This is a genomic window from Sphingobacterium haloxyli (assembly GCF_002980525.1).
GTDB classification, from domain to species: domain Bacteria; phylum Bacteroidota; class Bacteroidia; order Sphingobacteriales; family Sphingobacteriaceae; genus Sphingobacterium; species Sphingobacterium haloxyli.
Genome location: NZ_PVBQ01000009.1, coordinates 1 through 57,671, shown reverse-complemented (window position 1 = coordinate 57,671; position 57,671 = coordinate 1). Strand labels below are relative to the sequence as shown.

The 57,671-nt window shown below is 44.7% G+C and carries 46 protein-coding genes (1 of these 46 running past the window's edge); 18 read left to right on the top strand and 28 right to left on the bottom strand.

Translation table 11 applies throughout. From position 1 onward, the window contains the following. The 7 genes from C5745_RS12680 to C5745_RS12650 form a co-directional block, all read right to left on the bottom strand. Positions 1 to 822: the 5' portion of a FecR family protein gene (locus C5745_RS12680; protein ID WP_105717382.1), read on the bottom strand. It extends 213 nt beyond the left edge of the window; only the first 822 of its 1,035 coding nucleotides appear in the window; the start codon lies at positions 820 to 822; the stop codon falls past the left edge of the window. Positions 823 to 920: 98 nt separating this feature from the next. Next, a complete protein-coding gene (locus tag C5745_RS12675) occupies positions 921 to 1,511 on the bottom strand; it encodes an RNA polymerase sigma factor (protein ID WP_105717381.1) in 591 nt (196 codons plus the stop codon). Positions 1,512 to 1,705: 194 nt separating this feature from the next. Further along, the gene (locus tag C5745_RS12670; protein WP_105717380.1) at positions 1,706 to 4,012 is read right to left on the bottom strand and encodes a GH92 family glycosyl hydrolase; all 2,307 of its coding nucleotides are present in this window, start codon (positions 4,010 to 4,012) and stop codon (positions 1,706 to 1,708) included. A 1-nt stretch (position 4,013) separates the two neighbouring features. Next, a complete protein-coding gene (locus C5745_RS12665; RefSeq protein WP_105717379.1) occupies positions 4,014 to 5,531 on the bottom strand; it encodes a RagB/SusD family nutrient uptake outer membrane protein in 1,518 nt (505 codons plus the stop codon). A gap of 13 nt (positions 5,532 to 5,544) precedes the next feature. Next, on the bottom strand, positions 5,545 to 8,955 hold the full coding sequence (locus C5745_RS12660) for a TonB-dependent receptor (protein WP_105717378.1): 3,411 nt from the start codon (positions 8,953 to 8,955) through the stop codon (positions 5,545 to 5,547). 107 nt (positions 8,956 to 9,062) lie between these two features. Next, positions 9,063 to 10,229, bottom strand: coding sequence for a FecR family protein (locus C5745_RS12655; RefSeq protein ID WP_165793080.1), 1,167 nt, complete (start codon positions 10,227 to 10,229; stop codon positions 9,063 to 9,065). A gap of 160 nt (positions 10,230 to 10,389) precedes the next feature. Continuing rightward, a complete protein-coding gene (locus tag C5745_RS12650; RefSeq protein ID WP_105717376.1) occupies positions 10,390 to 10,971 on the bottom strand; it encodes an RNA polymerase sigma factor in 582 nt (193 codons plus the stop codon). Positions 10,972 to 11,178: 207 nt separating this feature from the next. Here C5745_RS12650 and C5745_RS12645 point away from each other — a divergent pair, with 207 nt between their 5' ends. Further along, complete coding sequence (locus C5745_RS12645) at positions 11,179 to 12,069, top strand: SDR family oxidoreductase (protein WP_105717375.1); 891 nt, start codon at positions 11,179 to 11,181, stop codon at positions 12,067 to 12,069. Positions 12,070 to 12,101: 32 nt separating this feature from the next. Then, positions 12,102 to 13,109 carry an SDR family oxidoreductase gene (locus tag C5745_RS12640; protein WP_105717374.1) on the top strand — a complete coding sequence of 336 codons (1,008 nt, stop codon included), beginning with the start codon at positions 12,102 to 12,104 and terminating at the stop codon, positions 13,107 to 13,109. 74 nt (positions 13,110 to 13,183) lie between these two features. Here the strand turns inward: C5745_RS12640 and C5745_RS12635 are convergent, their stop codons facing one another. From C5745_RS12635 to C5745_RS12610, 6 genes are all read right to left on the bottom strand, one after another. Then, positions 13,184 to 16,348: a TonB-dependent receptor gene (locus tag C5745_RS12635; RefSeq protein ID WP_105717373.1), complete on the bottom strand. Its 3,165-nt coding sequence runs from the start codon at positions 16,346 to 16,348 to the stop codon at positions 13,184 to 13,186. A gap of 132 nt (positions 16,349 to 16,480) precedes the next feature. Then, positions 16,481 to 16,978 (bottom strand): DUF2721 domain-containing protein, encoded by a 498-nt coding sequence (locus tag C5745_RS12630; RefSeq protein WP_105717372.1) that lies wholly within the window; start codon positions 16,976 to 16,978, stop codon positions 16,481 to 16,483. 11 nt (positions 16,979 to 16,989) lie between these two features. Further along, positions 16,990 to 17,373 carry a sensory rhodopsin transducer gene (locus C5745_RS12625; protein ID WP_207795800.1) on the bottom strand — a complete coding sequence of 128 codons (384 nt, stop codon included), beginning with the start codon at positions 17,371 to 17,373 and terminating at the stop codon, positions 16,990 to 16,992. Then, positions 17,370 to 18,584, bottom strand: a complete 1,215-nt coding sequence (locus C5745_RS12620) for a D-arabinono-1,4-lactone oxidase (protein WP_105717370.1) — start codon at positions 18,582 to 18,584, stop codon at positions 17,370 to 17,372. The genes C5745_RS12625 and C5745_RS12620 overlap by 4 nt, the downstream gene beginning before the upstream one ends. A gap of 51 nt (positions 18,585 to 18,635) precedes the next feature. Next, positions 18,636 to 20,156 carry a RagB/SusD family nutrient uptake outer membrane protein gene (locus C5745_RS12615; RefSeq protein WP_105717369.1) on the bottom strand — a complete coding sequence of 507 codons (1,521 nt, stop codon included), beginning with the start codon at positions 20,154 to 20,156 and terminating at the stop codon, positions 18,636 to 18,638. A gap of 11 nt (positions 20,157 to 20,167) precedes the next feature. Beyond that, positions 20,168 to 23,419: a SusC/RagA family TonB-linked outer membrane protein gene (locus C5745_RS12610; protein ID WP_105717368.1), complete on the bottom strand. Its 3,252-nt coding sequence runs from the start codon at positions 23,417 to 23,419 to the stop codon at positions 20,168 to 20,170. Between the two features lie 248 nt (positions 23,420 to 23,667). On the opposite strand from C5745_RS12610, the gene C5745_RS12605 reads away from it, so the two are divergent. The 4 genes from C5745_RS12605 (at position 23,668) to C5745_RS12590 (ending at position 29,966) form a co-directional block, all read left to right on the top strand. Next, entirely contained in the window at positions 23,668 to 24,849 is a 1,182-nt protein-coding gene (locus C5745_RS12605; protein ID WP_105717367.1) for an ATP-binding protein, read from the top strand. A 103-nt stretch (positions 24,850 to 24,952) separates the two neighbouring features. Continuing rightward, positions 24,953 to 26,794, top strand: a complete 1,842-nt coding sequence (glmS, locus tag C5745_RS12600) for a glutamine--fructose-6-phosphate transaminase (isomerizing) (protein WP_105717366.1) — start codon at positions 24,953 to 24,955, stop codon at positions 26,792 to 26,794. Positions 26,795 to 26,797: 3 nt separating this feature from the next. Further along, positions 26,798 to 29,017 carry a DUF4954 family protein gene (locus tag C5745_RS12595; RefSeq protein WP_105717365.1) on the top strand — a complete coding sequence of 740 codons (2,220 nt, stop codon included), beginning with the start codon at positions 26,798 to 26,800 and terminating at the stop codon, positions 29,015 to 29,017. Then, positions 29,007 to 29,966 (top strand): nucleotidyltransferase family protein, encoded by a 960-nt coding sequence (locus tag C5745_RS12590; RefSeq protein ID WP_105717364.1) that lies wholly within the window; start codon positions 29,007 to 29,009, stop codon positions 29,964 to 29,966. The genes C5745_RS12595 and C5745_RS12590 overlap by 11 nt, the downstream gene beginning before the upstream one ends. Positions 29,967 to 30,021: 55 nt before the next feature. Here the strand turns inward: C5745_RS12590 and C5745_RS12585 are convergent, their stop codons facing one another. Beyond that, positions 30,022 to 31,218 carry an ATP-binding protein gene (locus C5745_RS12585; RefSeq protein WP_105717363.1) on the bottom strand — a complete coding sequence of 399 codons (1,197 nt, stop codon included), beginning with the start codon at positions 31,216 to 31,218 and terminating at the stop codon, positions 30,022 to 30,024. 193 nt (positions 31,219 to 31,411) lie between these two features. Here C5745_RS12585 and C5745_RS12580 point away from each other — a divergent pair, with 193 nt between their 5' ends. Continuing rightward, the gene (locus C5745_RS12580) at positions 31,412 to 32,521 is read left to right on the top strand and encodes a Fic family protein (RefSeq protein ID WP_105717362.1); all 1,110 of its coding nucleotides are present in this window, start codon (positions 31,412 to 31,414) and stop codon (positions 32,519 to 32,521) included. A gap of 63 nt (positions 32,522 to 32,584) precedes the next feature. Here the strand turns inward: C5745_RS12580 and C5745_RS12575 are convergent, their stop codons facing one another. The 9 genes from C5745_RS12575 to C5745_RS12535 all read right to left on the bottom strand — a co-directional run bounded on the left by C5745_RS12575 (position 32,585) and on the right by C5745_RS12535 (position 39,814). Then, a complete protein-coding gene (locus C5745_RS12575) occupies positions 32,585 to 34,111 on the bottom strand; it encodes a gliding motility protein RemB (RefSeq protein WP_105717361.1) in 1,527 nt (508 codons plus the stop codon). Positions 34,112 to 34,218: 107 nt separating this feature from the next. Then, on the bottom strand, positions 34,219 to 34,638 hold the full coding sequence (locus C5745_RS12570; RefSeq protein ID WP_105717360.1) for a hypothetical protein: 420 nt from the start codon (positions 34,636 to 34,638) through the stop codon (positions 34,219 to 34,221). 40 nt (positions 34,639 to 34,678) lie between these two features. Then, positions 34,679 to 35,251 (bottom strand): CHAP domain-containing protein, encoded by a 573-nt coding sequence (locus C5745_RS12565; protein ID WP_117584411.1) that lies wholly within the window; start codon positions 35,249 to 35,251, stop codon positions 34,679 to 34,681. Further along, entirely contained in the window at positions 35,170 to 35,556 is a 387-nt protein-coding gene (locus tag C5745_RS20100; RefSeq protein ID WP_133166350.1) for a hypothetical protein, read from the bottom strand. The genes C5745_RS12565 and C5745_RS20100 overlap by 82 nt, the downstream gene beginning before the upstream one ends. Positions 35,557 to 35,615: 59 nt before the next feature. After that, positions 35,616 to 36,257, bottom strand: a complete 642-nt coding sequence (locus C5745_RS12555) for a DUF6266 family protein (RefSeq protein WP_105717357.1) — start codon at positions 36,255 to 36,257, stop codon at positions 35,616 to 35,618. A gap of 391 nt (positions 36,258 to 36,648) precedes the next feature. Further along, complete coding sequence (locus tag C5745_RS12550; protein WP_165793079.1) at positions 36,649 to 36,972, bottom strand: helix-turn-helix domain-containing protein; 324 nt, start codon at positions 36,970 to 36,972, stop codon at positions 36,649 to 36,651. Between the two features lie 10 nt (positions 36,973 to 36,982). Next, entirely contained in the window at positions 36,983 to 37,720 is a 738-nt protein-coding gene (locus tag C5745_RS12545) for a LytR/AlgR family response regulator transcription factor (protein WP_105717355.1), read from the bottom strand. A gap of 2 nt (positions 37,721 to 37,722) precedes the next feature. Next, positions 37,723 to 38,805 carry a histidine kinase gene (locus tag C5745_RS12540; RefSeq protein ID WP_105717354.1) on the bottom strand — a complete coding sequence of 361 codons (1,083 nt, stop codon included), beginning with the start codon at positions 38,803 to 38,805 and terminating at the stop codon, positions 37,723 to 37,725. Positions 38,806 to 38,854: 49 nt separating this feature from the next. Then, positions 38,855 to 39,814 carry a hypothetical protein gene (locus C5745_RS12535; RefSeq protein WP_105717353.1) on the bottom strand — a complete coding sequence of 320 codons (960 nt, stop codon included), beginning with the start codon at positions 39,812 to 39,814 and terminating at the stop codon, positions 38,855 to 38,857. A gap of 628 nt (positions 39,815 to 40,442) precedes the next feature. Here C5745_RS12535 and C5745_RS12530 point away from each other — a divergent pair. Further along, the gene (locus C5745_RS12530; RefSeq protein WP_133166349.1) at positions 40,443 to 40,958 is read left to right on the top strand and encodes a Crp/Fnr family transcriptional regulator; all 516 of its coding nucleotides are present in this window, start codon (positions 40,443 to 40,445) and stop codon (positions 40,956 to 40,958) included. A 248-nt stretch (positions 40,959 to 41,206) separates the two neighbouring features. Beyond that, the gene (locus C5745_RS12525; RefSeq protein ID WP_105717351.1) at positions 41,207 to 41,545 is read left to right on the top strand and encodes a hypothetical protein; all 339 of its coding nucleotides are present in this window, start codon (positions 41,207 to 41,209) and stop codon (positions 41,543 to 41,545) included. A 52-nt stretch (positions 41,546 to 41,597) separates the two neighbouring features. Here C5745_RS12525 and C5745_RS12520 read toward each other — a convergent pair whose 3' ends face one another. The 3 genes from C5745_RS12520 to C5745_RS12510 are packed head-to-tail and all read right to left on the bottom strand — an operon-like array spanning position 41,598 to position 46,690. Next, positions 41,598 to 42,971 carry a RagB/SusD family nutrient uptake outer membrane protein gene (locus tag C5745_RS12520; RefSeq protein WP_105717350.1) on the bottom strand — a complete coding sequence of 458 codons (1,374 nt, stop codon included), beginning with the start codon at positions 42,969 to 42,971 and terminating at the stop codon, positions 41,598 to 41,600. Positions 42,972 to 42,983: 12 nt separating this feature from the next. After that, positions 42,984 to 46,151: a SusC/RagA family TonB-linked outer membrane protein gene (locus C5745_RS12515; protein WP_105717349.1), complete on the bottom strand. Its 3,168-nt coding sequence runs from the start codon at positions 46,149 to 46,151 to the stop codon at positions 42,984 to 42,986. Continuing rightward, a complete protein-coding gene (locus tag C5745_RS12510) occupies positions 46,148 to 46,690 on the bottom strand; it encodes a TlpA family protein disulfide reductase (RefSeq protein WP_105717348.1) in 543 nt (180 codons plus the stop codon). Before C5745_RS12510 ends, C5745_RS12515 begins: the two co-directional genes overlap by 4 nt. Positions 46,691 to 47,677: 987 nt before the next feature. On the opposite strand from C5745_RS12510, the gene C5745_RS12505 reads away from it, so the two are divergent. Beyond that, positions 47,678 to 48,154 (top strand): helix-turn-helix domain-containing protein, encoded by a 477-nt coding sequence (locus C5745_RS12505; RefSeq protein ID WP_105717347.1) that lies wholly within the window; start codon positions 47,678 to 47,680, stop codon positions 48,152 to 48,154. Positions 48,155 to 48,294: 140 nt separating this feature from the next. Here C5745_RS12505 and C5745_RS12500 read toward each other — a convergent pair whose 3' ends face one another. Further along, positions 48,295 to 49,176, bottom strand: a complete 882-nt coding sequence (locus C5745_RS12500; RefSeq protein ID WP_105717449.1) for an Rpn family recombination-promoting nuclease/putative transposase — start codon at positions 49,174 to 49,176, stop codon at positions 48,295 to 48,297. A 541-nt stretch (positions 49,177 to 49,717) separates the two neighbouring features. Between C5745_RS12500 and C5745_RS12490 the strand changes: the two genes are divergently transcribed. From C5745_RS12490 to C5745_RS12475, 4 genes are all read left to right on the top strand, one after another. Then, positions 49,718 to 50,416: an Abi family protein gene (locus C5745_RS12490; protein ID WP_165793078.1), complete on the top strand. Its 699-nt coding sequence runs from the start codon at positions 49,718 to 49,720 to the stop codon at positions 50,414 to 50,416. 21 nt (positions 50,417 to 50,437) lie between these two features. After that, positions 50,438 to 51,097: a hypothetical protein gene (locus C5745_RS12485; protein WP_105717344.1), complete on the top strand. Its 660-nt coding sequence runs from the start codon at positions 50,438 to 50,440 to the stop codon at positions 51,095 to 51,097. A gap of 494 nt (positions 51,098 to 51,591) precedes the next feature. Further along, the gene (locus tag C5745_RS12480) at positions 51,592 to 52,191 is read left to right on the top strand and encodes a hypothetical protein (RefSeq protein ID WP_105717343.1); all 600 of its coding nucleotides are present in this window, start codon (positions 51,592 to 51,594) and stop codon (positions 52,189 to 52,191) included. 216 nt (positions 52,192 to 52,407) lie between these two features. Further along, positions 52,408 to 53,586, top strand: a complete 1,179-nt coding sequence (locus C5745_RS12475; RefSeq protein ID WP_105717342.1) for a hypothetical protein — start codon at positions 52,408 to 52,410, stop codon at positions 53,584 to 53,586. A gap of 9 nt (positions 53,587 to 53,595) precedes the next feature. Here C5745_RS12475 and C5745_RS12470 read toward each other — a convergent pair whose 3' ends face one another. Next, on the bottom strand, positions 53,596 to 54,294 hold the full coding sequence (locus C5745_RS12470) for a formylglycine-generating enzyme family protein (protein ID WP_207795799.1): 699 nt from the start codon (positions 54,292 to 54,294) through the stop codon (positions 53,596 to 53,598). Between the two features lie 321 nt (positions 54,295 to 54,615). Between C5745_RS12470 and C5745_RS12465 the strand changes: the two genes are divergently transcribed. From C5745_RS12465 to C5745_RS12450, 4 genes are all read left to right on the top strand, one after another. After that, on the top strand, positions 54,616 to 55,008 hold the full coding sequence (locus C5745_RS12465; RefSeq protein WP_105717341.1) for a hypothetical protein: 393 nt from the start codon (positions 54,616 to 54,618) through the stop codon (positions 55,006 to 55,008). A gap of 276 nt (positions 55,009 to 55,284) precedes the next feature. Further along, positions 55,285 to 55,656, top strand: a complete 372-nt coding sequence (locus tag C5745_RS12460; protein WP_105717340.1) for a nuclear transport factor 2 family protein — start codon at positions 55,285 to 55,287, stop codon at positions 55,654 to 55,656. A 92-nt stretch (positions 55,657 to 55,748) separates the two neighbouring features. Beyond that, positions 55,749 to 56,069: a MoaF-related domain-containing protein gene (locus C5745_RS12455; protein WP_133166348.1), complete on the top strand. Its 321-nt coding sequence runs from the start codon at positions 55,749 to 55,751 to the stop codon at positions 56,067 to 56,069. A 36-nt stretch (positions 56,070 to 56,105) separates the two neighbouring features. Beyond that, positions 56,106 to 57,296, top strand: a complete 1,191-nt coding sequence (locus C5745_RS12450) for an amino acid ABC transporter substrate-binding protein (RefSeq protein ID WP_105717338.1) — start codon at positions 56,106 to 56,108, stop codon at positions 57,294 to 57,296. The last annotated feature ends 375 nt before the right edge of the window (positions 57,297 to 57,671 follow it).

Genomic DNA, 57,671 nt, shown 5'->3' with positions numbered 1-57,671 from the left:
CAGATTCGTGGCAACCAAATTTTTCTCCACCCAAGCCGACGCCTGCGCTACAGCCGCAGCGTTCTTTTCTATCTCCGGAACGCTGTGTTCAGCATACGTGGCTACGTCGCCTGCTTCCAAGATTTTAACTTCGCCCGGATGGCTTACATTACGTAAAGCGATTTTTCCTTCCAAAAGGGAAACGATCGTTTTCTGACCTCTGTTTTTTATGTTAAATTTTGTCCCTAAAACTTCTACGGCGATATTGCCCGAATAAGCGATAAACGTTTTGGCAGACGATGGCAGAGACGTATGCATCGCAAGATGTTTCACATCGAAGAGCGCTTCTCCGGTTACGTGTACCTCCCGTTTGTCCAACCACATCAACGCCCTGCGATAAACGATAGAAGAATTGGCATTTAGCTGTACAACGCTACTGTCTGGTAATTGCACCATTTGAATCTCGCCATTACCCGTTGCCACGGTAATCAGGGAGGTAAAATACCAAAAGAGGCCCGCGCACAGTAGGACGGCTGCGGCGGTGATACGGTATACCAACAGCCTTCGCACCTTTCTTTTTTTGTTTCGTTTGTTCTTTTCGATCCCTTCTTCGATGTCCATATACAATTGATCGGCGTATAGTTGGGTAGGAACCAAACGTTCTAAACCCAATATCCCGCTTAGATAAAATAAGGCCTCGTCATAAGCCGCCGCATTCGGCGGCTGGGCTGCGCGCCAGGCTGCCCAACGCCGGGCTTCTGCGTGGTCTGGATATTTAACCGATTTGACAAAATCCAAATCCGTCAGAAAATCCTGCGTCGTGTAAACATTGTATTGATCCATTATTAAGGAATTGTTATCTGTAGGACAAACGAACTTTTCTTTTTATCCCATGAAAAGAAAAGTTTTTTTAAAAAAAATCAAAAAATATAGCGGGTACGTTATGAATATATAAATTTCAGTAGGGATAAAAGCGCGATAATGTCAGCTTTCGGGAGTGTTAAAAATTCTTTAAGCGCCTCCATCGCCCGATGGTTCAGCTTATACAGGCTCTTCACGGAAATGTTGGTCAACGTGCTGATTTCTTCATAGCTTAATTCCTCAAAATAGCGAAGGTAGATGACTTCGCGCTGCTTTGCGGTCAACTGCTCCAACGCTTGCACTAATTTTGCAGCTTTGATCCGCTCGTCTTCCGTTTTTATAATCTGACTTTCGAGATTAAAGGTGAGGGCAAACTCTTCCTTTTCACTTATTAAGCTAAGTCGGTCACCACGCAGTTGGGCATTGAGGAGACCATTTTTAAGCGCAACTAACAAATAGTGTTTGGGGCTGGCAATACCGCTGAGTTTTTCGCGGGTTTCCCATAGTTTAACAAAAAGATCTTGAATAACGTCTTTTACCAGGGTTTCATCCGCTGTACGACGCATGCCATATTCATACAAATGAGGTAACAGCGACCGATAAATCTGCTCGAACGCAGATCTATCTCCCGCTATAAAATCGTTCCATTGTGCTTCAATTATAGTTGACATCCTCTTACTTTCTTCCAAACGGCCACGCCCCGGATATACAAGTTAGGCACAAAAATACGAAAGAAAAGTAAGATGGGCTGTGTCGCTCTAGAATCTCATCGCTAAAAACCCTTGGCCATCCAGATATGATGTCCAAGGGTTTAGCATTTGCCGTAATGATGCGTTTTTTCTAAAATTTCCTTACCGATATCAAGTTATTCCAGCGATAAAGAGTAAGGATAATCTTTTACTGTAGGCTTCCGTTCCTTATTTGGTTTATCAGCCACATTGAATTGAAGCACCCCACCCTCCAACAACTGTTGATGAGTTACATACATCTTGGAGTACGATTGTCCATTCCAGCAGACCTCATCCACATACCGCGTGTCCGCATTATTATGGGGAGCATCGATTCGTAACACTTTCTCATCCGGCAGTTCAATCGTTATCTCTTCAAATAACGGAGAACCCAGCACATACTGATCCGTTCCGGGACACACTGGATAAAATCCCAGTGCCGAAAAAACATACCAAGCTGATGTTTGCCCATTATCTTCATCCCCGCAGTAGCCGTCCGGTCCGGCATGATATAATCGATCCATCGTCTCGCGTACCCAATATTGTCCTTTCCATGGTTCAGCAGTATAACCATATAAGTAAATCATATGTTGAATAGGTTGGTTTCCGTGTGCGTACTGCCCCATATTGACCACCTGCATTTCCCGCATTTCATGAATAGGATTATTCCGGCCACCGAGACCGAACCGCGTAGAGAGATTAAAAATCGTATCCAATTGTTGGAGGAAATCCCTCTCGCCACCCATCAGCTGCTTAAGCCCTTCGATATCGTGAAATACACTCCAGGTCCAATGCCAGGCATTCCCTTCAGTAAATGTATTTCCACCCCAATCAAACGGGTCGAAAGGAGAGTCAAATGTACCATCAGACTTTCTTCCACGTACAAGGTTGGTTTCCTTGTCAAATACATTCCGATAATTTAAGCTACGCTGTCGATAGTGCCTAATAACTTCATCGGGCTTGTTGAGCAATTTTGCGAGCTGCATCATGGTAAAATCATTATATGCATACTCAAGCGTACGCGCCACACTACCCCTTAAATTACTGTCGGAAGGGATATATCCCAGCTGGTGGTAGTGCTCCGCACCCGCACGTCCCACGGCCGTCAAGGGTCCAGGGTTGTTCAGTACCTTTTCCGCCGCCTCATACAAAGTATGAATATCATAATCGGCTTTTTCCCCAAGCTTCAGATACCCGTCTGTAACCACAGACACGGAGTTATTTCCGATCATGATATCCCGCAAACCGGGGCTAGCCCATTCCGGGAGCCATCCGCTTTCCTGATACGCGTTCACCAGCCCATTCTGCATGTGCTCGGCGACTTCCGGGTACACGAGGTTCAGCAGTGGGAACAGCGAGCGGAAGGTGTCCCAAAAGCCCGTATCAGTAAACATATAGCCTGGCAAAACCTTTCCATTGTAAGGGCTGTAATGCATAACTGCACCATCCTTATCGTATTCATAGAACTTCCGCGGAAAGAGTACCGAACGGTACAGGCAAGAGTAAAAAGTACGTACCTGGTCGACATTTCCACTTCCTACGGAAAACTTTCCTAAGACATCGTTCCAACGGTCGTATGCGGTGCTCTTTATCCCGTCAAAATTATCCTCACCAATCTCCGAACGTAGGTTTGTCCAGGCCTGTTCTATGCTAATAAACGAAGAAGCCACCTTCGCCGACACAACCTGTTTATGATCCGTACGAAACCCAATCACTGCCCCAGCATGTTCCCCCTCCATCGCTACACGGCCTTTATGCAATTCCTCTCCGTCGAAGGTAGCCGTAAACGTTATCGGCGTATCAAAAGATATGACGAAATAATTTTTAAAATTCGCTGGCACTCCTCCACTATTCTTCGAGGAGTATCCGATCACCGTTCGATCATCTATAATGTGTACGAATGAGCCCTTATCCATCGCGTCGATTACGATAAATGCGCTATCCGTTTCGGGGAATGTAAAACGAAACATCGCCGCTCTTTCCGTTGGCGTTACTTCGGTCAGCACCTCGTAATCCGCTAGGTATACACTGTAGTAATAAGGCGTTGCCTTTTCGCTCTTATGGTTAAACCAGCTAGCTCGATCATCTTCCCTGAATTTGAGCTTCCCAGTAACCGGCATCAACGAAAACTGCCCATAGTCGTTCATCCAAGGAGAGGGTTGGTGCGTTTGTTTAATACCCCGTATCTGATCCGCGCTGTACGTATAGATCCATCCGTTGCCCATTTTTCCTGTTTGCGGTGTCCAGAAGTTCATGCCCCAAGGCAAAGCAATTGCCGGATACGTATTACCATTTGACAGACTATATTTGGAGTCTGTCCCCATTAAGGGGTTGACCCAATCTACAGGATTCCTATGCGGTCTGCTTTCGGGTGAAAGCGCGGCATTAGCAGAGGCTATACAGAAATAAAAAATCGCGAGCCCCCAATAGACAGACTTTCTCATCCTACCAATTTTTATTTTGTACTAACTTCGTATTCGTATCCCGTTCGTTCTGTGGTATTGGCCAAAGCAGGTATTGCTCGGAAAAGGTTGTACCACTTTCATTTTGAAAAGAGAACGCATCTACGAACTTTCCGCTTTTCAGGTCAAATACACGGTGTGTACGTTGGATATCAAAATAGGCCTTATTTTCGAAGCATAGTTCATGATAACGTTCCTGCCATACCGCCTCTCTGAAACTATCCTTCGAAAAGGTCTCCACAGCAGGCGTATTAATCTCCGCCCGATCTCGAATCACCTTGAGCTGCTCCCAAGCCTCCCGTGTAGGCCCGTTGATTTCGTTGCTCGCCTCTGCATAGATCAGCATCACTTCAGGCAGCCTGAAAAACGTCCAGTTAATATCTGAATTCGCATCCCCATTTGGTCCGGCTGCCTCTTCCATCCAATATTTGTATAGCGCGTACTGGCCAAATTTTTTGACCGAAGCGCCATCTCTAGCCAAGTATTCCGTAAAAAAGAACTCTTTTTCCTCTATGCGTTTATCTCCCTCATCGTAGGACTGCACAAATTCGTTCCGGGGCATCAATGCGCCCTGTTCTTCACTTAACTTGCTCACGCCTATATTTTCGGGCGTAATCATCGATATAATCCTATTCGTGGCCAAGGTACTTCCAAATTGCGCCTGAAAGATCAGTTCCTGCTGATTTTTATGTGCCCGGTCATGCAGCGCATAATAATCGTCAAAAAGGGTATACCATCCTGTATCCAATAGCTCTTTGGCTTTATCGGCCGCCAGTTGGTAGTGGCTTTCTCCGAGGTTCAATGGGTATCCCGCCATCGTGAGATAAACACTAGACAACAAGGCTTTTACCGCACCCTGCGATATACGACCGGTCTGGTCTGTGTTCGGCAGACCACTTGCTTCCGCAAACGTTAAATCAGCCACGATCTGATCATATACATCCTTTACCGGAGCCTGTTCAGGGTACAATTGTGGACTTGTCGCGTTAACTGCCTCTGTAATCAATGGAATATTTCCATACAGCCTCACCAAATGATAGTAGTAAAAAGCACGCAAAAAATGCGCTTGGCCCAAGAGGTTTTGTTTTCTGGATTCGTCCATTTCGACCGCCGGAATTTTCTCAATAGATAAGTTGGCCGTCGCAATCCCTTTATATAAATTAGCCCAAACAGATCGGAACACCGGGTCTATCGCCGATGCCGAATGCGATATCATACTCGTATTATAAGTACTTTGCCCTAAGGTGGTAGCGTGACCTACCAGCAATTCCATAGAGGTCCATGGAGCCTCACCGAATCCATCTCTATTCTGAAAAGACGAACGTAAAAAATCATAGATACCATCCACTGCAGATTGCGCTTGGTCGGCGTTTCGAAAGTAATTTTCTTGGGTAATCGCACTATCGTTAATTTCGTCTAGAAAATTCTGACAGCCGCTCAGTTGCCATACAGTCGTCAACAGTACAGTAGCTTTTATCGTATTTTTTAAAAATGTAATCATGTTTTTGAGTCGATTAAAGTGATAAATTCAATCCCAACATAAAAGTGTGGGCTTTTGGATAATCATGGAACAAGATACCTTGTGCGAACGTATCATCGAACGTAACAACCTCTGGATCGTATCCTTTATACTTCGTCAGTAAAAAGAAATTCTGTGCAGAAGCAAACACACGGATACCGTTAAAGCCTATTTGTTTTGCTTTTGCCGTTGGCAGACTATAGCTTAACGACAAATTTTTTCCTCGGATAAACGATCCGTCTTGCACCTTTCTCGATTCCAATCGCGAGTCGTATCCCGCGCCGGTAGGGCGCCATTGCGCAATTTCCGTCTGTTGATTATCTGGTGTCCACCCATCCAAGACATCTGCAAAGCTGTTAGCAATGCCCGTACGGTCTAAGGAACTGTGTTCCGATAGCCGGAAAACGTCGTTTCCTTTGGAGTACTGCAGCTCCACTAGGAGTTCAACATTTTTATAACGAAAGCTATTGCTCAATGTCCCATAGAAATCTGGCACCCCCTTCCCTATAATTTGACGATCTCTATCGTTGATCTGCCCATCGCCGTTCAAGTCAACATACTTGATATCACCGGGCTTTTTACCGTATCGAGCCGCTTCCGTTGCCTCTGCCGCACTCCAAACGCCATCGTTGACATAGCCATAGAACGAGCTCACGGATTCTCCGACACGAAGAATGTTGGTGTTACCCAAAAAATTCGGCCCCATAAATATATCCTCATTATTGGTGCCCAGCGCAGTAATCTCATTCTTTAGCCAAGAAATATTAAAATTTGTCCTCCAAGTAAAATTATCCTTCGCGATATTAACACTGTTCACGCTCAATTCAGCACCTGTATTGCGGAGGCTACCGATATTTTGTGTTAGCGAAGAGTAGCCACTACTGGTCGGCACGGGAGCCGCCAACAATAGATCGTTGGTATTCTTGATATAAAAGTCTGCCTCCACGTTCAGTCTGCTATTCCAAAAACCAGCATCTAAACCGACATTGAACTGGCTTGTTTTCTCCCACTTGAGCTCTGGATTGGCTAAGGTAGATATAAGGGTCCCCGTTGCCAGGCTTCCTCCAAAAAGATAAGAATTCGTCGCCAAATTTGCCTGCGATCTATATTCGCCGATTTCAGAATTCCCTGTCAACCCGTAGCTTACACGGAGCTTTAACGCGCTGATCTTTTCAACAGATTGCATAAAATCTTCGTCAGATATCCGCCATGCAAAAGCGCCAGACGGAAAGAATGCGTATTTATTGTCTGCACCAAAGCGCGATGACCCGTCATATCGCCCTGTGAAAGTCAGCAAGTAGCGATTCTTAAAGCTATAGTTCGCCCTCCCGAAAAAAGATCCCATTTGCCATCTACGGGATGCCGATGCCGCAGGTTGCAATGTGGCGGCCGAACCAAGGTTGTACCATTCGTAATAATCATCCGGAATATCTTGCGCTGCGGCAGACCAAGACATATACTTGAATTTTTGATATTCCACCCCTGCCATGGCATCAAGTTGATGGTCATTGTTAAAATTCACGCTATAGTTCAACCTGTTGGTCCACTGCCAAAACTGGGATGCATGACTTGCTATTTGCGCATAATTACGTCCAAGCCCCGCAGAAAGATCAGATTCTGTGCTGTTAAAATAAGGTGAATATTGGTTCACGACATTTGCTCCGATGGCACTGTTGAAATCTAACCCCTCCGCCAACGTCACCGTTGCATTCGCGTTTCCATTAAACGTATTCGTATGATGTATCCGCTTACTTTCGTCCAGTTGTGCCCTCGGATTGTCTCCTTTTTCAAGCCCATCATAATCCAGTCGTTTGCCATACGTACCATCGGGGTATCGGTAAGGGATGAAAGGCACCATCTCAATCATCATACGCGGCACATTGTTTCCGCCCTGCGACTCATCTGCGCGACGTTCCGTATTGTTTGAATAGCTGATCATTCCGCCCACTTTAAGCCAATCTTTCACCTCTCTATCCAGTACAGCCCTAGCATTATATCTTCGTAAATAAGAGTTGATGATGATCCCGTTCTCGTTGACATGTCCTAGATAAATCCCGTAATTACTTTTTTCGTCGGTTCCGGTCCAGGATACATTATGATTGTGGCTAACGGCACTGCGCGTGACTTTGTCCTGCCAGTCCACGTCGTATAGTGGTCGAATATTTCCCGCGTCATCTTCATAAAAAAGCTCCGCTTTTCCTTCGTCGTTGCCCACCAGAAAGCTTTTTCTTTTCTCCTTAGGATCCATATATCGACCACTGCCAAAACCTATAGGATCAAATTTTTCTGCATTTAGATACGCTTGATCCTCGATCATCATAAATTCCTGCGAGTTCAAAACATCCTGTTTTCTCGCCAGATTATTGACACTAATATAATTATCGTAATTAAGTTGCCCTCCAGCCTTTCCACGCTTGGTTGTTACGATAATAACCCCATTTGTTCCACGCGTACCATAGATCGCGGTTGCCGAAGCATCTTTCAGAACGTCGATCGACTCGATGTCGTTAGGATTAATGCTCGAGATACCCGCTGTAAAAATAACGCCGTCTACCACATACAAGGGGTCGTTGGCCGCATTAATCGAGCTAAATCCGCGCACTCGAATACGCGTCCGCCCTCCGGGGCGTCCGGAGTTCGTGCTCACATTTACCCCTGCGATACGACCCGCTAGGCTCTGTTCTAGGTTGACCGCAGGCCGCTCCATTAATTGTTCTCCCTTTACGCTACCAACCGAGCCACTCAGATCTGATTTACGCTGCGTACCATATCCCACCATCACAACCTCCTCAATTTCATTGACGTGCGTCTCCAATGATACGTTGATCTGGTTCGACGAGCCCAGCACTATCTCTGAAGCTGTGTATCCCACTAAGCTAAAGGCGAGTTTACGGGTTTCTGCGTCTACTTCGATCACATAAGAACCGTCTTCCAGACTACTCGTTTTCATCGCTACTTTTCCGATAGCCGTTATCGTTGCTCCCGCCAAAGGCTGACCCTGACTATCTGTAATACGTCCCGTAATACGTCGGGTACGCTGTTGATCGACTATAACATCCGGTTGTGTTCCGTTTTGTGCTTTCTTAGGATCCGGCTTGATCACGACGATGTTATTGTCGATGGTGTATCGAAAGGACGTATTTTTTAGGCAAGCGTCTAATGCCTGAACAATATCAGCATCACGGATTGACACGCTGACTTTGGTATTTTTGGCAAAGATATCGGCATCAAAGAAAAAATCATACCCGCTCTGCTGACGGATATCGAACAAGACCTTATCTATGTTTACATTTTTTTTATGGATGGTTATACGTTGACCGTACGTCGCTGCACTCAGTTGTAACAAACCACAGGTCAGTAGCACCATGATTATTTTCATGACACGTAAAATTTGATGATAATTCATATTTTTGTATTGTAGTTATCGTATTAAATAGTTGTTTGCTTGAATTATTTATAGACTTTTAACTGCGCAGGGAGATGTTGGTAGCATCTCCTTTTGTATGTAATGGTTTATTCTGTTACAATTATCCTCCTTCCTTTACATTTTATTTTAACATTTTCTGTAGATTCGATCATCTGTACGATGGCCGAAAGCGGCTGCGATCTTGACACCATCCCACTGAACCGTAAACGCTCCAGATGAGGTGGGCATTCAATTTCGGCATTGTACCATCGGCTCACTTTGCGTAATATGCTGCCCAAGGCCTCCTTCTGGAAGAAGAAGTCTCCATTTTTCCAAGCAATGGAGGCAAGAGGATCGACAGATTGCACCTGTATATCATCCGTAACAGCTGCCTGCTGCCCGGGAATCAGTCTTGCTTTTTTCTTATTATCTCTATGCACGATCTCCACACTTCCTTCCACCAGCGTTGTACGCATCGTTTTTTCGTCAAGGTAGGCCTCCACATTGAACTGCGTTCCTAAGACTTTAATTTCTTGCAAGCCACTTTCCACGATAAAAAACTTTCCCGGTTGCTTCGCCACGTCAAAATATACCTCTCCACTTATTTCTACCCGTCGTTCGTTGCCCAAAAACGCTACAGGGTAAGTTATAGACGAAGCCGCATTGAGCCAAGCTTTCGTGCCATCAGGTAAAATCAGCTGATACTGTCCTCCCCGAGGCGTTGTTAAGGTGTGGTAGTCTATATCATCTACATTTCTTTGATTCGCGGCAGCATATTGCAGACTCCCCTTTTGGAGCAAAGCACCTTCTAGCCCGTTGGCTCGTTCCAGCCGGTGCTGTTCCGACGCTTCCAGGTTAACCACACGACCAGTGGAGAGCGTCAACGTCGCCTTATCACTTCCCGGACTTAAATCTTGTTCTGCTCCCTGCGAAACGAGCTCCCCTGTCATCCGTTCTTTTGTATTAAATTGCACGAACAAGACGGTACAGATAACCAATGCCCCTACCAGACATGCCGCTATGGGAGCTAAATATCGGCGCCCCGAGAAGACGCTCCGTCTTATCGTTCGAACATCATGATCCCTATCTTGATACCGCGCGTCCTCTTTTATACGGCTTAGCAGGCGCGAAACCGTATCTCGGTCCGGCAGTTCCACTTTTCTATGCTGAGAAATAGCCATAAGCCAAGTTTCCAGCAACTGGATTTCCTCGGAGTTGCAGTTTCCTTCGCGATATTTGTTCAGTAAAATTATTAATTCTTCCTCTGTTCTCATTCCATTCATTTTGGGGCAGCAGTCCATCTTTCGCGGCACGTACTACAAAGGGATTTTAGTCGCCCTCTATTAATAAGGAACCAGAAATTGATTTTTGGCTATTGGCTATTGGAGATTTAACGATTTGTTAATACAGTTCATATTAACCTAACGCAGCGTCTTAAAAAAAGGTGATGAAGCTTGAGCCTTTTAGGGTATGGACAAACCGCTTGCGGATACTCTTCAATTGGTTTCGGATCGTATTAGGAGAGGTAGAAAGTTGGTTCGCTATTTCGTCGACAGATTTGCGTTGCTCAAACCGCAGCTCAAATACCATGCGCATACGGGTAGGCAATGCCTCCAGTGCCTGCTTCAACAATGACTCAAACGCTTCGTTTTCTGCTTGTTTGAAGGCTTCGGAAAGATCCTGCAAATCTGCGACGGACTCGGGAAGTTCTTCCCATATTTTAACATATTGCGGCTTCGCTTTATTACTGCGGTAATGATTGAGGATACGATTGATAGCCATTCCACGGATATAGGGGTATACGTCTCCCTTCGGCGTATATTGGTTTCGCTTCTCCCAAAGCGACAGAAAGACATCTTGCAGCAAATCCTCTGCAATCTCTTTATCCGCTATTCTTTTATTCACTTCCAGATATAGCATGCGGATATATTTATGATAAAGAATCTCGAAAGACGATCGGTCGCCTGCCTGTATGCGCTGCCATAGGTATGTATCATCTACGCCACTCTTCAACATGGCACAAAGATAATTTGAAAAAACGCTAGCGCATATTATTTTATTGTTAACCTAAGCGAAACACCTATTATCTTACGTGATCCCGCAACTGTTATTATAAGGAAGTCCCTGTAGCGAATGTTAAGCCCTCCGATCTTCTGTGTGTAAAAAAACAAAACGGAATATCAAGTACATTGTTCAATTCAGAAGAGAACATACAGATAGATCATGGAGCTAAAATCAAAACTTGAAAATCCGGTGGACAAGTATCCAAGACCACCTTTCAAAAAACAATCACAACCTTTCCCGGCATTAACCGGTAAAATGGAACCCGTTCCCGACCACGGCGAAAACACCTATCTGGGCTCCGGGCGTTTGGAAAACCGGCGAGCATTGGTTACCGGTGGCGACTCCGGCATTGGCCGAGCCGCAGCTATTGCATTTGCCAGAGAAGGTGCCGATGTAGCGATCAACTACTTGCCGGCCGAGGAAGAAGATGCAAAGCAAGTCATCGATCTCATTGAAAAAGCCGGACGCAAAGGTTACGCGATCCCGGGCGATATTACGGACCGGAATTTTTGCCAACAGCTCGTAGCAGAAGCTGTTGAGAAATTGGGCGGATTGGATATCCTGGTCAATAACGCCGCTTACCAACAAAGCTACCCATCGATTTTGGATATCCCCGATGAGAGTTTCGATCAAACCATGAAAACAAATGTGTATGCGCCGTTTTGGATAACAAAAGCGGCTGTTCCGCACATGCCAGCAGGATCGTCCATTATCGTTACCGCTTCCGTACAAGCGTACGATCCGGAGGCGGCTTTAATGGATTATGCCCAAACAAAGGCGACGAATGTCATTTTGGTTAAAGCGCTAGCGCAACAGTTAGGGGAAGCAGGCATCAGAGTAAACGGTGTCGCGCCCGGGCCAGTCTGGACACCTTTACAAGTGTGCAGCAAAGAGCCCGAAACCTTGGTTGACTTCGGAGCAGACACAGCTTTGGGCAGAGCTGGGCAACCTGCCGAGCTCGCTTCTATCTATGTACAACTGGCAGACAACAGTGCCAGTTACTCCACCGGGCAGATCTATGGAGCTGCGGGAGGTGGGGGCCATCCCTAACGACGAATCTCGAAATCAAAAACATATCAAGTATGAAAAAAGAGAACAACGTATCACGGAGAAACGCACTGAAAGGAATAGGAGCTACGGTAGCTACTTTGGTGGCAAGCCCATCGTTAACGGCAATGGGCAGTAGCTATTCAGCGAACACGAGCAACCCGGGCCTTAAGAACCCATTGGATAAATATCCCAAGCCTCCATATCCGAAGCAACAGCAGCCACATCCCGGTCTCGCCTCCCAAATGGATCCGATACCCGATCATGGCGAAAAATCCTATAAAGGGAATGGGCGCCTGCAAGGTCGAAAAGCGCTGATAACGGGAGGAGACTCTGGTATTGGTAGAGCCGCCGCCATTGCCTATGCACGCGAAGGCGCAGATGTTGCTATCAACTATCTTCCTGCGGAAGAAGAAGATGCTAAACAAGTTGTTGCACTCATCAAAGAAGCTGGAAGAAAGGCGGTAGCACTTCCCGGTGATATTACCGACGCCGCATTTTGCAAAACATTGGTGGAGAACGCGGTTTCGCAGCTTGGCGGGCTGGACATCTTAGTGAACAACGCCGGATATCAAAAAAGTAACTTATCGATAATGGACATCAGCGATGATAGCTTCGACGCGACGATGAAAACGAACATTTACGCGCTGTTTTGGATCACCAGAGCCGCCTTGCCGCATTTACCGCCCGGAGCGTCAATTATTGCGACAACCTCCGTACAGGCCTACGATCCATCGGAAAATCTATTCGACTATTCGCAGACCAAAGCCGCTAACGTTGCTTACGTCAAGTCGCTTTCCAAACAACTTGGGCCTAAGGGCATCCGGGTAAACGGTGTATCCCCAGGGCCTATATGGACCCCACTTCAAGTATGCGGTGGACAGGAGCAGGAAAGCCTTCCAGAATTCGGAGCGGATACGCCGCTTGCACGCGCGGGGCAACCTGCAGAGCTCGCTTCTATCTTTGTGCAATTGGCAGATAACAGCGCTAGCTATTCCACTGGACAGATTTATGGAGCTGCGGGTGGAGGTGGCCAGCCTTAAAAAAACAGGAAGCGCATAACTTGATCATTATGCGCTTCCTTTCTATCACGTGACAGCTGCTCTATAGTAGCCCACTAAAAGGAGTAGCGGACACCTAGCTGGACTTGAAAAGGGTTTCCACTCGGACTTGCCAAGCCGACATTGTTAACCCTATAATTAAACTCTTTTGTGTCCGCGTTAAAGCCTTCGGCCAGCAGACCATACAACGCTTGGTTGCCCAACGTCTTGGTTACGCCCCACTCTCTATCCACCATGTTCAGCAGATTGAAGATTTCCGCGGACACCTCAATACCATGCGTTCTATGCATCATAAACTTCTTTGCAATACGCAAGTCTACGGTCCCGAAGAACCCGTTAACACCGGCGTTCCTGTCGGCAATGCGTCCCGCGTAATTTACGATTACATCTTTCAGGCTTTGGCTGGCTTCCGGATTATCTAAGATAGCCTGAAGCCCAGTACGGATATTTTCCGGGGTGTTGGGGTTATTATAATCAAATATAAAGGCTAAATCGTTCGTCGATGCCACGAAGTCGCCGTTCGTATTGGCTCCAGCAAGGAGATTGAACCGCGTTCCGCCCAATCCAGTATACCGCACACCTATGTTCACGCCCCAGAACGTCGGTGCAGTACCATATACAACAACTTTGTGTCTGAACTGGTTGTTCGAATAAGCTAGTGCGCCTAAGTCCCGGGGGTCATCCACCACCGGTTGTGAAAGTGTTGCACTGTTGGCAACATTACCGTTGAATGATGTATTATCCTTGGTGTCGTTCCAGGTATAACTTGCGTTGATCACGCCGTCACGGAAATAATTATACGTTCCGTCGACCACGACAGCAAACTGGTTTATTTTTCCAATACTGGTCAATTCCAGCACACGGCCTAGCTTATCCGAGATACGTCCTTGCTGCCAATCCGGCGTTCCATTGGCCGCAATTGATTCTGCCGGCACAAATACCCCACGGTTACCTTCATTTGCCAACCTAAAAAACGGTTCACTCACCATATTACGGTCCACATAGGTATAATTATTCCGTCCTAATGTCATGTAACCGGTAGCCGTCATTTTGAAACGGTCGGTTATAAAGCGAGTATACGACAGGTTTGCTTTATATACAGTCGGTACATCGGCATCTTTTCCCGTATAATTGATGGTCGGAATCTGATGTGCCGCTAAAGCAGGAATCGTACTTTGATCCTGCCGATAACGATTAAAATCAATCGGCGGAATATCCCCATCACGCACATCCACCGTAGCAAAGTTAGAGCCGTCAAACGTCAGGTTATTGATAATCATATAGTTGTTGATATCGGAAGCGAAAATCCCGGCGCCAAACCGCAAGAAATCGGTTTGATTCTGGTTGATATCCCAGTTGAACTGCAAACGGGGCTGCAAAATAAAGGAAGCCAACTTGTTATCTGTCCGGATACCTAACTCATCGTATACTAACTGGCTGAACGTAGCCTTGGGATACGCGGCATAGTCCATACGTAAACCAGCTGTCATCTCCAGTCCTGCCGCAATGTTCTTCCGCATTTGGGCATATAAACCAAAGTTCATGATGGTTCCCTTTACCGCTACGTCGTCTTTTAGTGGCACCTCCCGGTAATAGCGGTAGGGATTCATATTTTCGAAATTATCTAAGCCGACAAAATGAAAACGTCCGTTCACCTCAGACCCGTAAACGGAATTGGAAGCTGTGGACATCACGTCAACCCCAAACGTATACTTCGCCCAATCGGTATCAAAATACAAATTGTTTACCAACTGGAATACATTGTTTTTAAAGCTCTCCTGTGCAAACCTATGTCCGCCTAGCTGGATGTTGGTCTGCAAATCGTCGCCGCCGATCTGAGAAGTAACACGTTCCACGATCGCACGTGGTATATAACCATCGCCGATCTGATCGCCCTGCGTACTATTTTGGTAAACATACAAATGTTGCAACTTTAGTTCATTCGTAATACGCGGGGAAATCGAGGTACGCAATGTGGCCAAAAAGCTGTTATCAAAATTCTTATCGTTTCCATACGACTCCAGAATATTGATTGACGTATTATCTGCAAGCCCTAAAGGATTGTAGTCGTAGGTCAGGTTATTGCGGATAGTCAGCAAGTTTTTTTCGTTGATCTGCCAATCTAAACGAAGAAAACCAGCATCAGATGTTCTATTTTTATTAATCGCACCCGTTTGAGGGGCATCAGATACGCCGTATTTGCTGCGGGCAATATCCAGATAACGATCCAATGTAGGTTGATTGATCCTATAGCGCGCTTCGTTATCTCCACCACGGATATCCGCAATCAACAAAGACCTATTGTCTTGTTGCCGATCCCAGACGGCGAAAAAGTGCAATTTATCCTTAATGATAGGCCCTCCTAAAGAGAATCCATATTGATAGGTAGAATAATCTCCAATACGAGGGTTCCCGTTGATATCATATTGACTGGTGAGCCAATCCGTACGCCCAAAGACGAAAGCCGACCCTTCAAACGTATTGGTTCCAGCCTTTGTCGCCGCACTGATGGTTCCTCCGCCGCTGCGTCCGAAGGTAACATCGTATTGATTGGTCACCACCTTGAACTCGCGTACGGCCTCCATCGAAATAGAATAAGGTGCGCCACTTCTGCTCGTCGTGGAGCCCGCGGAAGTAGGGTTCTTGGCATTCATACCGTCAATCGTAAAATTAGTCGAAGAACCCAACTGCCCGGAAATACTTCCGCCCCGGGCTAACGGTGACAGGTCTGTTAACGATGTGAAATTACGACCGTTTACGGGTAATGACTTGATATCTTGCGATGAGAATGCGGTCGCCGCTCCAAGATAATCCCGCGTATTCTTAAGTCCCGAAGCCGTTATTTCTACAGCATCTAATGCATGTCTGTTAGATACAACCTGTATGCTGATCTGCGCGACATCACCTTGGTTAAGATGAACGCCCGTAACTGACCCCTCACCTTCCTCGATATGGGTGGCCGTTACGGTGTAGGGCCCACCTAGCGGAAGCTGTTTGAGGTCATAGTTTCCCCGCTCATTCGTGATGGTAGTGGTCGTGAATCCGGTCGACTCGTTTTTGACACGGACGGTAGCTCCCGAAACGGGTGCGTCTGACTGCGTCGTTATGCCTCCGCGAATGGAAGCCTGTGTTCCTTGTGCATAGGTCTGTACGCCCACCATCATTGTGGCGATAAAGCATACGACATAAAATAAAGCTTGCTGTTTGAAGTTTATAATCATTTCACCGTTTAAATTTGTTAGCGACAAAGCTATTATCGCACGGTTAACAAACTGATACGGGGATATCAAGATTATGTTAATCGTATCAAATCGACTCCGGGTAGATCTGTAGCGACTCTCATTTAATACCGGTTAACTTAACCTCTTGCCGCCACCCACCGCTTTTATCGCCCTTGCCATTTCGAAATGAACAGCTATAAAGGCAAGCCGCGATTCACTGATTAACTCCAAACAGGCATAAAACAAAAGAACGGCCCCCATCAAGACGAGTGTAACGGGAATCCAGTTATAGGTCAAGTGTAAGATATCGACCACGCCAATACTAACGCTGGTCGCCACAAAGAAAAGCAGCGAGACGTACAAACTCGTCATCGCGCGCTGCAAATGCAACACCCGTTTAGTCGATCGCTTCAGCTGTTTATAGACGGCAAGAATCTCTTCATCGTCGTCTCTTTCCCTTGTTTCTGTATCTGTTAGTTGCTTCAGTTCCTTACCCAACTTCCGGGTCCGTTCGATTTCACGGCTCAAGCGCTGTGAGGTAGAGAGAATCAACGAGCCGTTTGCCATGATGAGCACCACGGGTGTAATCATGGAAGAAAGAACAGTAAGTACTTGTGCAAAATTGTCCATTGTTTCTGCGCTTATGTGACCGGGAAGGCGATCGTCGTGCTGTGATCCCGTCCACCGTGGGCCGTATCCAGCCGGCTGAACTGTACCACCACAGGCCGGTCAGATTGTAACAGTGCAGCGAATTCCTTCGCCAATAAAATAGCCTCTGGATCTATCAAATCATTGAATCGGATCGTACGCATCCGTTTAGCATCCACGGTAATGCGATAGGGCCCAACGGGTTCCCTATCGGTATAGTAGATCATGATTTCAATGGCAGCTACCGATTCACCGGTATTCAAGATGCTGATTTCATCCCGACTTGTATGTGCAGGCTCTTCACCGGTACTTTCAGCCGGAATACAACAGCCTGGTAGCGCCCAAGTCTTATGTCCTACGCTCGAGTGTTTCATCATGATGCTATTAAAATACGTTTCAAGTAAGGGGTTAACAGGATATTGTTTGGGTCAAACTCTTCCCGGATACGCTGAAAAGTGTCCCATTCCGGATAACAATGTTTCAGTTCCCTGGCAGTCATACTATGCATCTTTCCCCAATGCGGCCTACTATCATACGCCTGAAATATCTGTTCGATATCCTTGAAATACGCCTCGTAAGGCAGACATGCGTTCTGGTGGATCGTTATGGCCACGGTCGGACGCCCATACGCGTTACTCAGGTAGTTATCATCTCCAGCTACTGGCCGAAAAAGTAGCCGCCAGCCAACCTCCTTCCGATGTTTTTTTAGAATGCGTTCCCTGATTTCCATAAAGCAATCCGTAGCCTCCTCTATTCCGAGCGAGTACTCCAGCTCTACGTAACGGAGTTCGTGAGGGGTCGGCAACAGATCCTGGCTCCATCCTACTTCTTCTTTGTCGAGGCGTGCATAGGGAAGGTCTTGTGTACCCATGCCCAGCTCATTCCAAAGACGGAGGCTAACTTCATCGCGCCGCGGATACCAGTAAAATCCAAAGTTCCGGTTTTCTTCCATCAGCTCGGGTAAATGCTTCAGACAATCCTCCACCGAAGTACAAAAATGCTGACGTTTTAAGCGGAATGCAGGAAGCACTTTCAAGGTAATTTCAGTAAAAATACCCAATGCCCCCAAGGATACCCTTAAAGCCCGCATGATATCGGGATGATCATTTTCATGATATACCCGAGGTTCGCCAGTGCCTGTAACCAGCTTTATCGCAGCGACCGGTCCCGAGAGATTAGTAAGCCCTTTGCCTGCCCCATGGGTTCCCGTACAGATGGCGCCTGCTAACGACTGTTGGTCTATGTGACCCGTGTTTTCCATGGCCAGATGATGTTTGAATAGCGCTTTTCCTACCTCTTCAACCGTCATTCCGGCACCGACAGTCGCTTCCAGGTGTTTATCATCTACGGCATGAAGCCGATTAAACTTTTCAAGCGATAGCAACATGTCGTCGGTCTCGATTATAGGAGAACAGGAATGACGCGCCCCCACGGACCGTACTATTTTCCCTTTTTGATTTGCTGTTTTAAGCAAGCTTATCAGCTCCCGTTCGCCGTCGGCTACATGGTATTCGGCGGGCGTAAACCGAAGATTGCCCGCCCAATTATGCTGCTCGGACTTATTGCTATTACTACCAAAAATTGCCATATATAAAGTAACAATGAGATATGGCTTTTGGTTTTACATTGTCCGTGTTGCCTAATAACCCGGATTCTGATACATTTTTTCTGGATTTAATCTATGCTCGTCAAACGGAATCGGAAAATAGCGATCCTTCGTAGAAATATTGGACAACTTTGCATTACCGTAATCAGCTTGATTTTTCTGTTTAAAATAGGCTACCAATTCTTCGGCAGTATAATTTCTAACCAAATCAAACCAGCGGTGGTTTTCGAATGCCAGCTCCACACGCCTCTCGTGCAGGATAGCTTCTCTCAGTGTGGGGTACTTTGCCTTGTAATCTGCATCTTGCATCGCGATCGCATAGCTTGGCAAACCTGCCCTTTGCCGCACTTCGTCGAGCAAGGCAATAGCTTCTGTCTGTTTTCCGAGATGTAGTTTTGTTTCTGCCAACAATAACATCACATCTGCATAACGAATAAGGATCCAGTCGTTTCCGCCCCAACCTGCTGTACCTGCTGCTTGGCTGGCATCTCTGAATTTGGTCACAAACCAGTCGTTTACCTGCGGATTTGCTGCAAACTTAATCGAAAAGTCTTTCCGTTTATCGTTTGCCTCAAAATCCTTCACCAAGTCCAACTTTACAACCTGCCCTACTCCGGTAGATTCAAATTGCGAGTTGATCGTTTCCCCTCTCGCCTGATAATTTCGGGCAATGCTGGAACTAAAGCGGTTATTACCTTGAAGATACTGCACCTGGAATACGAGTTCTTCACAGGTATTCTTTTTAGCTACATCAAATACATCCTCATACGGAATCTCCGTCAATTTTCCGAAGTTCCGCATACCGTAGGATGCTTCAAGATGTTGTTCAGCTTTTATGAAATTTTCTTGTTTATCGTCCGTCATGGTAACCCCTATGGTGAGGTAAACCTGGCCGAGAAGGGCGTTGATAGCGGCCTTAGATGCACGACCAACCTCGTATTCATGCTGCGTATCGGGGATATTACTTACCAATGCTTCCGTGAGGTCGGTTACAATTTGCTGGTAGACCACGGCCTCTTTCTGCCGATAGCCGATGGCATCTGCCTGCTCTTTATCCTTGATCTCTTCGATGGATAATGGAATATCACCGAACTTCCGTACCATGTGGAAATAAAGCAAAGCCCGTACGAATTTCGCTTCCGCTTTGTAACGATTTTTGAGTTCTTCGTCCGTGAAGGCTACTTGGTCGATATGTGACAAAACTACGTTACAGCGGGCAATGGCATCGTACATATCAGCCCAGTGGGACTTTAAATAGGTATTGCCGGCTAGGATAGCAAAGTCATTGAACTGGAAAGGTTCGCCCGCCGCCGACTGATTATCGTTACGACCGGTATTATCTGAACGCTCCTCGTTAAATAGGGTACTGCCCTCGCCAACGGTATTTCCTGAACGGAGCCCTTGATAAAGCCCATTTATCGCCAACAGCACATCGTTCTCCGTTTCAAAATAATTTTCGATGGCTACCCCATTAGGGTCTTCCTGATTCAGGAAATCTTTATCACAAGCCGTAAGTGCGAACAGAACAAACGGTAATAAATATCTTTTTTTCATCGGTATCAGTTTTAGAAAGTTACTTTTAGTCCCAAATTATATGATCTCACCAACGGATAGAGTCCGTAATCTACGCCTGGCGTTAAATTGCCTCGTTGATCGTAATCTGGCTCAGGGTTATAACCCTTGTATTTGGTTATCGTAAAAGGGTTATCCACACTGGCATAGATGCGTACACCGGCCAATGTCCACTTCTGGGCAATATCCGCTGGCAGCGAATATCCGAGCAAGATGTTGGTCATCCGCAAAAAGGATCCATCTTGTAAGTAAAACGTCGATAACCGGGTACTGTTACTTTGTGTACCTCCGCGTGATGCGCGGTACACTTTACCGTTGCCCGGATCCTGCGGGGAGCGATACCGCTGTGCGACATCAGCATATTGATTGCCCGATCCCTCCATATTATAGAGGTAATAGTCGTACCCATCAAGCACCTGATTGCCCTGCGAACCATTGAAAGACGCACGGATGTCGAAATGCTTGTAGCGCGCATCAAAAGCGAATCCATACGTAAAGTCTGGGTGCGGGTTACCGATAATCCGCTTATCGTCATCATTGACGATACCATTGCCATCTACGTCTTCGAAATATAAATCGCCCGGTTGCAACGGTGTAGAGGACGCCGCCGACGGGGCTACCGTTTGGTAATTTTCCTCCGTGGCTATGCCTGACACCTTAAATCCGTAGAACATCCCGATGGGGCTGCCCTCCTGCGTTATGTGTGTGAGATAGGAACGTTCCGCTCCGTTCGTTATAATCGTCGAAGCGCCACCAAGATCCAGTACCTTGTTCCGGTTCACATTGATATTTCCACTAAATCCCAAACTGAAATTTGCCTTTCTGATAAGCGCCGCATCGACCTGTACATCAAACCCTCTGTTTTCCACTTTACTATTGGGTAGATTGGTCAAAATCGTTGTCGTACCAGACACTGCCGTGATCGGCTGATTGAACAGGAGATTGGATGAACGGCTCAGGTAAAAATTAGTGATTACGTTCAGTCTATTGTTCAGTATGCCAACATTTAGCCCCAGATTGGTTTGTGCGGTGGTTTCCCAACTTAGATTCGGATCCCGAAGGTCGTCAGGCCAGTAACCGGTGGCTACTTTATCGCCGATGATAACCCCGCCCGGTGTATTGTACGCCGTGATGGCCCGATAGTCGCCGATATTATTGTTCCCGCTCTTACCCCAACTTCCACGCAATTTTAAACTAGATCCAGCTCCCAACCAGGCGTCATAAAAATCTTCATTGGAAATTGTCCATCCCGCGGATACCGAGGGAAACGAACCCCATTTACTGTTGGGTCCAAACCGAGAGGATCCGTCCCGTCGAAAGCTTGCAGAAATAAAGTATCTTGAGTCATACGCGTAGTTCACCCGCCCAAAATAAGACTGCATCGTCGTTCTCGTTTTATAGGTATCATCCGGCAACAACTCAAAAAATGAAGGGTCTGCTCCTTTATGTGTTATTTCCGGCACCGCATCACTTTCAAATCCTCTGGCACGTACCCCGACATAGTCCAGATCTGTTTGCTGCGCCGAGTAACCCAACAAACCCATTACTTCGTGCTTATCTGCAAAGGTTTTGCTATAGTTCAGTGTGGTCTCTAACAACTTGTCCAACGAACTATTGGTCAACGCGTCTGCATACGCCGCAGTTTTCGCCTGATCTGAATAAGGCCTATAGTTACCGTTTGAGATGCTCACGGGACGATAATAGTCGTACTTTTCGTCACGCGTGGACAAACCACCATTCACTTTAAAGTGTAACCCTTCCATCACCTTAAAATCGGCGAATGCATTATACAGTCCCTTTTTTTGTTTGCGGTTGTTTCTAATTTTCGTAACGTAAGCTAAGGGGTTCTCCGGGTTTTGGATCCCATAATTATTAGCACTGAAATCGGCCATAAGGTATTGCGCGTAAGAGCCATCTTCATTATAAGCGGGCAACGTTGGCAAGTAGATTAATGCCGCCATAGAGGGGCTCCGATCATAACGCCCGGTCGTAACTTCGTTATTATCGTTGTAGGTATACGAAACATTCGCGCCAAAGGTAAGCCAATCCTTCACCTTCGTGTCTACGTTTGTGCGAAAGTTGAACACCTGTTGGCCCGTTCCGAGCATAATTCCATCTTGGTTTTGGTAGGATCCACTAACAAAATACCTACTCTTTTCATTTCCTCCCGACACAGAAACGTTATGCCGTTGAAAAGGTGCATTGCGATAAAGTTCGTCCTGCCAATCCGTATTGTATTTTGCTGGCTTTGCTGTGCCTGTAGCGAAATCGTAGTAGTCCTCGGGTATAGAAACTGATCCGGCATTGCCCACATTAGCAACTCGCTGCGCGTTGGTATCAAAGCGCCGTGCATCCGTCCAATCCATACCTCTACCCAACAACAGATCCTTATACGAATTATTGCGGCCATCGATAATCAGGTCGATAAATTCGTCAGCATCCAATAGATCAATTTTTTTGGAGAGCTGACCGAAGCCAGCTAATACTTCGTAATCGACATTATTTTTTCCCTGTTTGCCTCTTTTAGTGGTAATCAAGACTACCCCGCCAGCCGCTCTCGATCCATAGATGGCTGCAGAAGCAGCGTCTTTCAATACATCGATAGATTCAATATCATTTGGGTTTATATTTAGATTGTTTCCGGCGGGATAACCATCTATGACGTAAAGCGGATCCGAGCTGGCATTTACAGATCCGATACCACGCACCCTAATCTTGGTGCCGTCATAGGGAGCACCGCTAGTCTGCGAAACTTGCACACCGGCTAGCTTGCCCACCAAGGCTTGCGAAAGCTTCGGAGCGGTCAGATTAAGCTCTTCTGCTTTTACGTTCGAAATAGCTCCGGTTAAATCGGACTTCCGAACAGTCTGATAACCAATTGAGACCGTTACCTCTTCCAAGGTATTCTCCTGACTATGCAACTGGAAAAGATTACCTGAGGTTTGCTGTATCGGTTGCACCAGTGTCTGGTAACCGACAAAACTTACCTGAAGATCATCGCCGACCGTACCTGCAATGGCAAAAATGCCGCTGCCATCCGATCGTACGACAGTTTGTGTCGATAGATTAGTAATAGATGCGCCGACAACCGATTCACCGTTCTGATCGACGACCTGCCCCGTAATCGTTCCTTGCTGCTGCATTCTAGCGCTTATCAATTGATGAGCGATATTTGCCTTTGTTAAAATTGGAGAGAGGGAGACCGCACATAAAACCAATGCTACCTTACTAAAATTGCTTCGCATATCCTTATTTTAAATCCGTAATTATGGGGGCAATGTTAGGATATACATGTTAAGTGTAGATCAACACAATATTATAGTTGCATTATTAACTTTCAAAGATGTCCTTGACGTACTGCTCAAAAAAAACGACAACCGGTAATACTACATCCTGAAAGTACAGCTTTCAAATCGCAAGGAAAACCACTCAAAATACTGCAATCTGAAAGTTTAACTTTCAAATTACAATATTTCCGTGTATCTTTACCAATATGATTGTACGTAATCTCGAAATCAAACTTCGGCAATCTCTCGCACAGATGCCAGTAGTAGCGCTACTTGGACCACGTCAGGCAGGGAAAACTACGCTTGCGCTGCAGCTTACCCGAGAATTGCCCAAAGAGCACGTTTATCTCGATTTAGAACTGGACTCTGATCTAGCCAAATTGAACGATGCCGAAAGCTATCTAAGACGCTATGAAGGAAAGCTCCTAATCATTGACGAAGTGCAACGACGCCCTGAATTGTTTAGAATACTTCGAGGACTCGTTGATATCAGGAAAAGAGCGGGTGAAAAAAGTGGACAATTCTTGCTTCTCGGGTCGGCCTCACGCGACCTTCTGCAACAATCATCGGAAACACTGGCGGGAAGGATACGCTATCTCGAATTAAGCCCATTTAACGCCCATGAAATTTACAAAGATGACCCATTAGGATTTAACATGGACAAGCTATGGTTCAGGGGAGGTTTTCCGGATAGTTATCTGGCAATGACGGACGATGAAAGCTGGAACTGGCGCAATGACTTTATCTCAACCTATGTAGAACGCGATATCCCGCTAATGGGCCCTCAGGTATCGGCCACACGCATGAAAAGATTTTGGTCAATGCTAGCCCATTACCATGGCCAACAAGTAGTATTTACGGAACTGGCAAAAAGTCTGGAAGTCAGCCACACGACCATACGTTCTTACTTAGACATACTAACCGATTTTTATATGGTTAGGCAGGTGCAACCCTGGTCAGGAAACACAAAAAAAAGATTGGTAAAATCACCAAAAATTTATTTACGAGATACCGGATTGTTACACAATCTTTTACACATATCAAATTTCGACAGCTTATGGGGCCACCCTGCCGTAGGAGCAAGTTGGGAAGGTTTTGTAATCGAAAACATTATCCAAAACCTTTCAGAGAAATGGAGGTACAGCTATTATCGCAGCAGCACACAGGCGGAGATAGATTTGGTGCTCGAAAGTTCTGAGAACGAAATTTGGGCGATAGAAGTCAAACGCTCGGCAGCGCCCGCAATCAAGAAAACCTTTCATCAGGCCTGCGAGGACATCAATGCCAATAAAAAATTCGTCATATACAACGGCTCAGAACAATTTCCAATCACTAATGATACGGAAGCAATTGGACTAACTGCTTTTTTGAGACTACTGACTAAATAAACGCTCATACACTTTAAAACCTGCCATGGCACAGTTCTTGTCACGATGCCGTTACGTATTTTAAACAAAACAGTATCGTTAAAAACAAACAACAGTAAAAATTATGTGTGGAATCGTAGGCTACGTCGGTAGCAAACCTGCTTACCCTGTGCTAATCTCGGGGTTAAAGCGCTTGGAATATAGAGGATACGACAGCGCTGGTGTCGCCCTACTTGTCGATGGAAACTTGCAGGTCTTCAAAAAAGAAGGCAAAGTAGCTGCCTTAGAAGGCTTGGTTGGCGAGCAACAGCCCCTATCTAAGATTGGCATCGGTCACACGCGCTGGGCTACGCACGGCGAACCCTGCGATCGCAATGCGCATCCTCATCTCTCCAACGACGGCTCCATCGCGATGATTCATAATGGAATTATTGAAAACTACGCCCAGTTAAAGGCAGAGCTGGAGAAAAAAGGATATACCTTCGCGAGCGACACCGACTCCGAAGTGCTGGTTAATTTTATTGCCGATATCCGTATGAACAATAACTGTACGCTAGAAGAAGCCGTACGGATAGCCTTGAAACGCATTACGGGCGCTTATGTAATTTTGCTTCTGGACAACGACATGCCAGACACCATCATTGCTGCCCGAAAAGGATCGCCTTTGGTGATCGGCGTGGGCGAAAATGAGCATTTCTTGGGTTCTGACGCTTCCCCTATGCTGGCCTATACCAAAGACGTAGTGTATATAAATGACTACGAAATGGTGATCGTCCGTCCGGATGAGCTCATCCTGAAGAATTTAGTTAACGAAAAATTAACGCCGTTCGTGCAACGCCTGGACTTGGATTTAGCCGCCATCGAAAAGAGTGGTTATGAGCACTTTATGCTCAAAGAAATCTTCGAACAGCCGCAGACGATATTCGACTCCTTCCGCGGACGACTAGACGTGGAGCAAACCCTGCTGACTTTGAGCGGGTTGGACGCTATAAAAGATAAGTTGCTTGCAGCGCGCCGCATTATCATCGTGGCTTGTGGCACCAGCTGGCACGCTGGCCTTTTGGCGGAATACCTCATCGAAGAGCTTTGCCGCGTAAATGTGGAGGTGGAATATGCGTCAGAATTCCGCTACCGCAATCCGATTATCGACGAAAACGATGTCATTATTGCCGTATCCCAGAGTGGCGAAACCGCCGATACATTGGTGGCGTTAGAGAATGCCAAAAAACAAGGAGCCACTATTTTCGGCATTGTGAATGTCGTAGGATCCTCTATCGCGCGGATGGCCGATGCAGGGGCTTATACACACGCGGGCCCGGAGATTGGCGTCGCGAGTACGAAAGCTTTTACGGCACAACTTGTCGTATTGGAACTCTTCGCGCTGAAACTTGCGCAAATGAAAGGGACCGTCAGTCCAGAACGTTTGCGTGAACTGATTGCGGCCTTGCACGCCGTTCCAGAACAAGTGCAATGGATATTAGACAACCAATTGGACAATATCAAGCGGATCGCTACCAAATATAAAGATGCACGCGATTTTCTCTTCCTAGGAAGAGGCTATAATTTCCCGATCGCACTCGAGGGTGCCCTGAAGCTAAAAGAAATTTCCTATATACACGCCGAAGGTTATCCGGCGGCAGAAATGAAACATGGCCCAATCGCGTTGGTAGATGAGCATCTGCCGGTAGTATTCGTGGCTACACAAGATCCATTCTACGAGAAGGTCGTCAGCAATATGCAGGAAATTAAGGCAAGAAAAGGCCGCTTGATCGCCGTTGTGTCCGAAGGAGACGAAATGGCAGAGCAGTTGGCCGAGGACGTAATAACAGTGCCAAAATCGGATGAATTGATCTCGCCGCTATTGGCTGTCGTTCCTTTGCAGCTACTATCCTATTACGTGGGCGTAGAATTGCAAGTAGATGTAGATAAGCCGCGGAACTTAGCGAAATCTGTAACAGTAGAATAACCTATGGGAAAAATTCAGAAGAGAACAGTATCCGACTTCGGCTACGGCTTCGTGGATGCCCCCTATCTATCAGCAGGAGAATCGGAATATAGCAGGCGCTTCGAACAACAAAAGGACACGATTGCCTATCGTCCGTTAACAGAACAGGAAAAGCAAATCCTGATTCGCAATGGCAATTATGCTGCGAACTGGGATAGCGTTAGGGTGACGGCACATTTCCTCCCGGACATGATTCGAAACTCATCCTTTTCCGGCTTGGTGCGGATTGGCGACATGACACCTTCTGTACTGGAACATAAAGAGTTGGAGCTCCCAGTCGGCATCTATAACAGCCACATTGTGAGCTGTGATATCGGTCCAGATGCGGCCATCCACAACGTCAAATACCTGGCGCATTTTATCTTGGAAAAGGAAGTGATGCTTTCTTCCATTGACGAAATGTTAACCAGCCCTGTTGCGAAGTTTGGAAACGGTATCGTGAAAGACGGCGAGCAAGAAGAGCAACGTATCGTGCTGGAGTTGTGTAACGAGAATGGGAAACGAGCAGTTACAGCTTTTGAGGGTATGCAAGCATCAGATGCTTATCTCTGGACCCGATACCGCGATGATGATATCCTCCAACGTCGTTTTCAGGAAATCACCGATAAAAAATTTGATCGGCGAAGGGGTTATTACAGCGTCGTCGGTGAGGGCGTCGTCATAAAAAATTCCAAGACCATCAAAGATGTCTGCATTGGCGCCTACGCCTACATCAAAGGCATCAATAAATTAAAGAACGTAACGATAAACTCGCGTGCCGATGCCATCACCCAGATTGGCGAGGGCTGCGAGCTCGTAAACGGGATTATCGGTTTCGGTTGCCGTGTGTTTTACGGTGTGAAGGCAGTCCGTTTCTTTCTTTCTTCGTTTTCGCAACTGAAATACGGTGCACGCTTGATCAATTCGTTCTTGGGCGACAATTCAACAATTTCCTGTTGCGAAGTGCTTAATGCGCTAATCTTCCCTGCGCATGAGCAACATCACAACAACTCCTTTTTATGTGCTGCGTTGGTGAAAGGACAGAGTAACATGGCGGCGGGGGCTACCGTGGGATCCAACCATAACTCCCGGGGTGCAGACGGCGAGATTATTGCCGAGCGTGGGTTCTGGCCAGGCTTATGCGTCAGCTTGAAGCACAACTCGCGCTTTGCCGCTTATACGCTACTCGTAAAGGGAGATTTCCTGTATGAGCTGGATATCCGGCTTCCCTTTTCGTTGGTCAGTTTAGATCTGAAAAACGACCGCTTAGTGCTGTTACCGGGCTATTGGTTTTTATACAATGCCTATGCGCTGATGCGGAATACGGACAAATTTGCCGGCCGCGACAATAGAAAGTTAAAAAACCAGTACTTTGAATACGATATTCTGGCGCCAGACACCGTAAACGCGATGTTTGAAGGCTTGGAGATTATCGAACTGGCCGTAGGCAAATCCATGTCCGGAAAATCAGGCTTGAACGATATGGCGTATCGCGAAATAGGGCAAGCCGTCCTGCTAGGCAGCGAACCCGCTCCATTGGGCGAAGTGCTGCTGGAAGGGGTAGAATGCTCCAAACGGGATGTCGTACTTGCAAAACCTTACGAAGCTTATCAAGTATATAGGCGCATGATTGCCTACTATGCAGGATCAGAGATTATGACTGCGCTCAATCGCGTTTCGATGGGCGAATTCCTATTGTTGCTTGACACCTTCGGGGATACAGGCCGTGCCACATTCGATAATGTCGGCGGACAGCTTGTGGACGTGGAGGAACTCCAAGGGGTATTGGAACGATTGAAAACAGGCGAAATAGATTCCTGGGAAGAGATTCATAGTTGGTATCACGAAACCAGCGCTTCTTATCCGATGGCACGTCTACAGCATGCACTGGCATCTTATGCGGAGCTGCAAGGCGGAGCGCCGTGGCAAAATGAACATGATCTGGAGTGGTTATTGCATTTGCTACGCGATACGCTGGAAACTAAAAAATGGTTATGTACCCAAATTTTTCGGTCAAGGGAAAAAGACTATACGAACCCTTTCCGCAAAATGGTATATGACAACGACAACGAGATGGATAAGGTCGTCGGCGCGCTACGCGATAATGCCTTTATCAGAAAGCAGGAACAAGAATGCCAAACGATGGAAACGACGATTAATAACATCATTCTAGAACTAAAAAAAATAAAGAATCATGCTGAATAAGAGACCTACGCTGGTCATCTTAGCGGCTGGTATGGCCAGTCGTTATGGATCGGCTAAACAGGTGGACGGGTTTGGTCCCAACCAAGAGAAAATTATTGATTATTCCATTTACGACGCCATCAAAGCCGGATTCGGAAAAGTCGTTTTTGTGATCCGCGAGGAATTCCTCGACATCATGAAAGAAAACTTCGATGACAAACTACGCGGCAAAATTGACGTCGCCTACGCTTTTCAGGATTTTAACCTACGTAAGTTCGGGATCGACCTTGATATCGAACGCCAGAAGCCTTGGGGAACGGGCCATGCTGTAATGAGCGCCGAGCATGAGATCGACGGCCCGTTTTGTGTAATCAATGCCGATGACTTTTACGGTTATGAAGCATTCGAAAAAATGAGCCAATTTTTGCAGCACGAAGCAGCGGATGATAAGATGGCCATGGTGGGCTTTGAAATCGGCAAGACATTGTCAGATTACGGGTATGTTTCCCGTGGCGTATGTGATGTAGATCAGAACGGCTATATGCGCGGCGTGACCGAGCGCACGAATATTTATCGTCGATACGCCGACGAAGAAGAGCACATTGTCTACGAAGAGCGTGGTACGGAACACGAATTAGCTCCTGACGCGCGCGTCTCCATGAATTTCTGGGGTTTTACACCGAAGGTGCTTGAGGTGGCCCGTGCGCTTTTCCCTGATTTCGTGGAGAAGCATAAGGAAAATCCAAAAGCTGAATTTTTTATCCCTGATATCCCTGACTACATGGTGAAGCAAGGCATGGCAAGCTGTGCTGTATTGCCTACCTCCGCTAAATGGTTCGGCGTAACCTACAAGGAAGATAAAGAGGTGGTGAAAGAAAGTATTGCTTTCTTAGTCGCTAATGGTGCATACCCACCGGCGGTATGGGAAGCCAAAAAACAGGTAGATGCTGGCCTTTATTTAGATTTTTAATTCAATTTGTCCATTTCGGCCGATGTAAACACTGTTTTACATCGGCCGATAATAATTAATAAAGAAAACCAAAAAGCCAAAGCGGGATTTTACGCGAAGTTCCATATTCCAGATCATCGATGGCAAGATAAGCCTCTGGCTCATCGGCGATCTGTTTGAAAGTCTTATTTTTACCGCCGATTTCAAAGGTATACTTTTGTTCAACCAAAAAGTCACCTGTTTTAGGGTAGGACACGCGATAGCCTGCACCATTGAGCTGTGTGAAGAAAAATGTCTCTCTCAAATTGCCCGAATTAGCTTGCCCTTCTGCCAGCGCCATGATTAGGCTATTGTTGTGAAGAAAAACTTTTTCAGGCTTATTCATGAGGCTGATGCCAAAGGAAGAGCTGCGTAAGTTGCGGATCAGCTGCGCCTTTTCAAGAAGTTCTAACATATCTAGCAATCTGTTTCGAGAAGTGGATATTTGTTCGGCCAAACGCGTGATATTCGGTGTAAAGGGAACTGCCGTCGATATGATATAAAGCAATTTTTTCAACTTAGCCAATGTGCTGACTTCCATCGGCCGTGCTTCTGGAAGATCGTAATCAATAATAACGTTGATCAGCTGCTGGATACGCATGAGATATTCGGATTCTCCCTCTTTAAAAAAGGGGTACGCTCCGTAAGTCAGATATTCTCGAAAAAATTTTAATGGAGAGGTCACAGATTTTTTGATGTCGTCTACTATAGCTTGGTGGTTTTCTAACAAATCGTGTAGCTGATATTCCGGAAGGGCGACACCTGTTTTGAGGGCAATAAACTCCCGAAGAGATAGCTCAGGCAAATGATAGCGTAACAGACGTCGGCTAAGGTCCGCATTGGATTGTTGTAAAGCCAATATGGATGAGCCAGACACCACAATGTGAAGTTGTGGTTTGAAGTCATATAAATTCTTCACCTCCGTCTGCCAATCCGCATATTTATGCACCTCATCTAAAAAAAGGTATCTTCCGCCTTCCTGATAAAAGCGTTCCGCGACAGACAGCAGACTATGTTGCTTGAAATATAGATCATCCAAGGAGAGGTATAGTGTCAAATGAAGAGGCAGCGTAGACTTGATATGCTGCAGCATGAGGGTAGACTTGCCCGTACCTCTCGCTCCCTCAATGCATACAGCACGGGCATCCCAATTGATTTTATTGCTCAATCCACGGACAAAACTGATATCAGTCTGTTGCAGTAAATCTCTGTATTTGCTAATTAATGCTTCCATCGTATCGTCAAAGGTACGAAATTAACCTTAAAACGTATCGCCCACGATACGTTTTTATACCGATATCGTATCGTAAGCGATACACCCAGTCTGCTCACATACGTCAATGAACATTAGTTGATGAGCCGAATAAAACTTGCAATCGGCTCATTTTTTGCTTAAATTTGAGCCGATTAAGAAATGTAATCGGCTCATGATGTATAATTGGCAACTACAGGGATGGCCTAACTTCACTTACGACGTCGCGGAAGTTCAGCCATCTATTCTTGCTTTCGCACAGGAAACGGGAGAAGTCAATGGCCTTATCCAAGGATTACCGGATACGCTCAAGCAAGAAACTCTGCTCCAGCTCATGCTTTCGGAAGCGGTAAAAACCTCCGAGATCGAAGGAGAGTACTTAAGTCGTGAGGACGTGATGTCTTCCATCCGGAATAATCTGGGGTTAAACGATACGCCGGTCTACGTTAAAGATCAGCGGGCATCGGGCGTGGCCCAATTGATGGTGGAAGTAAGACAGAACTTTCAACAACCCCTGACACTGGATATGCTCAAAGCTTGGCACCGCTTACTTTTTGCTGCCAATGCAGGGCGTATCAATCCGGGCGAGTGGCGACAGGGCGATACCCCTATGCAAGTTGTTTCTGGAGCCTATGGTAGGGAAATCATCCATTACGAAGCACCGCCATCGACACGGGTACCGGAGGAGATGGAACGCTTTGTCGGATGGTACAATTCAGTAAACTTCCCACTAAAAGGGCAAATACCCGAGGCCATACTGAAGTCGACAATCGCACACCTGTATTTCGAATCCATCCATCCCTTTGAAGACGGCAACGGTCGCATCGGGCGGGCGATAGCGGAGAATGCACTATCACAATCGCTTGGACGCCCCATCATGCTGAGCCTCTCCAAAACCATCGAGGCGAATAAAAAGGCTTATTACGATGCGTTGAAGGAAGCGCAGCGTGCGTTGGACATCACTGCATGGATGGTTTATTTTGCAAGCGTGATCCTGAATGCGCAGCGGGATGCCAAAGCCATGGTGCTGTTTACGTTGAAGAAAGCGCAATTTTATGATCGGTATAAAACCCAGCTTGACGAGCGGCACTGGAAGGCAATTAATAAAATACTGGACAAGGGAGCCGAGGGTTTCGATGGAGGGATGACGGCCAAGAAGTACATGGGCATTACCAAGGTTTCAAAAGCCACCGCTACGCGCGATCTACAGCAATTGCATGAAATGGGGGTATTGGTTCAGGAGGGAGCAGGGCGTTCTGTTCGGTATCAATTGAACCTACCATAGTTGTCTGCTTAACGAACCTTTTCCTTGACCATGGGCTTCAATCTCGCCATAAAACAGATCAATTTAATACTCCTGCTGAAATCTTCTGAAAGAGGATCGTAGACCAAAGGTAAATACCGTCGCGTGATGGTAATCTCCACTCACGGTGTTTTTGTTGCGGCGATCGATTAGCCCTACTTCCCAACGAAGATTGTATTTGGGGTTCATCACATACGACACCCGCAGTTCATTGTAAAATAAGTTATTCGGGCTGCCCTGCCCTATACGGAACCCATCTTCGGTGATTTCCTCTTTAAACAGGTCAATTCCAACATTGCGCGTATCGGTTGGGTCTAGCCCGTAACGCGCATACATGGTCTGGCCATACACTTCCCATCGGTTCCAACGATAGGTAGCTATACCCAGTGCCTCCCGGAAATTGGCTCCTCGAGGATGGGCCAAAGCTTCGCCATTACTCGTATAGTTAATGCGGTTATTGGGATGTTGATAAGTGTAAGGAGCTGCTTGGTTGTATTCTGCCGTTACATTTAGGTTTGTCACTCCAAACAGATCATATGTTTTTCCGCCCAATTGAAAGGCCGTCCGGTGGTTGCTGCTACTTCCGAAACCAAACTTCGAAATATCATCGGCATACAGCTGTCCGTAAAAGAGGTATTTCTTCCAGGGTTGGTATTTCGCATTTAGCCCCAGTCCACCATTTGTTTTTCCACCCGTTTCTTGGTTATTCTGCGCCCAGATTAGGGAATGGAAAAGCCCGATCGATACCTTATCGCTGGCTAGGTAATCGACATACTGGAAGGCACCATATTTGATCCCCTCCCCCAATCTCGTTGAGAAGGGATCGTTGACATCAGCCAAACGAGGGTTTCTTAAATCGTTCATATATGCCCAAATCGAATGGTACTGCCAGCGACCGACGGTTCCCGATACGCGTGCATGCGTGAAATTGTATGGATTGTCAGAGACTAAGACCGATCGGTATCCCTCACCGATATGGAGTTTATCATAGGCTACAGCCACTTGAACGGCATCTGAGAAATGATAACTCATATTGGCCGTGGCGTTCATCCAGTCATATTCAGCCGTAGACAGATTTTTTGAAAAACCTTGTCCCGGTAGGTTACCGTTGCGCTGCGCGGTGCTATCGATATAACTGGCAAGCCGCCCTTGGTTTTCGTAGAAGCTAACATATAAAGAAAACTTCTTGTTTATCGAGAGCCCTGCCTGCGCGCCACGTGTATTTGTCCACAGTGTTTTGCTGTTGGTGCCGCGCTCGCCTCCAATGATGAAATCGGGCATGAAATCCAGGTAAAAGGTATGGTCGTCTTTCACTACCTCAATCAAGTGCTCATCAAACAGCTTGCGGTGCCACCAGCTCCTAGTAGTATCCGCCTGCGTAATAGCGTGCCGTGTATCCATGTTCGATCCTACAAATGGTTTGACCGCGGTGTGGGTCAAGCTATCCGGATATATTTGCGACATATGCCGTTGATACTGCTCGTAGGAATAGGGTTGATAATGTATTTGGGATAGTGCTGTTTGGGCAAATAGCAAAGCGAGAAGCAGAAATCTGACGTGTATATATTTCATATTCTTATGTGGGTATAGCCCAAAAGTAATACTTTTATTTAGTGTTATCCGCTCGTAGCATCAAAAAGTATACCGTTTTGTGTCATCCTTAGCGCGTCACATGAACGCTATGCCTTAACGTAATAACCGACTACGCCGGCAGCGCCTACCAAAAGCATCCAGACCCACACGTTCTTATACCAAATCCGACTAGTTCTCAATTCAGACCTTGCGTTTATCTCCGTCCGCTGCGTTTCCAGCGAGTCAACCTCGACCTGCAAATGTTGCAGGCCGATTTGACTTTCGAGGAAATGGAGATGTCCGCCGTTGCTGATCAATCCATATTCAGGATGGAAATACAGCACACTGTCCGTAGCAAAATACCAGGTGCGGTCCAGACTATCTTTATCCGTGAACTGAAAACCGTACCGCACGTTCGTGCCAGCTTCGGATAAGGTGCTGCTCCCGCGCTCGTGTAAGGTCTTTTCCCGATAGGAACGACAGGAGACTAAGGTTACTATGATAATTACAATGAATGTTTGTTTCATTTTTAATGATTTTTGTTTCCCTTTTTTCGGCTAACAAAGGTTAAAGCGACAGCCAGTCTGCCAAGGCATAGACCGTTGACAAATGCCTCCTTTTTGACAAAACGCTATTGTTTACATTTCCCTCTATCGTAAGCAGGTATTTCCTCTCCAACTTCCGTATCAACCCCACATGATTAATCCGTTTGGCACGATGGCTATAAATCCCGAAAATGTCCGCGGGTTTTATCCGGGTACTTGTTTTAGAACCACGACAGGCATCAGCTCTACAATATGTCCGTGCATTGGGAAACAACGCCGGGCTCCAAGGATTACGGGGCTCGGCTAAGCCTGCCTGCCCGTAGCACCAGGAAACAAAGGCGGCACACCAGGCATGCCCCTTGCCCAAGCCGGTATGAGCTAGGTAGGCCTCCACGCGCGCACCGTCGTTATTGCCGGTAGCTTCCTTAACGCCGATCTCGGCGGCAGCGATTTCGACTATCCGCGCGCGTATCCGATTATCGCCATTTCCCTGATGCAAAGAAGTCTGCGCACTTATAGTACGATCGACAGGAGCCAGATTGCTGCATACAGCAATAAAAAGAATACCGAAAAGTACAGAATACATTGTTGCCATGATGTTAATTGTTGGATGTGATAAACTAGATTCTTACGAAAGAATTTGAACGGCTGCCACAGTATTTCCTGTAGCCAAAGGCTGCAAAACACCGCTGCGACTCCGCCAAACAGGCCGAGTAACAACACCGACAGGATGCCGATGTCCAGTACCGCTGCCGTTGGCTCAATAAATTGCAATATCGTGCCTGCCAGTAGGAAGGCGCCCAGCAGAAAAAGCAATGTCAATGCGAGCTTATGTTTTCCAGAGAGTTCCATGGCAATATCCTTGATAAGCCACGGTCTTTTTGTCTGTAATGTTCTCATTTCTATAATTATAGTAAGCAAGATAGAACAAGGGCACTCACGCGGAGTGCCCATTGTCATTACGAAATCGTGATCTCGCCAAGATAAAAACTACTGGAGGTCTTCACGCCGTCGCGGTGTCCGGTGAACACCCAACCAACGATACGGTCTCCTTCGTACACATCTGGTAACGTAAATCCCAGACTACCATCCGCTCGTGTTCCCTCTTCCAGGATACTGAAGAACGAGCGTTCGACGTTATAGAACAGTAAAATCACCGAATCATCCGAAAACGCATTGAACTTGTTGAGCTCCGGCAACCAGCTTACCTCTATACTTTTCGGTGCAGTTTCCTCCCAAGCTACGCCCATCAAATTTGCCAGGCCTCCTCTAGCGATCACTACTCCTTCGTAGTCGATCTCGTATTCGGGGTGCTCGCCTCTGATACCATGATTGATCAGGTGTTGAAGCGCCCGGTTATACCCCGTTGATTTACCCTGTTGTTTATCCGAAAAACCCAGTTTCAATAAATCATTGATCGGTGAAAGAAACGAAACTGCCAATCCAAATCTTGCCCTTTGCGCTAATTGATCTGGTGTCGCCGGTTTCTTACTAGGTTTTGGCAGGGAGCGGACATAATCTACCTCCCGCCAGTTGCTACCCACTACATTTCCTACTTTTCCGGAATACGCTCCGTGAATCCCTTTTAAAAACTTTGCCATTTTTTTATGTCATTAAATTTGTTAAACCATCGACCGGCATGCTCGGCCATCTATTCTGTGATATCGAGAGCTAAAGTAAAGCGGTTTCGATGGTCAAAAAATTAAAGGGATAACTTGGGACAACTCGGGATATTATGGGATAGCTGTTCGAGAAGTATTCGGGAGCGGTATGGATTTCGTTCGGGAGCCGCTCGGGCCATCTAGGGGATTCCTTCGAGTGAGCTTCGGATAGTGTTCGAGTGTTGTTCGGGTGCTGTTCGGCACGCAGCCGAACAACACCCGAACGAAAAGCGAACCAGTCCCGAGGCAGTCCCGAAGCGGTCCCGAAGCGGTCCCGAAGGCCACTCGAACAGCTCCCGAAGGGTACCCGAACAACGCCCGAAGAAAATGGTCACCCCAATCCGCCTCGGGATCTATACCGGCGTTTTTCCAAAAGGGCCATAATTTCCTGCTTTTGGAAATAATGGCGTCCGTGTATCCGTGTAGGATTTAGCCATCCCGACGCAATCCAACGATAGTAGGTGCTGTGACCGATTTTAAACAGGGCCTGAACGTCTTGCGCCGATAGGAGTTGCGCGTCCACTTCAGCAGATGCGCGCTCACGCAACAGCCCCCAGATCTCTTGATACACCGCTTTTCTAGTCAGCAGTATTTTCGCGGTCGTTCTAGCCCGCCATTTCATATATTCTTTACTATTTTTCCTTTTATTTTTCATGCTTTTTCCGTTAGCCCTCCAATAAATTGCTATCCACAAACGCATAAAAATCCGTATATCGATCTTTACCTCCCGTAGGCAAGGTCTTATCGGTAACGGTCAATAGGACCTGCTTTTCACGGTAACCTGCGTAGAAATTTACGTTGAAAGCGATATTTTGGTAACATTGCTTAAACCATTTCCGGGGCAACTTGCTCATAACAGCCTTAAACGACACGGCACTCACCAGTTTCTGCCCATCGACTAAGTGGATGATAATCTTTCCTCCCTCGGAAGCTACATACACAAGCTCCTTTAGCCGCACCATTTGCCGTTCCGCCCGCACGGGGCCTTTGATCTGAAAATAATGCTCATGAGCAGCCAAGCTGTCGTCGACTGTTTTGCCGCTAAAATCCTTATGCATCCGCCGTAGTGCTGCCATTAGACGGCTTTCACTAACAGGCTTTAGAAGAACATCCACCATATCGCGCTCATAGCCCTGGTCTTCATATTGTTGGTGCCCTGTGTACAGAATTGTAGGTATTTTCGGGTCGGGTAGCGTTCTCAGAAACCGGAAGGCGTTTGTGTGTTTCAACTCGACATCAAGGATAATAAAATCCACAGGATTCACTTGGATAAAGCTCCGTGCGAGTTTTTCGTCTGTAAAAGTTGCTACGATTTCCACGTAGTCGATTTCTTTAGTTAGCTCTAGAATGTGGTCAATGGCTAATTGTTGGTCGTCAATAACAATTGCGGTCAATGTTCTCATAATTATAGATGTTTCAAGTGTTCAAATTCGATTAAGATAATAACATGGTAATATTCTTCTGTATCCTTAATGGCTATGGACGCCTGGGAATCGTACAAGATTTCCAAGCGCCGCTTGAGGCTTTTCAGCCCGTACCCGTGGCGTACAACATTTTTGTCGACGCGTGCTTTTCTATTCTCTACCGTGATGCGATAGCCCGCTTGCTGGATACGGACCTGGACGCGGATCGGAAAATCTGGATCGTCAACCTCACCGTATTTGAATGCGTTTTCGACCAGTGTCAATAAGGTCGTCGGCGGTACGGAGAATCTCGCCAGATTACCGGCTATATCGAAGTCTATGAAGCATTCGCGGTCCGAGCCTTCCCGTCGGACCTCAACATAGTTGTACACGGCCTTAACCTCATCGTCCAACAAAATAGTCCGAAAGCGATCGGGATGATCCGCCTCCATATAGAAGCGCATGAGGTTATACAGTCTATCAACCTGCTGACCAAGCTCCGGTTTGAGGGTCTTTAGCTCCTGCTTCCAGTTTTGAAAGATATTGGCCATCATGTGCGGACTTACTTGAGCAGCTAGCGCCGCATATTCATAACGTCTTTTTTGCTCCTCCAGCGCCACCTTCTGTTGCTCTAATGCCAGCCTCCGTTCGGCCTCAGCCAGCTTTTCTCGCGTGATACGCAGCTGTTCGCGGTAGTAAAAATACAAAAGCGCGAGTATGCTAAAATGCCCGTGGAGGACTAGCAACGTTTGTAGGAACTCCCGCCAGTTGAACGCGTAATCAGCAACAATATACTTTCCATACACTAGCGCATCGCTTTGCCCATAAGAAAGCATATAGATGAGGGAGGATGAAAAGATATAAAAACAAGCCAGCATCAATGCACCGATTAAATAGCGCCGTGGGGCGAAAAACCGTTTTATGATGTAATGAACCGTGTAAAATACGAAGGCAAAGAAGGGCAGCGAAAGGAAGGCCGTTCCTATCGTCATTTCCTCATTTCCCAATGCATTCAATACATAAAAGTAAAGCCCATAAAGCACCCAAAAGCCAAGGTGTCCCCTTTTGATGGTTAAACTGATCATGTGCGTTTGGTTATTTCGTTGATAGAATCCTTTAAATTAAAAATTTTACCTAATGCTGCAAAATTAATTCGGCTATTTTTTTCAATTTCGATTCTTTTAAGCGATACACCCTGTACAGGCCTTTATCCAGTACAAAGCCTTGTTGGCCATGGAGAAGCGGTATAAACCGCTCGGCAATGGGCCAATCCTCCATGAACGAACGAGGCTGCATGGTGCGGTGCAGGTAAAACCAGCATTCCCAGGCGTGCGGTGTCTGCCTTATCGCGCTGTCCAAATGCCCATAGGCGCTGTGCATCACTTTTTCTACATATGCTTGCCGCGATGGATGCTCCTTTGCCGAGTGGATTTCGAGCTCCCGTAGCTCCCAGCTTGCCGTTGGTTGTAACGCTGGCGGCATCAGCAGACAAAGGGGCGCTTGCAGCAAATAAGCCATATCCGCAAAGCCGGATCTCGCCTGCAGATAGGCTTCGCCCAGCCTAACCTGCGTTCTTTTTTCGGTTCCCAGCTGCCCCTGCTTTGCGCCGGCACCGCCGTCGGCGTAGCATAGTACTTGATATCCTTGCTCCCTTAGCTGTCGAATCTTGAAAAACAGCTGCGGATCCTCTGCCAGTACAAATAGCAGCCGGGCAAACCATTCGGGTTGCAAGGTCTGCGCATAAAACGCCCGCTGGCTTTCAAACACCTCCCGCGAAACCAAGATCGCTACGCGGTATCCCATGCGGAGCAGGGACACGGGAATGGTCCGGTAGAACCCGAAGTGAAACGTCACGATAAAGGCGTTGTTTTCCAAAGCTTGGCTTAGCATAGGGCCGCAAGCTGCCGCCAAGCCAGTAGATAGATCGGCCGCCGCCTGTTGCTGGGCAAATTTTACCGTCTGATCAAAATATTGTAGTTGTAACGGATGACCATATAGCTGCATAACATGCTGAAAGTTGGCTGAGAAAAATGCAAATTCCATCCATTCTGATGCATCCCTATCGGTTTGGATGCGTTCCCAAATAAAATCCATGTGTGTACTTATGTTTAGGTTTATAAAAGTGTACGGCGCGAGTGGCCGTACACATTACATTCATTAGGTCGGAAAAACTATTTTGCATTTCCGAGGAGCGTCCTTAGATGCTATTTCCATCATCTCATCGACTGAGATGGGGGCGACATCCAATAGGGCGTATAGATCTAAAAACAATTGTGTGTCCATGTTTTTATCCATTAAAATAAAACCATACGGTAGTCTCGCACTACCTTTAACGGCTTCCGGCCTGAAGACTTTTAGATCGATCTGCGGTAAAGATTAGTGTTAAAAAAACCTGTTCCAAATCCTTGGCTAACATCTGTGGCTTGCCTCCTCACATTCGCGGTTTGCCCCAGATTTCCGGGGCAAATCGGTTCAAACGGGGGGGCAAACGCCAAATGTCCACTACAAAAAAAATCCATAAAATATTGTTTGCACCTTTACACAGCACACTATCTACCTGACTATGAGCTACAAGCACTCAAAATCAGACCTATTTGAGACCCGGCAAGCTAAACGCATCCGAAAGCATAATCCAGGACTGCGCGCACTGCTTGCATTCTGGTCGCGTTATTGCGACCTCAGCCCATGGCATGCACAATGGGCGCTTCAGCATATCGATGTGATGCGGATACGTAGAGGCGAAGTGTTGTCTTGGTCGGGCGATCGAACAAAGAAGGTCTATTTTGTATGTGAGGGAATGCTTGGCCGGATAATTAGCATTGAGGTCAACGGAATTGCCAAACGCAGGATCATGAGCATCGCTTTGCCCGGGTTGGCGCTGACCAGTACCACCCATCTGTACCGCAACACACCGCATGAAGGTGATATTGTGGCGCTCCGCTCGGGCATTGTGGTCGGCATTTCCTACAAGGCGATCAAAGCCTTTAAGACAGAAGAGCCCGCTATCGAAACGTTGATCGATATCCTGACCCATAAAAAGAAACGACAGCTGGAAGCGCATATTCAGATTCTGCACAGCACCTCTCCCTTTGAGCGCTACCTTCTGTTTGACAAATTGATGCCCGAAATACGCCAGGCCACCAATCAACGCGAGCAGGCGGATTTTCTTGGTATTTCAAGGCGGACCGTCCAAGAGGCCAGTTATTTCCTGCTTACAGGCAAAAGACCGAAAAAATAGCTCCTTCTGATGGAGCTGATATTCAGCATTTTCTGTACCGATCTTTGAAATGTAGGATGACACGTACTGTCTTCTGGATGTTAAAACGAAATAGCAATGGAAAAGTACAGAAAAAAGTTTGCAGTATTCCCCGGCAGGCGGGTAAGCACATCAATGCCCAGGCACTATGCGTGTCACTCTGGCGGTAGGGCATGCCGTTTGGCCAAGATTAAACATAAATTATTTAACAATATTAAAATAGATGCGATATGAGCATTTTAAAAAAAGCGTGGCTACGTGCCAGTGCAGGAGTATTAACACTAGTATTAGGTTTTTTTGTAGTCGTTGGAGCGATGGACAGAGGTGACAAAAAAACACCTGAAGTTCAACCAACTGTTTTCCACTATGCGAGCGAAAGCACATCTCCGGGCGCCTTTGCCGATATTAACAATTGGGAACCAGGTCCTTCTCCGAGTACTACGCCATGCGCAACGGGAGACAACAAACCTTGCGAAACCAACGCTCTAGATGAACAGGATCTTGCCAACATGTTAAGTGGCAAGGATAATGAGGAAGTTCTAGAAATAGTGAACAGTACGAGAGAATAGTGGTAAAAGAGACCATCTCGATAGTTCTGGGATGGTCTCTTTTTGCAATAAATCACCTTGGATTTTGTTGTATTTCGGTAATTTCGATTAGCTCCTCCGGGATAGCAATTGCATATCGCACATCATTCGGAGGTAAAGTATATTGCTTGCCATTAATCACCTTGTTTAATACAAGGCTAGCCCCGTCTCTATTTAATCTTTTAATATCAGACCAACGCAACCCTCTAAAAAGTAATTCTTTTCGTCGTTCCTCTAAGACCATCGTCAAGGCTATATCGGGATCATTAAAAGAATAAGGAACGAAAAGATTCCTGTCCCACCGCTTTATCAGAAGTCTGTTCAATGCCTCTGCCGCTTCCATAGCATTGCCAAGACGAGCATTGCATTCCGCAGCAATCAACAACAATTCACTAGAGGTAATCCCTGTTATAAGACCTCGATGGCCCATATGAGTGCCCTTAAAGACATGAGCACCGGTGTCATCCATCCTAAAATAGATGTCTTTCCTAAGGTCACCTTCTGTATACATCTCATACAGCGAAGTTGGTATTTTTGCTATATTTAAGTTGTTAACGATTTCCGAAGAATACATGCGCGTAAAAAAAACAACTTCTCGGCTTATTTGATTTATAGCTGGGATTGGAAAAACCGCATCCTTATCCAGTTCATTGAAATCAATCAACTCTGTATGATATGTAAGTGCGTTTTCCGCCTCAGTCAATGCGCGGGAATAATCTCCCATTATTAAATAAGCCCTTGCCAAAAGGCCGTGAGCTCCGGCCTTTGTAGGCAACGTTGGCGCAACAGCTGTAATGGGCAACAACGGAACCGCTTCGTTTAAATCCGCTATAATTTGATCATATGTTTCCTGTACTGTCGATCGCAGAGATGGTATGTTCATGTCAGGGTCTAACCGAAGAACCATTCCGAGATCCTGATCAGCCGTCTGAGAGTTGTAAACAGGCGCCCAGACCTGTACACCATCCAGATATCGGGCAGCCCTGAATACCAAGGCCTGCCCTTTCACCTGATCCGCCTCTGGGCCTGATAAATTATTTTCAACGATGCCGAAAAGGATAGAATTACATACATAAATTCCTCGGTAACATAAAGACCACTCATTGCCCGCGCTCGAAGCAGGACGTGAAACATTGTCTGGGCGCCAAGCATAAAGTCGCTGATCACTTTCATAATAAAGGCCATTGTAGTCTTCATCAGTCAAATAGAAATTGTCGCTGCTGGCTTCTCCCATAGAACAAAAATTAGAATTTAAATAACTCCAATCATCCATGAGCGCCTTAAAATCTTCCAAAGTATTTGGCGTTCCCAAACTTTTATCTGATTTTTCTTCTAAAAATTTGTCACAGCCCGAAATCAAGATCGCAAGAAAGGAGATAGATATAATCTGATGATAGTTTAACTTCATGTTTTTTCTGATTTAAATACCGGCTCTTATGCCGAATGAATAATTTGTCGGATTGACCACACGACCTAAGCCTATATTAAAATCTGGATCAATGTTAGCTTTATTAGCTTTCCAGATAACGCCAATGTTATGGATATTAACATACACCTGAAAACTCTTAAAACTTTTGAGACGTTTAAAGTCATATCCGACATTAATATACTGCAAACGGATGTGATCACCTTTTTCCACCAACACGTTTGAGCCTTCATAAAATCTATCTCTATTGCTGTTTGTCGTATATTGATTTACAGGAACATTAGTTATCAGTTCGTCTCCCGGTGTTTTCCATCGTTTTGCGTAATCTGAATGCCCCCTCCAATTGTTAAACAGTTCTGTATAATTGATAGACCGACGCCTGAACCAATAACCAAATTTATACGTAAGTCCGATTTGAAGATTAAAATCTTTATAACTAAACGAATTAATCATATTCCCATATTTAGTAGGAATAGCTGACCCATAATATTCCAGCTCATCCACCGACGTACCGACACCTGTTATCGCAGTATAGTCTTTACTTACTTCCCCGCGCAAATAACCTTGAGCTTCGCCTGTAACGGGATCGAGACCAGCCCATTTGTAGGCATATATTGCATACACCGGTTTACCTTCGATACCAGAAATTGGGGGACTATACGTGTTTACATATTCTTGTGCGAGCGTTCTTTCCAGGTGATAGTCTATAATTTCATCTCTATATAGACTGAGGTTAAGGAGTGTATTCCATTTAAACCCACCGTTCAGATTTTCCGACCTGATTTCAAAATCCCACCCGGTTCCTTGCATATTAGCAACATTTCGCAAAATTGACCTGCTGACACCTGTCGTATAATCAATCGGTGCACGCCCAAACAGGTTTTCGCCGTTTTTAAGGAAATATTCTACAGAGCCCGTAATACGATTACTCTTAGATCGAAAATCGATCGCTAAATTGAGCATTTTAGACGTTTCCCATCTCAAATGGGGGTTATAATAATTGTCGAATCTGGCGCTAGGTCGTCTCGTAAACACAGAAGGGCTCATAAAGCGAATCGTATTTACTGCCACCATACCAGGGTCCACGTTGCCGCTAAAACCGTAGGTGGCACGGAGATTCAGATAAGGGAGGAAATCTAAATGATAAAAATTTTCATTAGAAAGCTTCCACGCACCCCCTATCGACCAGAAAGGGTTCCACTGATCATTCGTCTTCAAACCGAATAGATTACTTGCGTCCCTTCGCGCGCTCCCCGAAAGTGTATAGAGACCTCTATATGTGTAGGCAAAGTTTGCAAACTGTGAAACAAACCGTGTATCTACATCTCCCAATGTTTGATTATTGTGAATAAAAGCCCCTCCTCCGGTAACAACATTAGGATAAGAGCGTGTATAATCCATATTGGCAAAGGTTAGGTTGTTAGGATTATACCCGTAAAACCTATCGGAATAAGACGCCATATGGGACCTACGGATTTCCATTCCTCCAATTGCATCGATTTGATGTTCATCATATGTATTGGAAAAACTAAGTTGTCCTCTCAGGTTGTTCGCATTTAACAGACGGTTAGATTTATCCATTATCCCACCTTTTGGCACAATATAGGTTACTTCTTCTCCGGAGATCTGCGTAAATCTATTGACATAGTCTCGGGCTGCGTAACTATTCTCGTCCGATAAGTTTGTGCTCAAACCATTCTGACGTTCATATTGATAGTTTACCGAAGCCATCAGTCCCTTTAAAACTTCATATCGGATCTGTAGATTTGCCAAGACATCAGAAGTATGCCCCCTACTGGTATGATGTTGCCAGTCCGTCAGCGGATAATAGTTCCAGTCCAATAATTTTCCATTGCCGTACGTCCGGATAAAACTATGACGGTGATCTCTTGGTATGGGCAACGCATCTCCATTTGTATCGGCGATCTGCAGATATGGCAACAGGTTCGGTACGTCATTATAACCATATCGCCCCGAGTTATTCTGAGCTTGGGTATAATAGATATTTGTACCGATGGACAAACCTTCTGTTACCTGATAAGTGTTCTGGAACCTCAGATTAATACGTTGGTATGTATCACCGAGGGTTTGCTTATTTCGATCATAACCGATCGACGAAAGCCATGAGAAATTACGGGAACCTCCGTTTGCACTTAAGAAATACTGCTGGTTAAATGATGGTTTATATATAGACTGTACAAACTGATCACGTGCATCAATGTTCCGCAAGGCGTGTATTTGTGTTCGTGCTTCCTCGCTGGAGATGATACCATTATCCATTTGGTCGAGCAGATCAATTACAGGACTAATTATCGGTTTACTTATCGCATTTATCTTACTATTGTAGAACCCTCTTTCATAGAGTTCACTCTCGACATCGATAAAATCTGCGGACGACATCTGTGGAATATAATAAAGATCAGGTTTATCCCCCACCGTAAGGTTGCTATTGAATTCCATACGGATAGGTTGGTTATACTTTCCGGTTTTCGTCGTTATAACCACTACACCGTTCGCTGCCCTTGCTCCCCAGATACTGGAAGCAGCAGCATCTTTTAGTATGGTGATGCTTTCCACTATATTTGGATTGATGTTATTTATATCGCCATCATAAGGAAAATTGTCCACAACTATCAAAGGGTCTTTTGGACCGTTGATGGTACTGAGACCTCGCACCATCATCTGTCCTGATGAGGAGTTCCCATTGTCCATCACGATACTATTGGCGATGGACGGCAAGCGGGAGAGTATGTCTGTCCCTACCTGTTGGTTAAACAGCTCTTCCCCCACGACTGAAAACGATCCTGTAGAACGTTCCTTCGGAATATTTTGATAACCCGTGGACACGGTAACTTCCTCTATCTGTGCAGCCGAAGTCTCTAATTTTACCTTCAGCTGGCCAACGTCCGCGTGAAAATCCTGTGTGGACAATCTATATCCTACATGACTAAAAACCAATGTTCCCTTGTTTGCAACTGTATTTATTTCAAATTCACCTGCTTCATTAGTTCTGACGACACGGGGCTGCCCTTTTTCTGCAACTGTTACTTCCGCTATGGTATTATTTAAACTATCGACAACAGTACCTTTTATAAGCAGCTGGGCGTGCGCAACAGTCCCTAGGATTATTGTGCCTAAAAAGAGTAACAGTCCCCTGATCATAGCTCATTATCTATAAAGGGTGCCTGATACGTCCTGTCCAATAGGTTTCGAAATGTCTGAAGCTGAAGAATCCCGTCTCTATTTATCCAGAAATAATTCGGGTATGCAGAAACTGCAAATAGCCCATAGAGATAATCGTCTTCAATTATAGAATCAAAAGTGGTTAATCCTAAACGTAGAAACCTTTCGCTTTTAAAATAGAGATCTAGTTTAGTATAATTCTCCCGTGACGGCATGCTATTCACCCTAACTACTTTAAGATCGTGCGAATATTTTTTTTCGAAATAATTGATCTCCTGTTGGTGCAGAAGACATTTTAAACAGCCTGAAAACCAAAAGTCTAATATCAACAGCTTCCCCCTATATTCCTCCAATGTCTTCCTTACGGTATCACCATCGACATAAAACAGGTGCTCCCTCGTCCAGAATTCCTCCGGCACTTTTTGACCGACTACCAACGGCTTAATCTCCGTTTGCCCTTCGGCAGCCTCCCCGTTCTCGGGAGACTGCGCCTGGGCTGTTGATAGATTAAACAACATGAAACAAGTCATTGAAAAACATATCGCTCCGGTCAAGCTAAACAACGTTCGGCTTCGGTTATATCTTGATTTAAAAAGGCGATTATAAGTTCGGAATAATATGCTTCGCCACAGCGCATAGTTCTCCCTATTGCATAATTTTTGCATTCTTTTTGGTGTTATGCGAAGCGGTTGAAAACTATGGGAGCAAGATTCTGCAGCTATCTAACAGCCTTAGCTTTTACCGCATCGCGGTTAGTAAATAAGATGAAAAAGAATACGTTATAACGGCGTCATAATTGATAATCGGTTCAGCATCCGTATTCCTTATTCGGCTGTAAACCGACCACTCATTATTGAATTACAATAATCAAAATGCAACCATAATTAGGAAAAAGGCAAAAATGTTGCTAATTTTAAAGTGCGAATTTCAAAGTTAGACTGACCATTCTACCGAAGTCCCGTTTATAGGCTTTTTTTAGTGGTCGGTAAGCAGACACGGGCGCGGCTAATGCTATAGCAGCTTGCCCCGCATCTGTTTATTTTAAAATTCGTATTAATCCGGCGAGCGGATCAGATTTTTGAAAAGCAGTTTTCTTGTATGGCGAGGTTTATGCTCTCCTACGAAGTTTGGTGCTTTGTTTTCGGTTTTAAACTCTTTTCTTTTCATAATCATCTTTTATGTGGTTAAGAAAAATTATGAGTCTGATGGAAAAGAAGAGGGAGAAACCTTAAAAGAGACGAGCCTCCCTTATCTTCCACTGAACACGAGGCACGGCAAAGAGCCTTGGACACAGTTTCCGATAGGGAGGCTCACCCCTCCTTTTTGCGAAGATACAAAAAGTATAGGGGTTAAGACTAACCCTACGTCTCGTGTCCTTGAAATTTGCCGTTTCCGTATTCGAGACTCTAATCAGTACTAACTGATTATAAAACAAATATACATAAATAAATTTTAAAAAAGTCGCAAACAAGACTTTTTTAAAAAGAATAATTAAATAAAATACTGTGAATCAGAACAATAATTTAAATTCATTTAGAGAGTTTATTTTGGAAACTCTAAAAAAGCGGTTCAAAAAGACCATCGAATATCGTGAAAAACTTCAAACGGTTTCCACACTTTTGTCCGATAGCTCACCAAAATTGGATGGACGGGTATTTTATAATGTGCTAAAACTCCTTAATGAGGATATTGATAAAGTTTGCAAAACATTCTATAGCCAACACTCCGCTCATATTTTAGACAGTCTTAAAAAGACTGAGAATCGATTTGCGAATTTAATATCGCCTTATTTGAACAGCCAAAATCAAATTAGTGAAAGTTCACAAATCAGTAGCAAAAGGTTTAACAGACTGTTTGCAGGAGAATTGAAAGAACTATACGCCGACGAAGTCTACGGTCTAGCCAAAGCGTTCGATCTAAAACCCAGCCAGCTTTTCGAGTATTTCTATGGCGATGGGGAGCGGCCTGTGGTGAGAGCTTAGAGAAAATTTTACGCCGCGTCTGACAATATGTTAATCATACAAACCGGCCGGAGGGAGCTCAGCGAAGCTAGTCAAAGTTCACACAAAAAAGACGCCTCCGTTATCGGGAAGCGCCTTTTTATATAATGATATTAAAAAATCTATTTGAGTTTTTCGACTTGCTCAACAGTAAGCCCTAAATCTTCGGCTATATCTTCTACTGCAAGACCTCTCTTCTTTAAATTCAACGCATATTTGAGTTTTTCAGCCTCGGCTTTGGTACGTTCTTCTTTGCGAGCCTTTTCCTCTCCTTCTTGACGAGCATAATCAAGCACCACTTTATTATCCCATTTACGTTTTAAACTAACATCGTACATTTTGCGTTCCTCCTTATTCAATTTGCTGTATTCAGCTATCTCAAATAATTTCTTGAAGATAGGCTTCTTTAGATAAGTCGATAGTTTGTTCATGGATGACATATTCTTCAACACGTACATCCATTGTTCCAAATCACTCTCCAATTCCACCTCTTCTTTTTCAAAATTAATCAATTCTATGTAAATAAATCCTAAATATTCATAGAATATTTTCCCTGTTTCCCTGTTACACAGGCAAATATCGTGCAGAAAACCCTTGCCGTCCTCTCCATCGGGCATTGCAAAACCATCCATTAATACGATGACATATACTTCCGTTACGGCATAGTTCCAGTCCTTGCGGTTACCCTTTGGGGCTTGGTCAGCAATAAGTTTGCTACCATAGTACAACATCCGACTTTTAAGGTTAACCTGCGAACTCCGCTGGACTTCTATAATAAACTGTTCTCCGTTATCTGCCGTACAGGTGAGATCAAAAATAACCGTTCCTGTTTCCTCGGCTTCTCCAACATGTTCGTTTTTGTTGTATACCAAATCAGCTATAGTCTTCCTTCCTCGAAAGAGGTCATTGAGCAATGCAATGAGAAAGTCTTTGTTTACTTCTGTTCCGAAAAGCCGCTTAAAGCCATAATCCGTTGTCGGGTCTATGTATTTTGAGTGTTGCATGGCATTGTTATGTTGGTCAATGTCTAAAGATAGGAAAAATAATCGAAAATAAACTAATTTTTTTAGTAAATATTTTCTTAAAAAAGCATTGCCCTCAGCCAAAAACTTTCACCTCTCAAGAATAATCACGAAATTGGGAATTTATAATTCAGTTAGAAGCCTGCAGAGCGCCCGGCAATGTGGGTTTCTTTTTGAAAGCAAATTATAAATATTTTTTCTATCTTTGCTATAACGGTACTCGTATTGCTTCCCATAAGAACAGCGTGCGGGTCTTTTTATTTATAAACTTTATGACCAATTCATGCTCATGTTTACAGAACTCGCTTTCTCCATTTATGATCAGTCTATTCTCCTTAAGCAACAGAATATACAACCGTGGAAAATAATAAATACCGCCGAAAATATTCCCACAAAAAAAAGCTTCGGATACGACCGAAGCTTAAACCTTGACTTGGTTACGTTTCCGTTAGGAAAGAGGCTTGACCAAGCATAACAATACAAATATACAAAAAAACAATATAGCTAACAAAAAATATACTCCGTGAATTACAACAATATAGAAAAATATCTCTCTGCCCCTCGTCTGAATCGCTATTTAAGGGCAAGCGATGCTTCGAAGAAAAAGGCTTTGCAGATATACAGAACCAATCTTCGACTGTCACAGGCTTTTTATCCGGTGCTCAACCTCTTCGAAACATTTTTCCGGAATGCGTTACACGGTGAAATTTCCCTTTTCTTTAATGACACTGATTGGATAGTTAACCAGAGGAATCATTTTATGACTGACAAATCCCTAGCAGGGACAAGTTTTTTCCTTAAGAAAGAGGTAGAAAGAGCTGAAATAAAAATCTATAAAAAATCAAAATCTATTCATTCTTCCAAAGTAATTGCTGAACAAAGTTTTGGGTTCTGGACTTCCTTTTTTGATCCTCACCATTTCAAAATTATCCAGGGAGTCGCGATTAGTACATTTCCTTATAAACCGAAAGATGTAAATAGAAAAGCAATTGCGTTTATGCTAAGAGAAATTCGTGAATTCAGGAACAGAGTGTACCATAACGAACCTATTTGCTTTAAAGGCAATATCGTCGATTTTTCGCAAGCTATACAGATTCGAAAATATATATTGGAAATAACTAGCTGGATCGACCCGAAACTTTTAGCGGTAATGATATATTATGACAATATCATGAACAAAATTCCCCAGCATTATCACCGCAGAGAGCTAATATGTTATTAAAAGGCATTACAAATATTATCAATGGCTGAGTTTTCAAAAATATACCTTGCATGGCGTAGAGGAAAGGATTCCCGTAGGCATATTGTTGGACTTTTGGAAAGAAGTGAAGATAATAATGTAACGTTTCAATATCTTCCGCAAACAAAAGATTTAGTAAAATCCGAGGGCTTTATTCCTTATTTTGAATTTCAAGATTTAGATAAAGTCTACGACAATAATGTCCTGCAAATTTTTTCCCATCGATTGATTAAGGCTGAACGCCCAGATATAAGTAGCTTTTATGAATTTTGGGAAGTTAATCCTGCCGAGGCGCATGACAAATTTTATTTACTAGGGAAAACGCAGGGGTTGACCGCGAGCGACAACTTCGAATTTCTTGCAGAGTACGTGTATCAACCAAAAGTACATTTTTTAACGGACCTTTCGGGGCTGTCATATATCAGCCTTCCCAAAGACACCGTCAAAAAAGGCGACTTTCTTCAATACGCGCTTGAAGAGGACAATAAATTTGACCAAGATGCAGTAAAGTTATCTTTTAATGGAACAGATATTGGGTATATCAAAAAAATTCATTGCCGAGTCTTTCATCAGGCACCCAAGCAATCATTAAACGTACAGGTTAAAGCCATTGAGCAGAATGCTATCATGAGAAAAATATTTGTGACGGTGTCGGCAGGCTAAATTATTTTGTCTATTGCAATGGTCAACTCTCGGTAGTAGAAGCTTAAAGAAATAAGCCAATTTACTAAGTGTTTACCTGATGGAAGTTTAAAAAGCAGTTGCTATAGAGTTCTTTGTTTCATTCCCGAATAAAAAGCCGTACCTTCCTTCTTATTCTGAAGATGGAACATATACCCGCTAAGCCAGTAATAACTAACACTTTCTAAATATTTTTAGCTCGATCAGAATCAGCTATAGTCAAACCACGCTCCCGTAGCAGATCAATATGTTCTTGGATGGTATTTAAGGAATGCCTAAGGCGCGTACCCAGTAGAAAAACTATAAACGACGTCGTTCCATTTCATGATAGGAAAATCAATAATAATCTGTAGTGGTTTTTCTGATTAAACCCCACCAACTATTTGAATATCTCTACGATGGTGGTGAGCGCCCGGTAGTCGGAGTATAGAAGGAAATAAAAAAAATCCTATATTAGAGGAAACTAAATAATAATTATGAATTTAGAAAAAATCGCAGAGCACGTTAAAGTATTTCATGATAGATGTGAGGAACAGCGCCGCGAGATAATGGCCCGTACCGAAGCACAGGAGAAAAGAGCACAGGAACAAAAAGAACGGACTGAAAGGACAGTTAAAAAGTTTGAAAATACCATACTGCATGATCTCCAAGCCTTTTTTAAAGAAGTCGCCCCACTGTTTTCTTCTCCTTATCTCGATATCGTGCTGGACACACATCTCAAAAGAACCCAATTTGTGATCAGTGACAACGATTCCATACCCGCGTACGCTTTCCTCGCGCTGGCCGCCCGCCCGGGAGAAGACGCTGACGACACGTTTACCAATGCGAGGTACCTGCTATTTGCAGTCGACACTGTCGAGCACTCATTGGATCTGTTACTGAAGAATGATGAAAGAGTCAGTTTATGTAAAGGAGGGAACGAAGAGGATAGCAGTATAATGCTTAAATCGTATCCGCTCGACAATTATAATCTCGATGAGATAAAGGCTTTCATTAATAAATATCTGTTGGAAGAGTTAGCTTACCATCAAGAGAACTTTCGTGTGGAGGTAGGTTCGCTAAGGCTGGAACAATAAATTCGAAGATTGTCCGACAATGCGGGCTTTTTTAGTGCTTGATCTCCAAAAAAAGCACTCCCTTTATCAGAAAGCGCCTGTTATATATAATCTATTAAAAAGTTCTTCCTGCCTGCCCTGCCTCTTCGCCTTGTCCAATAAATATTCTCTTGTCCCCAAAAAATCGCCATAAACATCCATATAAATAACTATATTCGCTTTACTAACTATTGCACTATGCTTAACAAAATCGTTTACACTTATTATCGTTGGTACATTCTACTAAGTTTCGCTATTGCGTGTACCGTTTTATCCCTAATTGCCGTTCTAATATATCATTGTTATCAAGACCCATCGTCTGGGTACCTTTTTTGGTTTTTTACCGGTATCTTTATCCTCAGCGTCTTACTCTCCACCTTTTACCTGACGCATATTACCAGCTACCGCCTTGTCTTGAAGGATGGTACGCTGCGAGAATGGCGTAAAACACTTCCGTTTGGCAACAGCAAACTACGTTCCAGTATAGTGCTCCCCGATGCAGACAACAAATTGAGCTCGCTATCTGGTAATTCCGAAAAAAATAATGAATCAAAACCGAATGCTGAGATTTCTATATTTTGCAACGGGTTTGCTCCTATTCGGCAACGCCTATCTCTTCGTAAGCGTTTAATTATGCAGCGTTGCTGGGAGACGACCTGCCCGCCTGTCCCTTCTTTACCCACCTTTCGCCGGCATCAGCGACAGTGCTTGACCGTATTCGGGTTAGTTCCAACTATACTGGTCTATATTGCCCTACTTCAATTCTCGGTACATCCGATTTTTAATGTTTTCGCCTATGTATTATTTGTCTCCATTATTTCCTATTTATGGTATACGTTTAGCAAACTACCGAAGATATATTTTAGTTACACGCTCGAAGTCGTCAAACCTCCCATACCCTTTGTTTTACTTTTCCTGACAATTCTATTTTTGTATTCCGTGCTTTTAAAATTCAGTATTGCCAGCTATATTCCGCTCGCCGTTTCCAGCTTTATCCTAACGGTCATTCTCCATTGGCGTTACAGTCGTTTACTCTATAGTCATGCTTATTATATTACCTTTTTATGCCTGCCATTTGTGCTATTCAGTTTGCTCATCATTATCAACTGTGCCCCTACTGGAAAGCCTACGGAATCTGTTCAGATGCCGATATACGCGAAAAAACATAGGGATAGCTTTCCGCCTCATTTTGCTGTTGACATCGATATATGGGGCGATGGCAAGCCAACAGGTTTTGACCTAAAAAAATCGATTTACGATCAAGTTGAGGTCAGGGACACGCTTTCCTTTCGTATCTACCGCGGCTTATTGGGTATACGTTGGGTCGAGGCCCCGTCGGCTAACAGCGACTTCGATATCCTAAAGGCAAAGCCATAATGTCAAGTATCATTGACCCCTAGGTTTGCTTTTTGCAATTCTAAATCCGAGATCGTCAATTTTAAAGCTAAATGGGTGGCTCCTTCTCCGGGTGGTTGCCATAACGCTTCTTTCCTCATCACACCACCCCCCGCCTCTAAAAATACGATAGGAACCATAAACGTCCGTGTCATATAAATCGGTGCACCATTCCCAAACGTTCCCAAGCATATCGTAAAGCCCCCAGGCATTTGGCTCCTTGGTTCCAACAGGATGAGTCTGTTGCGCCGAATTACCTTTGTACCAAGCAATAGCGTCTAGTTCGCCATATCTAATCCCCGAAGCACCCGCTTTACAAGCGTATTCCCACTCGGCTTCTGTTGGCAAACGAAAGCCATTAGCGGTCTGATCAAAGTTGATTTCCGCATCGTCGTCATTAAAACAGTAGCAAGGCTCTAGGTTCAATTTTATAGATAAGGAATTGCAAAAAACGACTGCTTCCTTCCAGGTAATTGTTTCGACAGGGTGTTTAGTCCCTTGAAAAGTACTGGGTGCTTTGCCTGTAACTTCTAGATATAAATCTTGTGTTACAGCAAATTTCGAAAGGAGAAATGATTCGATCATGACCGTCCATTTCTGTTTGATTCGATCATCTCGTAACTCAATTTCCCCGTCGGGGATTTCAACCATCTGATCATTGACTGTCGTTTCAATTTTATATTCGCGCATTTCTTTTAAAATATGTTTATGGCTCACCAAAACCATAGCAAGACTTATGATTGATATGTGCCGGAGCCGCGAGAAGTTAAGGAATATTTTACGAAAACAATCAAAAGCATGTACAGTCAGATAATCTTCTTCGCATCCACATGGTGGAACAGGTGGGGTCAGGTGTTAGTTTAAAACTGATGGGATGTTTACGGTGGTTTTTCAAAGAGCAGAGGAGAAAAGTTCGGGGAAAAGTTCCGAGCGTACTTGGGCAGAGACTAAAGAACTTCTAATAGCTAAATCTCCGGTAAAATAGGAAAAAGCGCATTGAAAATCTTAGAAATGATTTATAAACTAGATGAACTCCTGAATGCAAACGACGTTATATTAAAATTGGAAAGCAAACATAATTATGTATACTTCCACACAATAGTTCGCCCTATCGAGCCCTTTATATCCATTGCGCTAGAGAAACGACAAACGCGAAGTATAAGCCGCTGGTCGAACAACACATATCTCCATTTTGAAAGTGATATATTGACAGGCAAAGTTAAGCTATATCGATGCAACGAGTCAAACGAAAATATCTCCCAATTAAAAATGATGCATCATTCATATGGAAAACGAACTCTTTACTACGAATTTGAATTAAGTGCGTATAATTTAAATGAAATTTTTCCATACATAGAAGATTTTATTGATAAAGAACTGGAGCGAATAGCGAAATATGCCTAGTTTTATTCAGCATATTCTTTTAAGCCTAGCCAACTACTTCATTACCTCTACGCCCAAACTCAACAACAATATCCCTCTCTTTGATGTGATCTTCTGTTGTAAAAGTTATACCATCATAAGTCGAAGCTAAATCAACGTTAGCACGAAATATTAAAGACATTTGTCTACGTCTTTTCATTTCTGTTGATGCACCTTTGAAGTATGAACTTTTAAATCAAAAACATTACAGCATTCAATAGAAATAGATAGAAAATAAACATATATAAAAAAGAAGAAATGAAAAATAAGGAAATCGTGTTGAAAGCAATGAATGAGTTGTTTCACGAAAAAGACATTACCGCCATAGAACGCTATTGGCATGAATCCTACCAGCAACACAATCCATCAATGACAAGTGGGCACGAAGGACTTAGAAACCTTTTGCCATTTCTGGATTCAAATTTTAAGTGGAAGCCAGGTATTATCGTGGAAGAAAAGGATATCGTCATAACCCATAGCCTTGTACATGGTTGGGGTCCGGTACCAGTTATAGTAGTGGATATTTTCCGATTGGAAGATGGGAAAATAGCAGAACATTGGGATGTCGTGCAGGAAGAGACTCCTGCTTCAAAATCTGCCAATGGAAATGCAATGACTTCATTTTTGTAATCTGTTAAGAAATGAGACAGGTTTATTGTTCGTGATAAAAAAAGTTCAAAAAAGGGGTTGGATACTAAATTAATTATTTAAACAGATTTAAAGTGAAAAACAAATTAACAGGCAACAGGTATATAATGGATGTAGGTGTTTTGAAAACCGAACTCTTTTTCGAAACCGATGAATCCATGGTTTTTACAGTTATAGATGGCGGTTCTTTAACAAAAGATGGTTACTCGGAAAGAGTAGAGATCACAATCGCTGAAGTTCGCGCACAGGTATATATGATTGCATGGAAAGAAATATCGGGGGCTACCGTAACACACGTGGAAGATCATAAAAAAGGCATTATTTACAGCAATGCAACGCTGCCCGACGGAAGTTTTTATACGATGAAAGGTACTATAAGCCCTGTTCAAGATTGACCTAAAGGATAGGAATAACAATAATTTGGGGAAATTATGATACAACCAAACAAAACAACAAATAAATCAATCCGCATTGGTTACAGCCTTTCACTTTCTGGACCAGTAGCCGAAAACACAAAAGCGGTGATGCTCGCACATCAAATCTGGGAAGAAGATATAAATTCCAGGGGAGGGCTTCTCGGTCGAAAAGTAAAACTTGTCTGTTACAATGACAATGGAGATCCTTCCCAAGTAGCTGATAACTATCAAAAGCTTTTGGATGAGGATAAAGTAGATTTGGTTATTGGAGGTTATGGAACAAACACTATTGCAGCCTCTATGCCTTTTATTATGGAGCGTAAACGATTTTTAGTTGGATTGATGGGTTTAGGTGTTAATTTGAACCTAAAATACCCGAATTATTTTGCGATGATTCCAACAGGTCCTAATCCTAATTCCACGCTTACAGAAGGATTTTTTGCGCTTGCCTCTTTGCAAAAACCTAAACCGCTTACCGTTGCCATACTTTCTGCTGATGCAGAATTTTCAAAAAACCCAGTTATCGGTGCCAGAGAAAATGCCGGGAAATATGGTTTTCGGATTGTTTATGAAGATACATATTCACTTTCAACAGAAGATTACACACCATTAATAGAGAAAGTAAAAGCAACCGATGCCGACTTATTTTTTATCTGTTCTTATTTAAATGACTCAATTGGTTTGGTGCGAGCGATTCATAAGAGCAATTATCGCCCAAAAATGGTTGGTGGAGCGATGATCGGACCACAGAGTGCTTCTGTAAAGAAAGAGTTGGGACCACTTTTAAATGGCTTTGTCAACTATGAATATTGGGCTCCGGTTCCTAAAATGAATTTCATCGGAGTTGCGGATTTGCTTGCTAAATATCAGATGAAAGCTATCGAACAAAATTTAGATGAGTTGGGTTATTACATGGTTCCTTTAGCATATGCCCAAATGCAGGTACTGGAACAGGCTGTTGCAACCACTGAAAGTTTGGATGATGAGGTGCTTTCAGAATATTCCAGATCTAATGCCTTTGAAACGGTAATCGGGAAGGTGCGTTTTGGGGAAGGTGGTGAATGGGCTGAACCGCGTGTGATACAAGTACAATTTCAAAACATTCACAACAATGAAATTGAGACCTTCAAAGACGGTCGTGTGCAGGTGGTGGTTGAACCTTCAGAATACGCGTCTGGCTCGTTGATATATCCTTTTGCTCCATAATATCGGAATATAGCGGATGTAATTATCAATTAACGACGGTATAAATTTGCATCTTTCGAAAAATTTTATGAAATTAGTACTTCATAATTCAGTTGAAGCCCACTAGCGCGCCCGGCAACAGTGGGTTTCTTTTTTACATGGCTTTCGCGACCACCCAATAATACGGTAGGTCTGCCTTCTCAAGCAGCGATTCTATGACTGGATTCACTTCCCCCATAGGTCATATCGTTTCACCTGATGGACTAAAAGTATGCGCCCTATGAACTACATATTTGATTTGTCGCTAATTTGTTTATAGTTCTGCGGATAAAGATCTTTTAGATTCTTATGGTTGATGGAGGATATGTTGAGCAAAGTATGCTTTAGCCATTTGAA

Excerpts from the sequence above, each read along its gene's own strand:
- C5745_RS12465 (WP_105717341.1), top strand. The coding sequence starts at position 54,616 with ATGATTTATAAACTAGATGAACTCCTGAATGCAAACGACGTTATATTA.
- C5745_RS12485 (WP_105717344.1), top strand. The coding sequence starts at position 50,438 with ATGGCTGAGTTTTCAAAAATATACCTTGCATGGCGTAGAGGAAAGGAT.
- C5745_RS12645 (WP_105717375.1), top strand. The coding sequence starts at position 11,179 with ATGGAGCTAAAATCAAAACTTGAAAATCCGGTGGACAAGTATCCAAGA.
- C5745_RS12575 (WP_105717361.1), bottom strand. The coding sequence starts at position 34,111 with ATGAAATATATACACGTCAGATTTCTGCTTCTCGCTTTGCTATTTGCC.
- C5745_RS12450 (WP_105717338.1), top strand. The coding sequence starts at position 56,106 with ATGATACAACCAAACAAAACAACAAATAAATCAATCCGCATTGGTTAC.
- C5745_RS12605 (WP_105717367.1), top strand. The coding sequence starts at position 23,668 with ATGATTGTACGTAATCTCGAAATCAAACTTCGGCAATCTCTCGCACAG.
- C5745_RS12510 (WP_105717348.1), bottom strand. The coding sequence starts at position 46,690 with ATGTTGTTTAATCTATCAACAGCCCAGGCGCAGTCTCCCGAGAACGGG.
- C5745_RS12640 (WP_105717374.1), top strand. The coding sequence starts at position 12,102 with ATGAAAAAAGAGAACAACGTATCACGGAGAAACGCACTGAAAGGAATA.
- C5745_RS12620 (WP_105717370.1), bottom strand. The coding sequence starts at position 18,584 with ATGGCAATTTTTGGTAGTAATAGCAATAAGTCCGAGCAGCATAATTGG.
- C5745_RS20100 (WP_133166350.1), bottom strand. The coding sequence starts at position 35,556 with ATGAGAACATTACAGACAAAAAGACCGTGGCTTATCAAGGATATTGCC.
- C5745_RS12520 (WP_105717350.1), bottom strand. The coding sequence starts at position 42,971 with ATGAAGTTAAACTATCATCAGATTATATCTATCTCCTTTCTTGCGATC.
- C5745_RS12550 (WP_165793079.1), bottom strand. The coding sequence starts at position 36,972 with ATGAAAAATAAAAGGAAAAATAGTAAAGAATATATGAAATGGCGGGCT.
- C5745_RS12635 (WP_105717373.1), bottom strand. The coding sequence starts at position 16,348 with ATGATTATAAACTTCAAACAGCAAGCTTTATTTTATGTCGTATGCTTT.
- C5745_RS12675 (WP_105717381.1), bottom strand. The coding sequence starts at position 1,511 with ATGTCAACTATAATTGAAGCACAATGGAACGATTTTATAGCGGGAGAT.
- C5745_RS12570 (WP_105717360.1), bottom strand. The coding sequence starts at position 34,638 with ATGAAACAAACATTCATTGTAATTATCATAGTAACCTTAGTCTCCTGT.
- C5745_RS12525 (WP_105717351.1), top strand. The coding sequence starts at position 41,207 with ATGAGCATTTTAAAAAAAGCGTGGCTACGTGCCAGTGCAGGAGTATTA.
- C5745_RS12545 (WP_105717355.1), bottom strand. The coding sequence starts at position 37,720 with ATGAGAACATTGACCGCAATTGTTATTGACGACCAACAATTAGCCATT.
- C5745_RS12480 (WP_105717343.1), top strand. The coding sequence starts at position 51,592 with ATGAATTTAGAAAAAATCGCAGAGCACGTTAAAGTATTTCATGATAGA.
- C5745_RS12610 (WP_105717368.1), bottom strand. The coding sequence starts at position 23,419 with ATGCGAAGCAATTTTAGTAAGGTAGCATTGGTTTTATGTGCGGTCTCC.
- C5745_RS12565 (WP_117584411.1), bottom strand. The coding sequence starts at position 35,251 with ATGGCAACAATGTATTCTGTACTTTTCGGTATTCTTTTTATTGCTGTA.
- C5745_RS12665 (WP_105717379.1), bottom strand. The coding sequence starts at position 5,531 with ATGATTACATTTTTAAAAAATACGATAAAAGCTACTGTACTGTTGACG.
- C5745_RS12615 (WP_105717369.1), bottom strand. The coding sequence starts at position 20,156 with ATGAAAAAAAGATATTTATTACCGTTTGTTCTGTTCGCACTTACGGCT.
- C5745_RS12530 (WP_133166349.1), top strand. The coding sequence starts at position 40,443 with ATGCGGATACGTAGAGGCGAAGTGTTGTCTTGGTCGGGCGATCGAACA.
- C5745_RS12580 (WP_105717362.1), top strand. The coding sequence starts at position 31,412 with ATGATGTATAATTGGCAACTACAGGGATGGCCTAACTTCACTTACGAC.
- C5745_RS12460 (WP_105717340.1), top strand. The coding sequence starts at position 55,285 with ATGAAAAATAAGGAAATCGTGTTGAAAGCAATGAATGAGTTGTTTCAC.
- glmS (WP_105717366.1), top strand. The coding sequence starts at position 24,953 with ATGTGTGGAATCGTAGGCTACGTCGGTAGCAAACCTGCTTACCCTGTG.
- C5745_RS12515 (WP_105717349.1), bottom strand. The coding sequence starts at position 46,151 with ATGATCAGGGGACTGTTACTCTTTTTAGGCACAATAATCCTAGGGACT.
- C5745_RS12500 (WP_105717449.1), bottom strand. The coding sequence starts at position 49,176 with ATGCAACACTCAAAATACATAGACCCGACAACGGATTATGGCTTTAAG.
- C5745_RS12535 (WP_105717353.1), bottom strand. The coding sequence starts at position 39,814 with ATGGATTTTATTTGGGAACGCATCCAAACCGATAGGGATGCATCAGAA.
- C5745_RS12595 (WP_105717365.1), top strand. The coding sequence starts at position 26,798 with ATGGGAAAAATTCAGAAGAGAACAGTATCCGACTTCGGCTACGGCTTC.
- C5745_RS12660 (WP_105717378.1), bottom strand. The coding sequence starts at position 8,955 with ATGAATTATCATCAAATTTTACGTGTCATGAAAATAATCATGGTGCTA.
- C5745_RS12670 (WP_105717380.1), bottom strand. The coding sequence starts at position 4,012 with ATGAGAAAGTCTGTCTATTGGGGGCTCGCGATTTTTTATTTCTGTATA.
- C5745_RS12655 (WP_165793080.1), bottom strand. The coding sequence starts at position 10,229 with ATGAGAACAGAGGAAGAATTAATAATTTTACTGAACAAATATCGCGAA.
- C5745_RS12630 (WP_105717372.1), bottom strand. The coding sequence starts at position 16,978 with ATGGACAATTTTGCACAAGTACTTACTGTTCTTTCTTCCATGATTACA.
- C5745_RS12590 (WP_105717364.1), top strand. The coding sequence starts at position 29,007 with ATGCTGAATAAGAGACCTACGCTGGTCATCTTAGCGGCTGGTATGGCC.
- C5745_RS12650 (WP_105717376.1), bottom strand. The coding sequence starts at position 10,971 with ATGTTGAAGAGTGGCGTAGATGATACATACCTATGGCAGCGCATACAG.
- C5745_RS12475 (WP_105717342.1), top strand. The coding sequence starts at position 52,408 with ATGCTTAACAAAATCGTTTACACTTATTATCGTTGGTACATTCTACTA.
- C5745_RS12540 (WP_105717354.1), bottom strand. The coding sequence starts at position 38,805 with ATGATCAGTTTAACCATCAAAAGGGGACACCTTGGCTTTTGGGTGCTT.
- C5745_RS12555 (WP_105717357.1), bottom strand. The coding sequence starts at position 36,257 with ATGGCAAAGTTTTTAAAAGGGATTCACGGAGCGTATTCCGGAAAAGTA.
- C5745_RS12625 (WP_207795800.1), bottom strand. The coding sequence starts at position 17,373 with ATGATGAAACACTCGAGCGTAGGACATAAGACTTGGGCGCTACCAGGC.
- C5745_RS12470 (WP_207795799.1), bottom strand. The coding sequence starts at position 54,294 with ATGCGCGAATATAAAATTGAAACGACAGTCAATGATCAGATGGTTGAA.
- C5745_RS12585 (WP_105717363.1), bottom strand. The coding sequence starts at position 31,218 with ATGGAAGCATTAATTAGCAAATACAGAGATTTACTGCAACAGACTGAT.